This is a genomic window from Pseudomonas macauensis (assembly GCF_047902425.1).
In the GTDB taxonomy this organism is placed as follows: domain Bacteria; phylum Pseudomonadota; class Gammaproteobacteria; order Pseudomonadales; family Pseudomonadaceae; genus Pseudomonas.
Map to the genome: position 1 here is coordinate 2,358,933 of NZ_CP138377.1, position 55,253 is coordinate 2,414,185.

Consider the following 55,253-nt stretch of genomic DNA (forward strand, 5'->3'; position numbering starts at 1 on the left):
GTTCTGCCTTCGGATAGGCAGCGCCGCGGCGGCGTTCCCGCTAGAATCCGCCCATTCCGAAGGTCTGGAGCCCTACATGTCCCGGCGAGCACGCTTCACGTTGTTCATCGCATCCCTGATGCTTTCAGCGTTTTCCCAGGCCGCGGGCCTGTCCTACACCAAGGACATCCAGCCGATCTTCACCGAGAAGTGCGTGGCCTGCCACGCCTGCTATGACTCGCCGTGCCAGCTCAACCTGAGCGCTGCCGAAGGCGCCCAGCGCGGCGCCAACAAGCTGCCGGTGTACGATGGCGCGCGGACGAAGGCGCAGGACACCACCCGCTTGTTCCTCGATGCCCACGGCGCGGATGCCTGGCGGCGCAAGGACTTCTGGTCCGTGCTCGATGGCCGTGGCGACCAGGCCGCATTGATGGCGCGGATGATCGACCTGGGCCATGCGCACCCGCTGGTGCCCAACGCGAAGATTCCCGACGGGCTGGACCTCTCGATCAACCGCACCAACCAGTGCCCGACCCCCGACAGCATCGACGACTTCGTGCGCAAGAACCCGCGCAGCGGCATGCCGTTCGCTGTCACCGGCCTGACCGACAAGCAGCTCTCGACCATCAAGACCTGGCTGGCCCAGGGCGCGCCGGTGGACGAACAGGCCTGGCAGCCGAGCCCCGCTGAGACGGGGCAGATCGCCGACTGGGAGCGCTTCCTGAACCAGCCGGGCGCGCGCCAGAGTCTGGTCTCGCGCTGGCTCTACGAGCACCTGTTCCTGGCCCACCTGTACTTCACCGAGAACGGCCAGGACGGACATTTCTTCCAGCTGGTGCGCTCGCGCACGCCCAGTGGCCAACCGATCGATCCGATCGCCACCCGTCGGCCGAACGACGATCCGGGTAACAACTTCTACTACCGGCTCTGGCCGATCCAGGGTGTGATCGTGCACAAGACGCACATCACCTACCCACTCAATCCAGCCAAGCTGGCGCGCACCCAGGAGCTGTTCTATGGCAGCGACTGGGACACCGACAGGGTGCCCGGCTATGGCCTGCAGCACCGCGCCAATCCGTTCGAGACCTTCGCCGCGATCCCGCCGCAGGCGCGCTACCAGTTCATGCTGGACAACGCCGAGTACTTCGTCCGGACCTTCATCCGTGGACCGGTGTGTCGTGGGCAGATCGCTACCGACGTGATCCGCGACAACTTCTGGGCACTGTTCCAGGATCCGCAGCACGATCTCTACGTCACCGATCCGGATTTCCGCGCCCAGGCCTCGCCGCTGCTGGCGCTGCCGGGACAGATCGATGAGATGGGCGCGATGCTGTCGCAATGGCGTGCCTATCGCGACAAGCGCAACGCCTACGAGGAGCTGCGCCAGGACGTCTATGACGATTCGCCGGCGCCGACCTGGGCCGATGTCTGGGCCGGCAACGACAACGCCGTGCTCAGCATTTTCCGCCAGTACGACAGCGCCTCGGTGCGCAAGGGCCTGATCGGCGGCATTCCGCAGACCATCTGGTGGCTGGACTACCCGTTGTTCGAACGCACCTACTACGGGCTGGTGGTCAACTTCGACGTCTACGGCAACGTCGCGCACCAGGCGCAGACACGGCTGTACTTCGACCTGATCCGCAACGGTGCCGAGCAGAACTTCCTGCGCCTGATGCCGACGGTCGCGCGCAAGCCGCTGCTGGACGACTGGTACCAGAACAGCGGCAAGTTCAAGATGTGGGCCGACTACTACAGCAACGACAGCGACGCGCCGACCGGGCTGTTCCTGCCGGATAAGGGCGCCAAGAACGCCTTTGCCCAGCAACTGCTCAAGCGTTACGTGGCACTCAACGCGCGTCCCGACCCCATCAATATGTGCGAGGACGGTGCCTGCTACCGCAACAATGTCGCCGCGCCGCTGCAGGACGCCGAGCAGGCCTTCAGCCGCCTGGTCAGCCGCCCGGCGGCGGGACTTGCGGCGATCAATGAGTTTCCTGAAGCGACCATACTGCGGGTGGAGTTGCCCGACGGCCAGCGCGAGATCTATACCGTGTTGCGCAACCGTGCCCACAGCAACGTTGCCTTCATTGCGGGCGAATCGTTGCGCTATCAGCCGGGCCTGGACACCCTGACCATCTATCCCGGCGTGCTCTCCAGCTACCCGAACTTCATGTTCAACCTGAAGGCCAGTGAGGCGGGCGACTTCGTCGGCGCGCTGGAGCAGGTGAAATCCGCTGCGGACTTCGAAAAGGTGGCCGACCGCTGGGGCATCCGCCGCAGCCATCCGCAGTTCTGGTTCTACTTCCACGACCTCGACGCCTACCTGCGCGAAACCGAGCCGGTGGAGGCGGGCATCCTGGACATGAACCGCTACGAGAACCTGTGACGCCATCCCTTGTAGGAGCGAGCTTGCTCGCGAACGGCCTCGCAGCGGAGTCTGGTTCGCGAGCAAGCTCGCTCCTACAGAAAAGCGCGATCTTCCAGTTGTGAATTATTCCTACTAAATCAGTAGGGCTTTCTACCTCACCCCCGAATGGCGTAAACTGGCGCCACGTTTGCGAGGAGTTGCCATGAGCGCTATTACCATCACCGAAGCCGCACAGGATTACCTGGCCGAACTGCTGTCCAAGCAGGACACCCCCGGCATCGGCATTCGCATCTTCATCACCCAGCCGGGAACCACCTACGCCGAAACCTGCATCGCCTACTGCAAGCCGGGCGAGCAGAAGCCGGAAGACACTCCGGTCGGCCTGAAGGACTTCACCGCCTACATCGACGCCATCAGCGAGCCCTTCCTGGAAGACGCCATCGTCGATTACGCCACCGATCGCATGGGCGGCCAGCTGACCATCAAGGCGCCCAACGCCAAGGTGCCGATGGTCAACGAGGACAGCCCGCTCACCGAACGCATCAACTACTACCTGCAGACCGAGATCAACCCGGGGCTGGCCAGCCACGGCGGTCAGGTGAGCCTGGTGGACGTGGTCGAGGACAACATCGCCGTGCTGCGTTTCGGCGGTGGTTGCCAGGGCTGCGGCGCGGTCGAGATGACGCTGAAGGACGGTGTCGAGAAGACCCTGATCGAGCGCATCCCGGAACTGAAGGGCGTGCGGGACGTCACCGACCACAGCAACCGCGAGAACGCCTACTACTGAGTTGGCGATCGAGCAGCGAAAAGGCGACCTTCGGGTCGCCTTTTTCGTTTGTGGATTGTCAGAGGGCAGAATCGTAGGGCGTATAACGCTCCGCGTTATACGCCGATCAGCCTTGGTCCCAGCGCCCTACGCGCCTGCACCGCGCTTCCCTGCGTCACCGTAGGAGCGGATCTTATCCGCGAAATCCACCCGGCCGTACCGTACTCACAGGTTGACCGCCAACTCCTTGCGCCCCGACCAGAGCATTACCAGCGCCACCAGCAGCACCGGCCACACCAGCAGGTTCACCGCGTTCCAGCCGATGCTGGTGATCAGCGCGCCGGAACTGAAGGACATCAGCGCCGCCAGGCTGCCGTTGCCCAGCTCCATCAGGCCCTGCGCGTGGCCGCGTTCCTGGGGGGAATGGCCGAAGGCGAGCAGGGTGGTGCCGGCGATCAGCATCAGGTTCCACCCCATGCCCAACAGCAGCGAGCTGACCAGGAACTGCGCCACCGACTGCCCGCTCAGGGCCACCGCCGCGCTCACCGCCAGCAGCGCCATACCCAGCCAGGCCACGCGGCGCCCGCCAAGCCGATCCACCAACGGGCCGGCGACGAAGGCGGGGAGGAACATGCCCAGCACGTGCCACTGGATCACGCTGACCGAGCGTTCCAGCGGCAATCCGCAGAAGCTCATGGCCAGTGGCGTGGCGTTCATGATCAGGATCATCAGCCCGTGGCCGGCGGCGGTACAGGCCATTGCCGCGCGGATCGCCGGTCGCGATAGCAGCTCGCGCATCACCTTCCAGCCTCCGGTGGACGGTGCGGGCGCCGCGCCTTCCGGCAAGCGGCTGAGCACGGCGATGGCCAGCAACGCCAGCCCGGCAATCGCCAGGTAGGAGCCCACGAAGGGCGCCGGCAGCGCATTGCGTGACCACAGCGCCAGACTCGGCGCGAGCAGCGCGGCCAGCACGCCGCCGCCGATCACATAGGCCGTGGCGCGGCCCTTGTGCGTCTCGTCCACCGCTTCCAGCGCGGCGAAGCGGTAATACATGGCCGACGCCTGATAAGCACCAATCGGCAGCGCGCCGAGGCAGAACAGCAGGAAGTCCGCCAGCCAGACGCCCAGCGCACAAAGCAGCCCACCGAGCACGCCGCAGGCAGCTCCCAGCAGGAGGCCGCGACGACGGCCATGGCGTTGCATGAACAGCGACAGCGGTTGCACCGCCAGCAAGTTGCCCAGCACCAGGATCGCCAGGGGCAGGGTGGCCAGGCTGTTGAGCGGCGTGAGCTGGGCGCCGACCAGCGAGGTGAGGGTGATGCCGATCAGCGAGCAGGACCAGTACAGCGCCTGGCTGGCGAACAGCAGGCGGATCGCCGGGATGCGCAGTAGCATGGCGCGCCCTCAGCCCTGGCAGCCAGCGGGCTTGAGCACCCGATGGGTGGACGCCGGATTGGCCGCTAGTTTCTCCACCGGGCGGCGAGGGCGCGGCACCAGTTCGCCGCCGCAGTTCGGGCAGCGGCCGTGTAGCACCTGCTCGGCGCAGTCGGTGCAGAAGGTGCATTCGAAGCTGCAGATGCGTGCATCGGCGCTGTCGCCGGGCAGATCGCGGTCACAGCATTCGCAGCTGGGTCGAAGTTCGAGCATGGCAAAGTCCTTTGCAGGGGTTGGAGTCAGTGCAGTTGGCCGAAGCGCTCGGCGTATTCCTGGGGGCTGATCGCCAGGTGCTTGTGGAAGGTGCGGCGGAGGTTCTCCGGATGGCCGAAACCACAGAGTCGCGACACCGTACTGATCGACGCCTGGGCGTCCTGCAGCAGCGCGCGCGCCGCTTCCAGGCGTACCCGTTCGACGTAACGGCCGGGGCCGATGCCCAGTTCGTTGATGAACACCCGCGACAGCGTGCGCGGGCTCATGCAGGCCTGTTCGGCCAGGGCTTCCAGTGACAGGTCGGCTCCGAGGTTGGCCGGAATCCACTCCAGCAGCGCCGCCAGGCGTGGCGTGCGGCTCGGCTCCGGGGTCAGCCAGTGGCTGAACTGCGCCTGCCCGCCGGGACGCTTGAGGAACATCACCAGCCGCCGCGCCACCGCCAGCGCCAGGGCACGGCCAAGGTCGGCTTCCACCAGCGCCAGGGCGAGGTCGATGCCGGCGGTAACACCGGCGGAGGTGAAGACGTGATCGTCACCGTCGCGCCGCTGCGGATCGTAGGTGTGCAGGCGGTTGCCCTGGACCAGGACTTCGGGGAAGCCTGCACACAGCGTATCGACGTCGGCCCAGTGGGTGGTGGCTGGACGCCCGTCGAGCACACCGGCGGCGGCGAGGATCAGCGCGCCCGAGCACACCGAACCGAGCCGGCGCACCCGAGGTTCGGCAGCAGCCAGCCAATGCAGCAGGTCGGTGTTCCGGCACTGGGCCTCCACGCCAAGTCCACCGGGCACCAGCAGGGTATCCAGCGTTGCCGGATCGACATCACGCCACGCGGCATCGGCGCAGATGCGCAAGCCCGCCGAGGTCGCCACCGGCCCGGGCTGTTCGCCGAGCACCTGCACCGCATAGGCCGGCGCGAGACCCTGGCGTTGGCGTTCGACATTGGCGGAGGCGAACACTTGCAGCGGCCCGGTGACGTCCAGGCTCATGACCTCGGGGTAGATCAGGCAGGCGATCTGGCGCGTCGATTCCATGCTGGGCCTCGTTCAGGTAATGGAACGAGTGTGGCGGTGGCTGACCTTGGCTGCAATGCCAGTCATCGCACAAATCTTGCCATTTTGCCTGTGTTGCCGCAGGCCTGAGGGAAGCCCTGCCGTCAGGCGTGCCTCGCCGCCGTGCGCCGCAGCGAGGCCGCCGCGGTGGCCACGAACAGCCCGGCCGCCAGCGCCAGAGCCACCGGGACGCCCTGCGGACCGAGGTCCATCAGGCTGCCGCTGAGCAGCGGGCCGAGCAGGCTGCCGACGCCCCAGAGCATGCCGGCGGAGGCGTTGGCGGTGACCAGGTCGCGGCCACGGAAACGCTGGCCGATCAGCACCAGGGCCAGGGTGTAGACACCGCCGGCCACTGCGCCCAGCAGCATCAGCGCCGGCCACAGCAACGAAGGCTGGGTTATCAGCCAGGGCAGGGCGAGGCCGATCAGCGTGGCGGCCACTCCGCAGGCCAGGTGCAGGGTGGGACGATCCAGGCGGTCGGAGAGCCAGCCCAGCGGCAACTGGCAGATCATGTCGCCGAGCAGGATCACCGTGGCCATGAAGGCGGCGATGCCCACCGCGTAGCCGTGGCTGGAGGCGTAGACCGGGAAGAGCGACAGCACCACGCTGTCGAAGAAGGAGAAGAACAGCACGCCCATGCACAGCGCCGGTGCCACCCGCAGGAAGCCGGCGAGGGAAAAGCTGCGCGGTTCCTCGACGTGCTCGTGGATGCCTTCCTCGGGCATCGCCAACGCCACGGTGGCGAGCGCGACCAGGTGCCCGGCGCTGACCAGCAGCACCACCCAGGGCGTCTGCGCGCCGAGCACCGCCACCAGGGTCGGGCCGAGCAGCTGGAAGGCGGTGAAGCTGGTGGCGTACAGCGCGACTATGGTGCCGCGATTGTTCTCGCCGCACAGCTCGTTGACCCAGGCTTCGCCAAGGATGATCGCGATGCCCATGCCGACGCCCAGGGCCAGGCGTGCGGCGCCCAGCAGCCACAGCGAGTGGCCGCTGAACTCGATGGCCGCAGTGCTCGCGGTGCAGAGCACGAAGCACAGCAGGTACAGGCGGCGCCGGCTCATCAGTTGGCAGAGGCGGTCGACCAGGGTGGCGGCGAGGATCATGCCGGCCGCCGGCACGGCCGAAAGGATGCCGATCTGCAGCGCGCTGGCGCCCTCGTCCAGCAGGCGCAGCGCCACCAGCGGCAGGGTGGCGCCCAGGCTCAGGCCGACGATGGAGACGGCGAACAGCAGCACCGCCAGCAGCGGCTTGTTCAGGGATGGATTGTTCAGGGATGGATTGTTCATGGAAACCTTCTCCGGCCCCGGCGTTCCAGCGGCGGGGCCAACACATGCGAACGAGCCCGCCGGCCGGTGCCGGTGAGCGGAATCGGAATGCGGAAAAGCCTGCGCGAAAGCGCGCGGCGTCCGGCTCAGAAGCCGGCGGGAGGGGAGAAGGTGAAGGCGAACAGCACACTGCGGCGACGGCGCAGCACCGTATCAACTTTGCGTACGCGCGGGGGCTCTCGCAGCAGGGCGAAGAATGGGTCGGCGCAACGGTGAATCGGGGACATGGTACGGGTACAGCGGAGATCGTAGGAAAGCGCGCACTCTAGTGAGTGCGCGCCGGGGCGTCAATCTCGGCGGATTGGGTGGTCATGTAACCGTAGGGCGTGCAACCGTTCGCGGTTGTACGCCGATGCACCATGATCGTCAGTGGGCGCATTGGTCGAGTTCGAAGCGCTCGGTGAAAGGCTTCCAGCGTGAAGTCCGTGTGGCCGGAAACCAAGGTTAAACGGCGTATGACGTCGAACGTCATACGCCCTACGTTCCCGGTCAGGCTCTGTGTAGGAGCAACTGTCTTGTCCCGGCTGAATCTGTGCCAGGGCTTCCCCCTCACCCCAGCCCTCTCCCTCAGGGAGAGGGAGCCAGATCGTGCCGGCTGACAGAGTAGTTTCATCCTGCACCGGACGGTCCCCTCTCACCCTGGGAGAGGGTTAGGGTGAGGGCCAACCCGAGCGCAGATGCATCTCATAGGAGCGGACCTTGTCCGCGCAATCCCTCCGCGGGCAGCGAATCCGCATTCGAAAGCGCCTCACGCTTTCGGCCGGGATTAGCCGATAAGTCAGGCGGGTTCGCGAGCAAGCCCGCTCCTACAGGCATACTCCGGCGCGCTCTTCGTAGGAGCGAGCTTGCTCGCGAACCACCGGGAAAACCGACACGATCAGCCGCCGTAGGCCGGTGCTCCTGACGAAACCTCCTGCGGCCGGCTTAGTACATCCCGCCCCGGCAGGAAGCGCCCGAAACCACGCTCCTTGCCCAGCGCTTCGGGGAATCCTCTCTCGCGCCGATAGGCCACACGCCCATTGATCAGCGTAGCGTCCACCGCAGCGTCATTGCGCTTCACCAGCCGCGTCAGGCCAAGGCCTTCCATGGGCGCCTCGCTGACCTCGTCCAGCTCATCGGTCAGGCCGGCGGGATTGACCACCACCAGGTCGGCGCGGTCGCCCACGCGGATGTAACCCGCATCGATCCCGGCGAAATCCGCCAGTTCCCCGGTCAGCCGGTGCACCGCGCGGCCGGTCTCCATGAAGCCTTCGCCGGCCAGCTCGGCGTCGCGCACGTACTTGAGGAAGCGCAGCGGGAAGTTGTACTGCGCGTGGGAGGCCAGGTGCGCGCCGGAATCGGCGAAGCCCGGCTGGGTCCAGGGGCTGGCCAGCAGCTTGCGCATGATCTGCGGGCGGTGGTTGCCGTAGCAGGTGGTCCATTTCAGCGCGTTGCGGTACTGGCCGGCCAGCTCGAAGAAGGCGTCCACCGCATCCATGCCGTGCTCGCGACCGATGTCCTCGAAGTTGCGCCCGACCAGCGACGCGTCCGGGCATTCGCGCACCCAGCAGTCGGACAGGTTGCGGTGCCAAAGGCCGAGGCTGAGGGTGGCCTTGATGTCCTTCTTGAAGCGCTCGCGGAAGGCCGGGTCCTGGATGCGCGTGTAGAGCTCGTCCGGATCCTTGATGTCGCGCAGCACTTCACCCGCGCCGAACTCCTCGAAGCCGTTCATGTTCAGCCCCTCGATGCGCACCACGAAGGGCGCGGGCAGGGTCTGCCAGCGATACCGGCCGCGCAGCACGCGGTTGGCGACCCAGCCGGAGGCGCGGGTGATGCGGTGCATGAAAGGCTGGGATTTCAGGTCCAGCGCCGTGAGCATCGAGCACTTGAGCGGGCGGCGGAACCAGCCGTGGGCCTGGTAGAGGAAGGCGAACACGTTGATCTTGGTGACCGCATTGGGCGCGCCCTGCATCAGCGCGTTGCGCCGGCGCAGCACGGCGAACAGCCGGGAGAATTCCTTCCAGCTGGCGAAGGTGGAGGGTAGCGGGCTGGACCAGGCGCGGTCGCCGTCCATCTTGTCCAGCCGTGTCGTCATCACCGACAGGCCGAAGCAGCCGGCATCCAGCGCCTGTTCCAGCAATTCCTCCATACGCTGCAGTTCGGCTTCGGTCGGCTTGGCGCCGCTGATGGCACGCTCCAGGCCCATTACCGCCACGCGCAGTTCGGAGTGGCCGAGGAACGAACACAGGTTTGGCCCCAACGGCTGCTGCTCGTAGAAGGCGCGGTAGCCCTTGGCGTCCTTCCAGGTGCGCTTGTCGCGCAGGATCGGCAGCACCTGCTCGCGTGGCACCGCTTCGACACGGGTGAACAGGTCGGAGCAGTCTTCCGCCTCGCCCAGCACCATGCTGATGGAGCAGGAGCCCACCGACACGGTGGTCACGCCATGCCGTACCGACTCCTTCAGCGCCGGCGCGGCGATCACCTCGGCGTCATAGTGCGAGTGGATTTCCAGGAAGCCGGGGGTGACCCACTTGCCGGCGGCGTCGATCACTTCCGGGCAGCCGCTTTCGTCCAGCGGGCTGAGGCTCAGGGTGTCGATGCGGCCGTCCTTGATGCCGACGTGGCGCAGGCTGCCGGGGGCATCGCTGCCGTCGAAGTACAGGCCGTTCTTGATGATGATGTCGTAGCTCACAGGAAACTCCAGGGCGACAGCAGCAGGACGCCGCTGACCAGCAGCAGGCAGTGGATGGCGAGACGGAAGTGGCGTTCCTCGAAGCGGTGGTGCAGGCGCTCACCCAGCCATACGCCGAGCAGCAGCAAGGGCGCGTAGGCGAGCACCTGGGGCAGCGCCGGGCGCAGGCGGCCGTCGAGGAGGAAGGCGATGGTCAGCAGCCCGTTCAGGGTGAACCAGACGCAGACCAGGGTGGCGCGCAGGCGGGTCTTGTCCAGCGGGCGGGTGGCCAGGGCGTAGACCAGCAGCGGCCCGCCCGAGGCGAACAGGCCATGGCAGACGCCCGCCGCGCCGGTGGCCAGGCGCACCACCCAGTTCGGCGTACGGCCGCGCTCCGGTGCGCTGGCACGCAGACGCCACAGTTCACGGCCGGCGAACCAGAGGATCAGCACGCCCAGGCCGCGCTTGAGCGGCTGCGGGTCCAGGTGCGGCAGCAGCAGGTAGCCGACCAGCATGCCCACCAGCATGCCCGGCAGCACGGTGCGTAGCAGCAGGCCCATGTCGATCAGCCGCCGATGTCGCCAGCACAGGTAGCCGGTCATGCCGATGTTCAGCGGCACCAGGATCGGCAGCAGCGTCTCGATGGGCATCAGCAGCGCGCCGAGGGAGAGGGCGATTACCACGCTGCCGAAGCCGGTGATGGCTTCCAGGGTGTAGGCCAGCAGGATGAAACCGCCCAGGGCGATGGCGGGCGCGTTCACCGGTTGCCCTCGCTGGCGGCGATGAGGGCCGCATCCCGCGGCTCGCGGCGTGCCCACCACTGCGCCAGCACGAGGCCGGAAAACAACTGCCAGCAGCCCCAGAACGCCGCAATCAGCAGCATGCCGCCGGCCTGCGGGAAGAAGGTGAGAATCAGCGCCATGCCCAGCGCCGAGTTGTGGATACCGCTTTCCAGGGTTACGGCGCGCACGTCGGCGTCCGGCAGCTTCCACAGGCGTGCGCAGGTGTAGCCGAGCAGCAGGGCCATGCCGTTGAGCAGCAGCACCAGCCAGAAGAACAGGTGGAAGTAGCCGATGAACTGCGGGAAGTTCTTGGCGAAGGCCATGCCGACGAAGCCGAGCATCACCAGCAACGACAGCTGCCGCAGGGGTTTCTCCAGCCTGCGCGCCAGTTGTGGCTTCTGCCGGCCCAGGACCATGCCGGCGAGCATCGGCAGGATCAGCACCAGCAGCACCATGCCGACCAGCTCCACCGGGTCGAGGTGGATTTGCGTGAGGCGCTCGCGGGTGGCCGGGTTGAGGCCGGCATAGAGGGCAAAGTTCAGCGGCGTGAAGATCCCGGCGCTGAGGCCGGATACCGCGGTGACGCTGGCCGACACCGCGACGTTGCCGCGGGCCATCCAGGTCATGATGTTGGAGAAGGTGCCGCTGGGGCAGGTGGCGACGAGGATCATGCCCAGTGCCAGTTCCGGATCGATAGGCAGAACGATGGTCAGCAGGCAGGTGGCGGCGGGCAGCAGCAGGAACTGCACCAGCATGCCGATCACCGGAGCCTTGGGTTGGCGCAGGATGCGAGTGAAGTCGTCGCGGCGCAGTTCCAGCGATACGCCGAACATCATCAGGGCGATGATGGCGTTCAGCGCGATCATCGAACCGCCGGAGAACTCGAGGTGGACGTCAGGCATCGCCGGCCTCCTGTCGAGCAGGGGCGGACGAAGCAGTGGCCGGCGCTCGGGGCGCGGCTTCTTTGTTGGCGTGCATGCAAGGCGACTCTTGTTTGTATTTATCGTTGTAATTGGCAAGCATAGGGAACCATTGCCCTTGGGTAATGGCTCTTTCGAGACTTCGCGCGGTTAATTCGGGACCATGCCCCACAACCCTTCGATCACTGTCCATTATGCCCAGGGCATCCTCCAGGCCGCACAGCGCCTGGGCCTGCCGGTGCCCACCGAACTGCCCGTGGAGGCGCGTATCCCGCTGGCCGTGCAGGACCGGATCTGGGAGGGCCTGTGCGCGGCCTCCGACGACCCCTTGGTGGGGCTGCGCCTGGGCAGTGCCCTGCAGGTCGGCCACCTGGACATGGTCGGCGCGCTGCTGATGAGTTGCGAGCATTTCGGCGAAGCGCTGGAGGCCTTGCTGGAGTACTACCCGATCATCGCCGAGGGCAGCGAATTCCAGCTTGAGCGCGATGGCGCTGGGGTGCTTCTGCTCTATCGGCCCAGCTACGAGGTGCGGCGGGAGGAGCGGGTGGAAGCAGCACTGGCCAGCCTGGTGCACCTGACCCGCTGGATCACTGGCGAGCGGGTGACCCCGGCGCGCCTGACGCTGGGGCACCGGGCGCGGGCGGAGCGTTCCCGTTACGATCAGGCGCTGGGTTGCCCCGTTGAATTTGCCGCAGCGGAGAACGCCCTGGGCTTTACCCTGGCGGACCTCGACGTGCCGCTGATCCAGGCCAACGCCCTGATGCGTGAGCACCTGCGCGCGCTGGCCGACGCACAACTCCAGCGCCTGGGCGCGCAGAGCCTGGCGGCCCAGGTGCAGCACCTGCTGCGCCAGCAGCCGCGCTGGGGCAAGGAACGGGTCGCCGAACAACTGGCGCTCAGTGGCCGTCATCTCAACCGCAAACTGGCCGACGAAGGCACCAGCTTCAAGCTGCTGCGCGAGCAGGTGTTGCACGGCATGGCCGAGCAGTTGCTGCGTGAGTCGCCGCGCCTGGCCGAAGTCGCAGAAAAGCTCGGCTTCTCCGATGAGAGCGCATTCGCCAAGGCCTTCCGCCGCTGGAGCGGGATGACGCCGGGGCAGTTCCGCCAGGGCCAGACTGGCCTATAGAAAGCAGACTCCGGTGATCAGGACGCCCCCGGCAGCTCCGCGCCCTTTGGCCAGAGCAGCCACAGCTGGCCTTCCTGCTTCATGTGCCCGGCCAGGTCGCCGGCGGCATCGCCGGTGCCCCAGAACAGGTCCGCGCGTACCTCGCCGACGATCGCGCCGCCGGTATCCTGCGCCGCCACCGGGCGCACTACCGGCGCGCCGTCGGGGCGGGTGGTGGAGAGCCACATCAGGCTGCCCAGGGGGATTACCTTGCGGTCGATGGCCACGCTGTAACCGGGGGTCAGCGGTACGTTCAGCGAGCCGCGCGGACCTTCGTTGCTGTCCGGGCGCTGGCTGAAGAACACGTAGCTGGGATTGCTCGCCAGCAGTTCGTCGACTCGCTGCGGGTGGGCGCGGGCCCAGTCGCGGATGCGCGGCATGCTCACTTCGTCCTTGCTCAGCTCACCCTGTTCCACCAGCCAGCGGCCCACCGGCTTGTAGGGGCGGCCGTTCTGCTCGGCGTAGCCCAGGCGCAACTGGCGCCCGGAGTCCAGCTGTACGCGGCCCGAGCCCTGGATCTGCAGGAACTGCAGGTCCATCGGGTCGCCCAGCCAGGCCAGCACCGGCGCGTCGACGCCTTCGCGACGGATGCCAGCGGCATCCGCGTAGGGCTTCAAGGTATTGCCGTCGAGCTTGCCGCGCAGGCGCTTGCCCTTGAGTTCGGGGTAGACGCTGTCCAGCGCCACCACCACCAGGTCGGACGGCACGCCGTATACCGGTACGCCGTGCTGCGCACTGCGTTCCAGGCTGCCGCGGTAGACCGGTTCGTAGTAGCCGGTGATCAGGCCGGTCTCGCTGCCACTGCCTGCACGCAGCTGGTAGGGCTGCAGGTGGTCCTGCATGAACTGGCGGATCGCGGCTGGCGAGGCGGGCACACCCAGCGCCTGGGTGCAGGTGGCAGCCCAGATTTCATCCTTCTTCAGGCGCACCGCGCAGGCCGAGCGCCAGGCGTTGAAGCCCTCCACGACGTCGTTGTCAGCGGTTTTCGGCAGGTCCGACCAGTCGGCCTTGGAATAGGTCGGCGCCTTGGCTTCTTCGGGCTTTTTGCCGAACAGGCCGCAGCCCGAAAGCAGGGTGGCGATGCAGAGGGAGGCGAGGAGAGGGCGGGTCCAGTGGCGGGGCGAAACGGTCACAGGCGAATCCTGGCAGGCAAACGAAAGCCCGCTAGCTTGGGCAGACGCGGGGCGTGCGTCAAACGCATCGGTCGGATTTACACGCCTTGCAACGAATCCGCGGGCGGACCGGTAGAATGAGGCGTGATTCGACAGACGGATGGTTAGAGCGTGGAGGCAAGGCAGGGTTTCGTCCTGACCCGACATTGGCGGGATACGCCCGAAGGCACCGAGGTGGGCTTCTGGCTGGCCACCGATGAAGGCCCCCGGCACGTGCTGCTGTCGCCACAGACGTCGGTGGCCTTCGTGCCGGCCGAGCAGCGCGCCCGCGCCGAGAAGCTGCTGGCCGGCGAGCGCGGTGCCGAGCTGCGTCCGCTGGGTCTGTGCGACTTCCAGCAGCGCCCGGTGCTGGGCCTTTATTGCCAGCAGCATCGCCAGCTGATGAACCTGGAGAAGCGCCTGCGCGAGGCCGGCGTCGAGGTGTTCGAGGCGGACATCCGCCCGCCCGAGCGCTACCTGATGGAGCGCTTCATCACCGCGCCCGTGACCTTCAGCGGCAAGGCGGGCGACACCGGCAGCGTCACCGAAGCGCAACTGCGCCCGGCGCCGGACTATCGGCCGAAACTGAAACTGGTCTCGCTGGACATCGAAACCAATATCCGTGGCGACCTCTATTCCATCGCCCTGGAAGGCTGCGGCCAGCGTCAGGTCTACATGCTCGGCCCGGCCAATGGCGTCGATGGCGAACGTGACTTCGAGCTGGAGTACTGCGACAGCCGGGCGGAAATTCTGGAGCGCCTGAACCAGTGGCTGGCCGAGCACGACCCGGACGCCATCATCGGCTGGAACCTGGTGCAGTTCGACCTGCGTGTGCTGCAGGAACACGCCAAGCGCCTGGACGTCCCGCTGCGACTGGGGCGGGGCGGCGACGAGATGGGCTGGCGGCAGCACGCCTCCGGCAATCACTACTTCGCCGCGGCGGCCGGGCGGCTGATCATCGACGGCATCGAGGCGCTGCGTTCGGCGTTCTGGAGCTTTCCCTCGTTCAGCCTGGAAAGCGTCGCGCAGAATCTGCTGGGCGAAGGCAAGTCGATCGACAACCCCTACGACCGCATGGCCGAGATCGACCGCCGCTTCGCCGAGGACAAGCCGGCGCTGGCGAAATACAACCTCAAGGACTGCGAACTGGTCACGCGCATCTTCGAGAAGACCCGCATCCTCGACTTCCTGCTCGAACGCGCCAGCGTCACCGGCCTGCCGGCGGACCGCAGCGGCGGCTCGGTGGCGGCCTTCACCCACCTGTACCTGCCGCCGATGCACCGCCTGGGCTACGTGGCACCGAACCTCGGCGGCAAGGCGCCGGAGGCCAGCCCCGGCGGCTTCGTCATGGACTCGCGGCCGGGGCTCTACGAGTCGGTGCTGGTGCTGGACTACAAGAGCCTGTATCCGTCGATCATCCGCACCTTCCTGATCGACCCGGTGGGGCTGGTGGAGGGCTTGAGCGATCCCTCCGATGAAGCCTCGATTCCCGGCTTCCGTGGCGGGCGCTTCTCTCGCACCCAACACTGCCTGCCGGCCATCGTCGAGCGCGTCTGGCAGGGCCGCGATGCCGCCAAGCGCGACGGCAACGCGCCGCTGTCCCAAGCGCTGAAGATCATCATGAACGCCTTCTACGGCGTACTGGGTTCCAGCGGCTGCCGCTTCTTCGACCCGCGCCTGGCGTCGTCGATCACCCTGCGCGGCCACGAGATCATGCGCCGCACCCGCGAGCTGATCGAGGCGCAGGGGCATCGGGTGATCTACGGCGACACCGACTCCACCTTCGTCTGGCTCGGCCGCGCCCATGGCGAGGACGAGGCGGCGGAGATCGGCCGCGCGCTGGTGCGCCACGTCAACCAGTGGTGGGGTGAACATCTGCGCGAGGCGTACGGACTGGAAAGTGCGCTGGAGATTCAGTTCGAGCGACACTTCCGGCGTTTCCTCATGCCCACGATCCGGGGCGCGGAGGAGGGCAGCAAGAAGCGCTATGCCGGCCTGGTGCGGCGCGCCGACGGCAGCGATGAGATGGTCTTCAAGGGCCTGGAAACCGTGCGCACCGACTGGTCGCCGCTGGCCCAGCAGTTCCAGCAGGAGCTGTACCTGCGCATCTTCCAGCGCCAGCCGTACCGCGAGTTCGTCCGCGATTACGTGAATCGCACCCTGGCCGGAGAGCAGGATGAGCTGCTGATCTTCCGCAAGCGCCTGCGTCGGCAGTTGGGCGACTACGAGCGCAACGTCCCGCCCCATGTGCGCGCCGCGCGGATCGCCGACGAGTACAACCAGCGCCAGGGGCGGCCGCGCCAATACCAGAACGGTGGCTGGATCAGCTACGTGATCACGGTCAACGGCCCGGAGCCGCTGGAGACCCGCAGCTCGCCCATCGACTACGACCATTACGTCAGCCGGCAGTTACAGCCGATTGCCGATGCCATCCTGCCATTTGTGGAGGATGATTTCAGTTCGCTGATCGATCGGCAGATGGGTTTGTTCTAAGCGGGCGCTCAAGGTTGAAAGGAGCGTAGGGCGTATAACGTTCGACGTTATACGCCGTTTGACCATGATGGATGTTCGCTCCGGGGGGCAGCACGTAGCCAAGCTGAAGGGCGCTTCGAGCTTGACCGTGAAGCTGATGGACAAGGCGAAACGGCGTACAACCGCGAACGGTTGTACGCCCTACGCATATGGGGCTCACCCCATCGGCGGCAACCGCCGCTTCACCGGGGTCTTCTTGACGATCGCCGTGTTGGTCTCTGCAAAGCCGTTCAGGTGATCCAGCAACTCATCCAGCTGCTCCATCGAGCGCACGCACAGCCGGGCATAGAAGCAGTCCTCGCCGGTCACCTTGTCGCACTCGGTGAACTCGGGAATCGCCATGATCTGCTTCTCCACCTCCTGCAGCCGCCCCGGCAGCGGCCGCACGCGGACGATGGCCTGCAACTGGTAGCCGAAGGCGCGCGGGTCGACGTTCACCGTGTAGCCGGTGATCACCTGGCGTTCCTCCAGCTTGCGCAGCCGTTCGGCCACGCTGGGAGCGCTCAGGCCGCTGACCTGGGCTAGGGCCTTGAGCGAGAGGCGGGAGTCTTCCATCAGCGCGGCGATCAGCAATTGGTCGATTTCGTCGGTCATGGCGGTCTCGAAAGGTAAATGGCGAGAGTTGCCTTGATAGTAAAGGTGAACCTTGGGTTTTGCCTCTGCCAGGCGATGGAGTGTGCCGAATCACCCGTTCATACTGAGCGCCAACGAAAGGAGGTGAACCATGAACGAGCAGATTCGACGCGGCACCCTGGAAATGGTCAGCGCCATGCTGATCTGCGGCACCATCGGCTGGCTGGTGGTGATCTCGGGGCAACCGGTGCTGGATGTGGTGTTCTGGCGGTGCGTGTTCGGCGCCGCGACCCTGCTGCTGGTCTGCGGCCTGATGGGCTTCCTGCGGCCGGGCATCCTCACTCGAGCCACCTTCGGCCTGGCGCTGCTCAGCGGCGTGGCCATCGTCGGTAACTGGGTGCTGTTGTTCGGTTCCTATTCGCGGGCGTCCATCGCCATCGGCACGGCGGTGTACAACGTGCAGCCGTTCCTGTTGGTGCTGCTGGGCGCGCTGTTCCTCGGCGAGCGGTTGAGTGCACAGAAGATGGCCTGGTTGGGCGTTTCCTTCCTCGGCATGCTGGCCATCGTCAGTGCGCACGGCGAGGCGGGGCAGGCGGGCAGCGATTACCTCGGCGGCATTGCCCTGGCGCTTGGCGCGGCGGCGCTGTATGCGCTGGCGGCCTTGATCATCAAGCGTCTGAGCGGGGTGCCGCCGCACCTGATCGCGCTGATCCAGGCGGTGACCGGCGTGCTACTGCTGGCGCCCTGGGCGAACCTCTCGCCGCTGCCGCAGGCCAGCACCGCCTGGGCGAGCCTTGCGACCCTGGGCATCGTCCATACCGGCATCATGTACGTGCTGCTCTACGGTGCCATTCAGAGGCTGCCGACGGCGCTGACCGGCGCGCTGTCGTTCATCTATCCAATCGCGGCGATCTTCGTCGACTGGTTCGCCTTCGGCCACCGCCTGACGGCGCTGCAATGGCTTGGCGTGGTCGCTATCCTGCTGGCCGCCGCCGGCATGCAGCGGGGCTGGAGCTTCGACCTGCGGCGGCTGGCCTGGCGCTGAAATCCCTGCTTGGCTGACAATGCTCGGGAACCTGCGCCGCCCGGCGAAGGTCCTGTAGGCGGTCTCCAAGCAAGGAACGGACTATGAATGCGGCTGCCCCGACGGCAGATACCCCCGGCCTGGACTGGCCTCTCCCTCGAATCAAGTCTCTACACCTGGTGGGCCTGGCCGCATTGCTGGCGCTGGCCGGTTGCGGCACCCGGCCGAGCGCGCCGGAGGCGACCCCGGAAGAAGTGCGCGCGACCGTGGCGAAGCTGATGCCGGCGAGCGTCGCCGACCGCCCCGGCTGGGCGCGGGACATCCAGGTTGCGTTCAGCGCCCAACGCATCGCGCCAACCACCCAGAACCTCTGCTCGGTGCTGGCGGTGACCGAGCAGGAGTCCAACTACACGGCCGACCCCGCCGTGCCCGGGCTGGGCAAGATCGCCCGTGGCGAGATCGACCGGCGCGCCGGCAAATTGCATGTGCCGGGCATCCTGATCGACGCCGCGCTGAGCCTGAAGTCGCCCAACGGGCGCAGCTACAGCCAGCGCCTGGCGGCGGTGCGTACGGAGAAGGAGCTGAGCGCGATCTTTGATGACTTCATCGGCGGCGTACCGCTCGGCCAGCAGCTCTTCGGCCGCTTCAACCCGGTACATACCGGCGGGCCGATGCAGGTCAGCATCGCCTTCGCCCAGGCTCACGCCGAGAATTACCCGTATCCGGTGGACGGCAGCATCCGTCGCGAGGTGTTCAGCCGGCGCGGCGGTATGTACTTCGGTATCGCCCACCTGCTCGGTTACCCGGTGGACTATTCGCAGCCGCTGTACCGTTTCGCCGACTTCAACGCCGGCTGGTACGCCAGTCGCAACGCCGCCTTCCAGCGCGCGGTGAGCGAGGCCAGTGGTATCACCCTGGCGCTGGATGGCGACCTGATCCTTCCGGGCAGCTACGACGCCGGCAGTACGGAAAAGGCGGTACGCACCCTGGCGCCGCGCCTGGGGATGAGCGAGCGGGACATCCGTCGCGATCTGGAGAAGGGCGATACGCCGGAGTTCGCCAAGTCGACGCTGTACACCAAGGTCTTCGCGCTGGGCGAGCGTGCTGCCGGCAAGCCATTGCCACGGGCGATACTGCCGGGCATCACCCTGCACAGCCCGAAGATCACCCGCCAGCTGACCACCGCCTGGTTCGCCCAGCGCGTGGATGAGCGCTACAAGCGCTGCCTGGGGCGGGCGCCGAAAAAGCCCTGAGCCGGATTCAGTCGCCTTCGGCGGGCTCGCAGACCCCGTTGGCGCCTTTGGGCCCGGTGTAGGACACGGTGGCGGTGCCGTCGTCGTTGAGGCTGATGGAGACGGTCACGCCTTCGCCCTTGGCCTCGATGTACTTGTCGTTGCTCTGCTTGATCTTGGCTTCCTTGCCGTTGATGTAGACCGGCCCGCCCTCGTCGGTGTGGACCTGGATGTCGTTCGGGCAGTCGTAATTGAGCATGGGGATGGCGGCGGCAGCAGGCTGCACCACGCCGAGCGAGGTGAAAATCAGCAGCGAGGCGGCGGTCGTTAGCGATTTCATGGCGTCTCCCAGGCGGATGTGGGCACGGAGCGTGGCCGTGCAGACATCCCAAGCTTAGTGCAGCCTCCGCCGCGTGTTACAGCGGCAAGGGGCGCAGCCGGGTCGCCGGCTCGGGCTCGGTGCCGCGCAGGACCAGGCGGATGATGGTCGCCGCCGCCGCTTCGAAGTCGCCGGCTTCCGGCTGTGGCTTGCCGGTGATCATCGCGATCTGCCAGTCGAAATCCACGTAGGTGCGGGTGGCCGCGGAAATGCTCAGCAGCAGGTGTTGCGGGTCCACGGGGGCGAGCAGGCCGCGGTCGATCCAGGCGGCGATGCATTCCAGGCTGCGGGCGGATTCCGCGCGCAGGCGCTGCAGCCATTCCCGTGGCAGGTGCGCAGCGCCGTGGAGCATTTCGCTGGCGAAGACCTTGTACGCCTGCGGCCACTGGCGGGCGATGTGCAGGCGTGCGCGGATATGCGCGGGCAGCGCCCAGGCCGGATCGTCGCATTCGCGCAGCAGGGCGGAGGCTTCCAGCACCGCGTCCACCACGTTTTCCAGCAGGCGCAGGTAGAGGTTTTCCTTGGTCTGGAAGTAGTAGTAGACGTTGGACTTGGGCACCTCGGCGCGGAGGGCGATGTCCTGGGTCTTGGCGGCGCTGAAGCCCTTGTCGGCGAACTCCTCGCCTGCGGCGAGGAGAATGCGCTGGCGATTGCGGTCACGAATGCTGAGGCTGGGACGCGCATTGCGGGAGCGCGGGGTGGTAGTGCTTGTGTTCATGGATCGGGCGGGACGGATACGGGGAATCAAAATATACAAGTCTATATAGCGATTAGGGTGTTTTTTTCTTAGGATGCGTTCCGTTATCGGGAAATGGCCGTTGCAGAGCGGCCGCAGTCGAAAGGAGTGGGTGCGATGTTGTTGGTGGTAATGCTGGGCGGACGTCATCCGCGCGCGAAGATCGAAGTGCACGACGTGGTGTTCGCCGTGGCGGACAGCCTGGAGGCCAGCTACCCGCAATTGCGCGACGCCTGGTTCGGCAGCCCGCAGGGCCTGCACATCGACTCCTGGCTGGAGGTCGATGGCATCGACGGCTATCGCGTGGCCTTCAGCGACCAGCAGCCGGCGCCGGGCGAGCCACGGCTGTTCTTCATCAACCTGGGCGGCTACGAGCCCGGCCAGTTCGGCGAGGCGCACCATTACCTGCTGGTGGTCGCCCGCGATGCGGCGCAGGCCAAGGCGCTGGGCAAGCATCGCCTGCCGCGCGGCTGGGACAAGCCGCATACCGATGCCCTGCTGGACGTCGACGATTGCCTGCCCATCGACCGGGCAGGTGGCCGGTACGTCCACCTGCTGGCCGGCGAGCATCGCGGGGTGGTGCAACGCAGCGACTACATCGTGCTGGGTTGATTCCGGACGCCTTCATCGATTCGACACGGCGTTGTCACAAAACCTGGCGTATAAGGGGGCCGAACCCGCGTCCCGTGCCGAGGTAGTGATGACCGAGAAACGCCGAGTCCTGTTCGTCTGCGTCGCCAACGATGCTCGTTCGCCGATGGCCGAAGCGCTGCTGCGGCATTCCGATGCCGAGCACTTCGAAGCCTTCAGCGCCGGTATCCGCCCCAGCGCCATCGATCCGCGCGCCCGCGAAGTGCTGGAGCACGCCGGCATTTCCACCGAGGGGCTGCGCAGCAAATCCATCGATGAGTTCAGCGGCCAGCACTTCGATTACCTGATCGACCTGTGCGACAAGTCCAGCAGCGAAGGCGAGGAGCTGCCCAGCTCCAGCGAGGTGATCGTGTGGAATTTCGCCGACCCGACCACCAGCGAGCAGCACGACCCGTTCCGCCATACCCTGCAGGAACTGAGCGATCGCCTGAAGCTGTTCGAGATGGTGAAGAACCGTTGAGGCCCGTGCCATAAAGCAAAAAGCCCGCTGATCGCGGGCTTTCTGTTGGATGGGCGCTGGTCCTTCAGCTGGGAGGCATTCTGTGGGCTGCGCATGACAACGGGGTGACGGTTGCGTGAAGCGATGATGGCATCCCGCTATTTCCTTTATCACTGGCCTTCATGAGCACTATCGATCCCGACGAGTGGTCAGCGGGGGAGGTGGTCGATAGAGTCACGCTCAAAGTCATGTCCGCGACGCCCATCTACGGCGTCTGCGTGACCCGAAGCGGAGTGCCTATGAAGTCCCTGTCCGATATCGCTTTCTCCATGCTCGACCTGGTGCCCGTGCGCGACCAGGGCAGCGCTGCCGAGGCGTTACACAACGCCGTCGAGGTCGCCCGCCACGTCGAGCGCCTGGGCTTTACCCGCTACTGGCTGGCGGAGCACCACAACATGGACGGCATCGCCAGCTCGGCCACCGCCGTGCTGATCGGCCACATCGCCGGCAAGACCGAGCGTATCCGCGTCGGCTCCGGCGGGGTGATGCTGCCGAACCATCCGCCGCTGGTGGTGGCGGAGAACTTCGGCACCCTGGAAACCCTGTATCCGGGCCGCATCGACCTCGGCCTGGGCCGCGCGCCGGGCGCCGACCAGGCCACCATGCGTGCACTGCGCCGCGACCGCCTGGGCGACGGAGCCGACTTCCCCGAGCAGGTCGCCGAGCTGGAAATGCTCCTCGGCCCGCGTCGCTCGCAGCAGTCGCTGCTGGCGATTCCGGGGGAGGGCACCAACGTGCCGATCTGGCTGCTGGGCTCCAGCCTGTTCAGCGCCCACCTGGCCGCACAGAAGGGCTTGCCCTATGCCTTCGCCTCGCACTTCGCGCCGCGTTACCTGCATGATGCGCTGCGCATCTACCGCGAGAACTTCCAGCCCTCGGCGGTGCTCGACAAGCCTTACGCCATGATCGGCGTGCCGCTGATCGCCGCGCCCACCGACGAGGAAGCCGAGTACCTGGCGACCACCGCCTTCCAGCGCGTGCTGGCGTTGATCCGTGGCGACAGCCTGAAGCAGAAACCACCGGTGAAGAGCATGGCCGGGCTGTGGTTGCCTCACGAGCAGGATGCGGTGGGCAACTTCTTCGGCCTGGCGGTGATCGGCGGTCCGGAGAAGGTGCGCAGCCGCCTGGAAATCCTGCTGGAGCAGACCGGGGTGGACGAGATCATCTTCACCAGCGACATCTACGACCACGAGCTGCGGCTGCGTTCGCTGGAGATCGTTGCCGGCGTGCGCTGAGGGCTTGGGTAGGGCGTACAACCGTTCGCGGTTGTGCGCCGATACACGTCGGCTGACCGGCAGCTTCGTGGTTGAGTTCGAAGCGCCTGATCGGCCTTTTGTAGGAGCGAGCTTGCTCGCGAATGACTCCGCAGCGGGGCTCGTTCGCGAGCAAGCTCGCTCCTACAGGCAAACCGACCTTCGGCGTAATGAATGGGCACCCGTAGGCGCGGACTCCGTCCGCGATTGACGTGGTCGGTCTTGCTGCCGGATCGCGGATAAATCCGCTCCTACGAGGGACTGGGCGGCCGTCAGGCCTGCCCGTCTTCCTTCTTCTTCAGCAGGTCCGCCAGCCCGGCCAGCCCCTTGTGGGTGACCTTCGGGCCCTTGGCGCCGGCGTCGTTGCTGTTCTGGTAATGCAGGTCCACCTGCCGCTGGTGCTCGTTATCGTGGCAATAGAGGCACAGCAGCTCCCAGTTGGAGCCGTCCTCGGGGTTGTTGTCGTGGTTGTGGTCGCGGTGGTGGACGGTCAGTTCGCTCAGGCGCTTGCCGCTGAACTCGCGGCCGCAGCGGCCGCAGATCCAGGGATACATCTTCAGGGCCTTTTCGCGGTAGCTGCTTTCGCGGCGGCGTTGCGCTTCGGCGAGGACGGCGTCGACTTTGCTGGTGGGTTGGCTCATGGCTCTGGCTGGCAGTGTGGGTCGGACTTCCAGCATAGGCCCGCGCCCGCGCGCTGACTACGGCTTGGGCATGTCCGGACGCGACCAGATCCACAGATTGCCAATAGCCATGCCGAGGATCACCGCGTACAGCCACAGGCCGTGGGGCAGGGTGACCAGCATGATCGCCAGGGCCGCGAGCATCGCGACGCTGGCGCTGATCTTGGCGCGGCGGGCGACGGCGCGGCCATTGCGCCAGTTGTGCAGGATCGGGCCGAACAGCCGGTGATTCTCCAGCCAGGCGGCGAGGCGCGGCGAGCTTTTCGCGGCGGCCCAGGCGGCCAGCAGGACGAACTCGGTGGTCGGCAACCCCGGCACCACCAGACCGACCATGCCCACGCCCAGGCTGGTGTAGGCGAGCAGCGCGAACGCGATGCGCGCCAGACGCGAGCGGGCAGGGCCGGGCGTGGTGGCGTGCGCCGCTTCGGCGGGCACGCGCGGGGCCGCGTCAGACGGTGGCGGGAGCACGGTCGTAGCTGTGCTGCAGCAGGTGGGCGAAACGCTCGAAAGCGGCGATGGCGCCGGCCTCGGCTTCACGTTCTTCGGCCTCGCTGAGCTCCAGGGCGTCGAGGGTGCGAGTGAAGCGCTTCCAGCCCTCGGCGCGGCCGCCTTCTGGCTCGCCCAGGTGACGGGCGCCGGTGTTCTCGTCCAGGCCCAGGGCGGCCACGCGCTTGATCAGGAAGGCGGCGCCGAGCTTGGAGCCTTCGGAAACGAACAGCCAGCCCAGGGCGTGGGCCCGGCTGGGTTTTGCCAGCGCGCCGGCTACGGGGGCGGGTACCTCGGTGTCCAGGTCGGCCAGGTCCAGGCGGGCCTGTTCGGCGCGGCAGCGCTGCGGCAGGTCGGGGAAGATCGTGCCGAGCTCGGCGTCCTGGTAGAGCGCCTGGAGCTCGGACTGGAACAGGTACTGGGCGACCACGAAGCGGGCGAAACGCTCGCGGCTGGAGAAGGGCTCGCGGGCCTTCACGGCATGGTCGAGGCGCTCGTGCGGGGCATGGGTCAGCGCGTTCAGGCGCTGCGAGCGCAGGGCGGGGAGTTCCATGGTGGTCATGTCCAATTCCTTGAAATTTCTGGGCTTTATTGACGAGACGAATCAGCTTGGGGATCGCGTAAAGGTTGTCATTACCGGATGCTTCTGGAGTCGGGCGGGTTCGCGAGCAAGCTCGCTCCTACGAAGAGCGTGACGCCAACCTGTAGGAGCGAGCTTGCTCGCGAACATCGCAGACAGCGGGGTGAACCCCGCGTCCGTGAATCAGCCCTCAGATATCCCACACCAGGTTGACCGCGAAGTTGCGGCCCGGCTGGGTCAGGCGGTCGAGGTTGGCCGGGGCCAGCACAGAGGCTTCGCCGACGCTGTCGTATCCGCGCACGTCGTCCCACAGCCAGTACTTCTTGTCGGTGAGGTTGTAGAGACCGGCGTTGACGGTCAGGTCGTCGGTCAGCTTGTAGTAGCCGGTCAGGTCGAGGACGCCGAAGCCCGGGGTCTTGAACTGGCTGCTGGTGCCGTCGGGGGCCTTGAAGTTGCTGTCGTCGACGCGGTCCTTGCGCTTGACCAGGGTCCAGTCGAGCAGGGCGCCGTAGCGGCCGGCCTGTTCGTCGTAGCCCAGGCCGAACACGCCGGTGAGCGGGTTGACGCTGTTGATCGGCTCGCCGGTGTCCTTGTTGCGGCCGTAGGCGTAGGCCACCGCCCCCTTGGTGTAGAGGCCTTGCGGTGCGCCGAAGGCGCCCAGTTCCAGGCGGCCCTTGAGCTCCACGCCCTTGATGATGGCGTTCTTGATGTTGTTGCTCTGGAAGGTCGGCTCGCTGTAGCCGGGGGTGATGGCGTCCTCGTTAATGAAGTCGCGGTACTTGTTGTAGAACACCGCGACGTCGAAGGAGCCTTCCTCGAAGTTGCCGCGCAGGCCGGTCTCGTAGCTCTGGCTGCGTTCCGGATCGAGGTCGGGGTTGGGCTCGACGCGGTAGCCGGTGCCGGGGTTGTCGAAGCGGCCGTACAGCGCCTTCGCGGTCGGGGTGCGGAAGCCCTGGGCGTACTGGCCATACCACAGATAGTTGTCGTTGAAGGCGTAGGTCACGCCGAGCTTGGGCGAGAGCTGGTGCCAGGTCTTGTCCTCGCTGCTGACTTCGCCTTCGCCGCTCTGGTCCACGGTGTTGAGGAATTCCTCGGTGATGTGCGGCTTCAGGCGTGTGTAGTCGTAGCGCAGGCCGGGCAGGAAGGTCCAGGCGTTCCAGCGGATCTCGTCCTGGGCGAACAGGCCGTAGGTATCGATGGTGGGGTCGGGGAAGTCGCTGCTGCGCGTCAGGCTGTCGCTGGCGATGGAGCTGGGCGCGCCAACGGCGGTGCAGCCGCGGCCGATCGCCAGGCACGTGGCGTCACCCTCGCGGTAGCCGGTGATCTTCTGCCGCTTCAGGGTGGTGCCGTAGGTCAGCAGGTGATCGGTCTCGCCGACGAGGAAGGCCTTGTCCAGCTGCAGGTCGAACACCCACTGGCGATCCTTGTACAGCGTGTCGCGGGTGCGCAGTACCTGGCGGGTGATGGGGTAGTAGAACTCTTCGGTGCTCTGGTCGGTCTTGGCGGTCTGGTAGTTGAAGGTCCAGCGGGCGTGGTCGGCCACTGCGCTGCCCGGCAGCAGCTGGTGTTCCAGGCCGAAGCGCTCGCGGGTGATGGTGTCGTTGCCGGTGCGCCACTGGTACATGCCGCCGGGCAGCATGCTGTCCGGGATGGTCGGCTTGCCGCCGTAGTAGGGGCCGCCATAGGCGCTCTTCTGGTCGGTGTCGCGGTCGTCCTTGTACTTCTCGTAGACCAGGCCGAAGCGCTCGCCCTCGGCGTACTTCCAGCCCAGCTTGGCCAGCACGTTGGTGGTGCGCACGTCCTGCGGGTTGGCCTCGGTGCGCGACAGGCCGGTGCCGCCGGTGCTGCCGAAGGATTCGGTCTCGTGGCCATTGCGCTGGCTCAGGTGCAGCAGGCCGTCGAAGCTGTCGGAGCGAGCGGCCACGGTGCCGGAGGTCAGCCAGCTGTCGTCGGCGGAGCTGTAGCCGGTCTTCAGGCGCGCCCCCGCATCCTGGCCGTCATTGATGATGTCGTCCGCATCCAGGGTGAAGTAGCTGACCGCGCCGCCGATGGCGTTGCTGCCGTAGAGCGCCGAGGCCGGGCCGCGCAGCACTTCGACGCGCTTGACGATTTCCGGGTCGACGTAGTTGCGCTCGGTCTGCGCGTAGGGGCCGTTGAAGAAGCCGCCGGGAATCTCGACGCCGTCGATCTGTGTCAGCACGCGGTCGCCATCGATGCCGCGGATGTTGTAGCCGGTGGTGCCGGCGCGGTTGCCGGTGCCGCCGACGGAGACGCCAGGCATGTCGCGCACCAGCTCCTTTATGGTGTTGACGTTCTTGCGGTCCAGTTCGCTGCGGTCGACCACGTTCACCGTGCTCGGCACCAGGGTCACGCTCTGCGCCTGACGGGTGGCGGTGATGGTCAGCGGCTGCATTTCCGCCACGCTCGACAGGTTGCGCTCCAGCACCACGTTGCGCGGGCCCAGGGTGCGGGCGCCCAGGCCGGTACCGGCGAGCAGGCCCTTCAATGCCTGGGCGGCCGGCAGGCGGCCGTTGATGCCGGGTGACTCGATGCCATCGGCCAGCTCGCCGGCGACGCCCACCTGCCAGCCGGTCACCGCGCTGAAGGCGTTCAGCGCCTGGGCCAGTGGTTGGCGGGGGATGTCGAAACGGTAGCCGGCCTGGGCCTGGCTGCCTGCCGTGTCCGCCGCGAGGGCGGAGGTCGCCGGCAGGCTGGCCAGACCGATGGATAGGGCAAGCAGGGAGATGCGGGCGGGATGGCGCAGAGGGGCACGCGAAGAAGCGATGGGCATCGAAGGGCTCTCTTAGTCAGTCTTCGTTCGCATTCGTAAATGCGAATCTATTGCATTGGCTTCTGACTAAACGAACGAGCCGGCGCGACCGCGTAAAAAAACTTTCAGTTCAGGAGAGGACGATCAGTCGAGGACCAGCAGTTTCGGGTATTCGTGCAGTTGCGCGGAGGCGATCTGCGCCAGCGAGCGCGCCACGCCCAGCGGGTCGTCCAGGCGCCAGTTGCCGGTGACGCTGACGTTCGCCAGGCGCTCGTTGGTATTCACGATCCAGCCGGGGTAGTAGCGCCGCAGTTCGGCCAGCACCTGGCTGAGCGGGCAGTTCTCGAACACCATGCGGCCCTTGACCCAGGCCAGCTGTGCCTGCCCCTCGGCGCTGTGCTGGCGCTCGCCGAAGCCCTGCGGACCGACGCGGATGCTGTCGCCGGCGCCGAGGCTGATGTGGGCGTCGTCCAGCGGCGTGCGCAGGTCCACTTCGCCGCGCTGCACGCTGACTTCCGCCTCGTTGCCCAGGTAGCGCACGGCGAAGGCGGTGCCGCGCACCGTCACCTGCACCGGCCCGGCTTCCACCTCGAAGGGGCGGTTGCGGTCATGGGCGACGTCGAAGTACGCCTCGCCGCGGTACAGGTGAGCGACGCGCTGTTGCTCGTCGATGCGGCTGGAGAGGGCGGTGTCGGTGTTGAGCAGGACCCGGGAGCCGTCCGCCAGATTGAGGTTCTGCCGTTCGCCCACGGCGGTCAGGTGATCGGCGCGCAAGCGCAGCAGCAGGTCGCTCTGCAGGGCGGCGCCGACCGCCAGGACCAGCACCGCGGCGGTCGCTATCGGCTTCCACAGCGGCCGCCGGCGCGGCGGCGCCGCGAGTCGTTGCTCCAGGCGCGCCGCCGCGGTGGTCAGCAGCGGTGACTGCCAGGCATCGCGTACCCGCTGGTAGGCCCGCGCGTTGCCTTCGCTGGCGGCATGCCAGGCCTCGAAGCGCTGGCGCGTCGCGGCGTCCATGTCGTCCTCGAGCATCAACCAGTCGAGGGCTTCGGCCATCTGCGGGTCATCGGGCGGCGTGGCGTGGGACACGGGGCGTTCCTCGGCATGATCCTGGGATTGAGGGCCGCGTATTCTTGTCGAATCGGCAGGCGAACGATAGTCCGTCATACCGTCTCCTCGAGGCGGCTGACCAGGCCGACGCAGATCGCCATGATCAGCTTCAGCTCCTTCTGCACCGTGCTGGGCGAAACGCCGAGCTGCTCGGCGATTTCCGCATAGCCGCAGCCATGCAGGCGGCTGAGGATGAAGATGCGCTGCTGGCGCTCGCTGAGCTGGCCGAGGGTGGCGCCCAGGCGCTCCAGCAGTTTCTCCGCGTGGAGCTGGTCTTCGGCGCTGGAGCTGGGCGCCGGCACGGCTTGAAGCACCTCGGTGGGAACGTCGTCGAGCAGGGTCCGCGATTGCATGCGCAGGTGACGCAGGTGGTCCAGCGCGAGGTTGCGGCCGGTCTGGAAGAGGAAGGGTTCGAGGTGGTCGATGCGGCGTTCGAGCAGGGTGCGGGCGACGCGCAGGTAGGTTTCCTGCACCAGGTCTTCGGCAATGCTCGGGTTGTTCACCATCCGCACCAGCGTGCGCAGCAGTGGCAGGCGCTGGGCCAGGAAGACCGCGTCGAGGTTGGAAGTGCTCACAGGGGCGTCCAGCAGGAATAATTTACAAATGATAATTATTATTATTCGTACGGAGCGAAGGGCACAAGACCGCCGTGCGCCCTGTGCGCTGCGGGCGGCTCTGAAAAAAGGGCGAGGCACGCAGCGTGCCCCGCCCATTCCCTCAGCCGGCAGGTGAGGGCAACGCGTCAGGCCTTGTCGGCCTTGCCAGCCGCCGCGGCGAAGCGTGCCAGCCTTACGTCCAGGCGGCGCGGCCGGTGGCCGCGATCCTCCGCATGCTCCTTGCGGCGGATCGCGTTGCGCACCATCAGCGAGCCAACGTAGCGAATCGGTTCCGGCGGGAAATGCCCCAGCGGGCCCTGGGTCAGTGGCGAGCGCGTCCAGTCGTTGTCCTGCCCCAGCACCAGCGAGCTGAGTATCTGCCCGCCCATGTGGCAGGGCCCGACACCGCTGCCCGAGTAGCCGAATCCGTAGAACACGTTGCCTGGTTCGCCCAACCGGCCGAAGAACGGCAGACCGGTCACCGAGCGGTCGGACGGCCCGTTCCAGCTGGCGGCGATGGGAACGTCGGCGAAGGCCGGGAAGAATTCATTGAGGCTTTCCCTGAGCAGCCCCAGATAGGGCGACGGCCGATCGAACACCGGCAGCATGCGTCCGCCGTAGGCGAAGGTATTGCCGCCCTTGCCAAGCATGATCCGGCCGTCCGGGGTGTTGTGGTAGTAGTGCACGAAAATGCGCGAATCCAGCACGGTGACGCCGGAGGTCAGGCCGATCTCTGCCAGCAGGTCCGGCCTCGGCTCGGTAATCACCATGTCGCTGGAGACGATCGCCACACTGCGTTCGAATTGCGGGAAGGCGCGCGCCATCCAGGCATTGATCGCCAGCACCACGCGGTCGGCGCTCACCGCTCCCCGGGTGGTCCGCACGGTGGCAGGCCGGCCGTGGTCCAGGCCGATCATCGGGCTGCCCTCGTACAGCCGCACGCCCAGTTGCAGCGCTACGCGCCGCAGGCCGCGCACCAGCTTGCCCGGCTGCACGCTGGCGGCGGCAGGGGAGAACCAGCCCTCCAGATGCTTGCGCGAACCGGCCATACGCTGCACATCTTCCAGCGGACGCTTGCTGAAGGAGTTGATGCCATGCTTTTCCAGCGCCGCGATCACGCCGTCGGTGGCGCCGACCTGGGCGGCGTTGGTGGCGGTATACAGCGTGCCGTCGAGGCGGTAGTCGGCATCCACGCCGTAGCGCTGGCAGAACTCACCGATGGCGTGGATGCTGCGTTCGGACGCTTGCACCAGGCGAATCGCTTCCGCCAGGCCGAACAATCGTTCGAGGGTGAAGAACTTGGCCGACCAGGACAGCGCGCAGCCACCGTTGCGACCGCTGGCGCCGGCGCCGCAGATGTCGGCCTCGACGATCACCACGTCGAGCTCCGGGTTTTGCTCCTTGAGCATGATCGCAGTCCACAGACCGGTGTAGCCGCCGCCGACGATGCAGACATCGGCGCGGGTGTTCTCCTGGAGCGGCGCGGCGCGCTCCTGATCGTGCTGCAGGGCCTGTTCAAGCCAGAAGGGACGCATGGGATTCTCCGTGTTCAGCGATTGGGCAGGGCGGCGGTGGCGATCATCTCGACGCGCCATGCCGGATCGATCAGTTCTGCCAGGGTGCAGGCGCGGGCCGGGGCGTGGCCGAAGGGGAAGAAGGCGTCCCACACGCGATTGAGCCCGGCGTAGTCCTCGCGGCGGGCCAGCAGGATGCGCACCGTCAGCAGATGCGTGCGGTCGCCGCCGACACTTTCCAGCAGTCGTTCAATCCCGAGCAGTACCTCGAGGGTCTGGCCTTCGATATCGGCGCTGGTGTCGCTGGCGACCTGCCCACCGATGTAGAGGGTGTGGGCGTGCAGGACCATTTCGGCGCGGCGCTGTACCACACCAAAGCGTTCTATGTTCATGGGGTGACCTTGTAGGGCTGGGGCACTTCCCTGTGCCGGGGAATCAGGAGCGCGCCATGCGCACCTTGACGGAGCGGTTGGGTACGCGTGCCGTGGTTGCCGTACCTTCGGGCAGGCTGTTCCAGTGCGGCAGCAGGATGCCGGCGGAAACCAGGGCGGCAACGGTGAAGCCGATGAACACCGAGTAGGTATCGAAGTAGCCCGGCAGCAGCCCGCCGAGGATCGCGCCGACCGAGCCGCAACCGTTGACGAAGCCAGCGGCGGTGGCAGCGGCCTTGCCGGTGCCGAAGTCGATGGCGGCGGCGCCGCTGATCATCGAATCCGGTCCGTAGAGGGTCAGGCCCATCATGAACAGCAGGCCGAACACCAGCAGGCTGCTGCCGGTCTGCATGGCCGGGACGAACAGTGCGAGGCAGGCGGTCAGGCCGATCAGGCTGATCACGCAGGCCGGCATGCGCCGCGCGCCGAAGAGCTTGTCCGAGGCCAGGCCGATCAGGATCGGACCGAGCAGGCCGGCGATCTCGAAGGAGGTCGGCAGGATGGCCGCGCCAACCTTGCCCAGGCCGGGCATGCGTTCGTACACGATCACCGGTCCCCAGAGGAGGATGGCGTAGCGCGCCGGCTTGAGCAGGAAGTAGGCCAGCCCGAGGGTCAGTACGGTACGGTTGCCCAGCACAAGGCGCAGGGTTTCGCCGACGCCGGGGTTCTGCCCCTCGGGTTTGAAACCGGCGTAGCGAACCGCTTCGGGTTCGTCTTCCACGGGCGGCAGACCGACATCCTGCGGGCGATTGCGTTGCAGCAGGAGGAACAGCAACGCCACGCCGCCCACCACGGCGGCACTGGAGTAGAACGCCGCGTGCCAGGTGCCGAAGATGGAGTAGGCCCACCAGCCGGCGAACGGCGAGGCCACCAGCCCGCCGAAGGCATAGCAGGTGCTCCACAGGCCGAGAATGCGACCGCGTTCATGGGTGGCGAAGAAGCTCCCGATGTTCTTGCACAACCCTGACCAGCCGGTGGACTGCGCCAGGCCCTGGACGACCATGCAGGTGGCGAACACCGGCAGCGTTGCCCAGGTGCCCATGACGATTGCCGCGCCCGCCGAGATCAGCAGCCCGCCGAGCACGACCACCCGCGGGCCGAAACGATCGGCCAGCACGCCCCAGGTGAACTGGCCGACGGCATAGGCGGCGAGGTAGGTCGCGTCGAGGTTGGCCATCATGGCCTTGTCGAGATGGAAACTGGGGTCTTCGGCAATGCCGAGCTTGGCTACCGAAAAGGCTTTGCGGGTGAAGTAGAAGGCCGCGTAGGCCAGCCAGGTGATGGCGAAGATCTGCCAGCGCCAGCGCTGGATCGACGCCAGAGGTGAGCGGGGTGTTGCGTTGCCTTGTGGGGTAAGCATGTTCCGACCTCGTTTTTGTAGTTGTGCTGTGCCGGCAGTCAGTGAGGTAACGCCTTTCTTGTTCTTGTCGTTCTTGTTTCAAGAGAAGGAGCACGTCGCACCGTCCTTGCGGTGCGGGTCAGAAGCGCAGGAGTTGTCGTGGTGCCGTTGCCATGGGGTGACGGTGGAGGGATAGAAACAATTCCGAACAAATAACTGAAATCGATTTATCAAATTTCGAAAATAAGTTTTCCTTGTAGTAAGTCTGCGTGAGAGGGTGGCGAACCTCCCCTGTGACCGGGAAGTCGCTTTCTGTCGGAGTGGAGCGCAACAGTCAGAATCGCCTGCGAGGATCACCGCGATGTCCGTGTCCCATGCCCAGCTCAAGGCGTTCCATGCGGTCGCCGTGCACGGCAGTTTCACCCGTGCCGCCGAGCGTCTGTTCCTGACCCAGCCGGCGGTGTCCGACCAGGTCCGCAAGCTGGAAGAGCGCTACGGGGTGCTGCTGTTCCATCGCAACAAGCGCTCGGTGCGCCTGACGGAACTGGGCGAGCGCCTGCTGGCGGTGACCCAGCGGCTGTTCGTCATCGAGGCCGAGGCGCAGGAGCTGCTGCAGGAGTCCCGCGCCCTGCAGACAGGCAGTCTGGTGCTGGCGGTGGATGCAGCGGTGCACCTGTTGCCCCAGGTGGCGTCGTTCTGCCAGCGGCATCCCGGCATCCGCGTGCGCATAGAAACCGGCAACACCGACGAGTCCCTGCAGGCACTGTTCGCCTACCGCGCTGACCTGGCATTGCTGGGGCGGGCCGTGGAAGACGAGCGCCTGGTGTCCTTCACCCTGCGCCGCGATCCCATCGTCGCTTTCGTCGCCAACAGTCATCCCTGGGCGGGGCGCGAGTCGATTCGCCTGGCTGATCTGGACGATGCGCCGCTGGTGTTGCGCGAGCATGGTTCCGTCACGCGCCAGACCCTGGAAGAGGAAATGCGCAGCGCCGGCCTGCGGATTCGTGCCGCTATCGAGGTGGAGGGACGCGAGGCGGCGCGCGAGGCGGTGGTCGCGGGAATCGGCGTCGGAGTGGTGTCGGTCGCCGAGTTCGGCTCGGACAACCGCGTGCACGCCCTGCCCATCATCGATTGCGAGCGACACATGAGCGAGACCCTGGTGTGCCTGCGCGAGCAGAGCTCCCGGCGGATCGTGGCGACCTTTCTCGACCTGGTGCGTGAGGATTTGCCAGCCTAGGGCGTACAACCGTTCGCGGTTGTACGCCGGCTCACCGTGCGTCGTTGGCGGCTACGGGGTTGAACTCGGAGCGCGCGGGGACCAAGGTCAAGCGGCGTATAACGCGGAGCGTCATACGCCGTACGGTCAGCCGTGCCTCAACCTTCCGCCAGCTCCAGAAACGCACTCACCACCCGCAACCCACGGCGCCGTTCCAGGCAGCCGATGGCGTGGCGGTTCTGTAGTCCGTCACCGACCAGGGGGATGGCTTTCACCCGTGGGTCCGGGCTCACCTCCATCGACGATACGATTCCGATCCCCAGCTCTGCTGCCACCGCTTCGGTAACCGCTTCGCGACTGTCCAGTTCGAGCAGGACGCGCGGTTGCACCGAGCGTGCCGCACAGGCCGTATCGAAGGTCCGGCGGGTGATGGAATCGGGTTCGCGCAGCACCATGATCTGCTGGTCCAGCTCGCTCAGGGCCAGCTCTTCCATGCCGGTGCTCCAGGGATGGCTTGCCGGCACCAGTGCGCAGATATGCGACTCCACCAGCTCCCGCAGATACAGGCCAGTGCGCGCCTCGACCTCGGTGAGGACGGCAATGTCGACGTGCTCGTCGAGCAGCGCAGCCAGAGTCTCCTGGGCGTTGCCCAGGCGCAGGTTGACGGTGATGCCGGGGTAGCGTGCGCGCAGCCGAGCGAGCATCGGCATCACCAGGTGTGGGCCGTCGGCGGCCACTTCGATGCGTCCGGTCACCAGTTCGCGGCTGGCGTCGAGCATGGCCTCGGCTTCTTCCTCCAGGGCGAACAGGGTGCGGCTGATGGCCGACAGGCGTACGCCGTCCTCGGTCAGCTCCACGCCTCGCGCGGTGCGGCGGAACAGGTTGACCTGGTAGTGCTCCTCCAGGGCTTTGACGTGCCCGGTCACCGCGGGCTGGCTGATGAACAGGCGTTCGGCGGCGCGGGTGAAACTGCGTTCGCGGGCGACCGCGTCGAAGGCGCGGAGCTGGAAGAGGTTCATGAGGTATATGTCCGACTTATGTGGTGCATCGTGATAAACAATTTGAACGATATCAGGGGTGTCGGCAAGTTATGCCCAGGCCGCAGCGATGACGCTCGGCCCAACCGAATTACGCCCTGACGACGTTCCCAAGAAAGAGGAATCGAGCATGAGCACTGCCGAGCGAGCCCCCATCCTGCTGACTCCCGGTCCGCTGACCACGTCCCCCCGCACCCGTCGCGCCATGATGGTCGACTGGGGCTCCTGGGACAGCGACTTCAACGCCCTGACCGCCGATGTCTGCAAGCGCCTGCTGGCGATCATCCACGGTGAGGCGACTCACACCTGCGTGCCCCTGCAGGGCAGCGGCACCTTCTCCGTGGAGGCCGCCGTTGGCACCCTGGTGCCGCGCGACGGCAAGGTGCTGGTGCTGATCAACGGCGCCTACGGCAAGCGCCTGGCGAAGATCTGCCAGGTGATCGGCCGCGAGTTCAGCACCTTCGAAACCGAAGAAGATGTGCCGACCACCGCCGCCGACGTCGATCGTCTGCTCAGCGCGGACCCCAGCGTCACCCACGTCGCACTGATCCATTGCGAGACCAGCACCGGCATCCTCAACCCGTTGCAGGACATCGCCAAGGTCATCGAGTCCCACGGCAAGCGGCTGATTATCGACGCCATGAGCTCCTTCGGGGCGCTGGATATTGACGCCCGCAACGTCCCGTTCGACGCGCTGATCGCCGCCTCCGGCAAGTGCCTGGAAGGTGTGCCGGGCATGGGCTTCGTCTTCGCCCGCACCACCGCGCTGAACGCCAGCGCCGGCAACTGCCATTCGCTGTCCATGGACCTGCAGGACCAGCAGGCCTACATGGCCAAGACCGGCCAGTGGCGCTTCACCCCGCCGACCCACGTGGTGGCCGCGCTGCACGAAGCGCTGAGCCAGTACGAGGAGGAGGGTGGTCTGGCGGCCCGTCATCAGCGCTACGCAAACAACTGCCAGACTCTGCTGGCGGAGATGGGCAAGCTGGGCTTCCGCAGCTTCCTGCCGGCGCAGATCCAGGCGCCGATCATTGTCACCTTCCATGCCCCGCGTGATCCCCGCTACAGCTTCACCGAGTTCTACAACCGGGTGCGCGAGAAGGGCTTCATCCTCTATCCGGGCAAGCTGACCCAGGTGGAAACCTTCCGTGTCGGCTGCATCGGCCAGGTCGATGGCAGCGGCATGCGTGCAGCGGTCGCGGCCATCGCCGAGACCCTGAAAGAGATGGAAGTCTTCGAAATCTGACCCGGCCGATTGCCACAGGATTGAATCTCATGAACTACGAACAACCCAAGCAACTGCAAGCAGTCATCCTCGATTGGGCCGGCACCGTGGTCGACTTCGGCTCCTTCGCCCCGACCCAGATCTTCGTCGAAGCCTTCGCCGAGTTCGGCGTCCAGGTCAGCCTGGAAGAAGCGCGCGGCCCGATGGGCATGGGCAAGTGGGACCACATCCGCACCCTGTGCGACATCCCCGCCATCGCCGAGCGCTACAAGGCCAAGTTCGGCCGCGCGCCGACCGACGACGACGTCACCGCCATCTACGAGCGCTTCATGCCGCTGCAGATCGAGAAGATCGCCGAGCATTCCGCGCTGATCCCCGGCGCGCTGGACGCCATCGCCGCGCTGCGCAAGCAGGGCCTGAAGGTCGGCTCCTGCTCCGGCTACCCGGCGGTGGTGATGGAGAAGGTGGTGGCCCTGGCCAAGACCAACGGCTACATCGCCGACCATGTCGTCGCCACCGATGAAGTGCCCAATGGTCGTCCGCACCCGGCACAGGCGCTGGCCAACGTGATCGCCCTGGGCGTCAACGATGTCGCGGCTTGCGTGAAGGTCGACGACACCTGGCCGGGCATCCTCGAAGGCCGCAGCGCCGGCATGTGGACCGTGGCGCTGACCTGCTCGGGCAACGCCCTGGGTCTGACCTATGAGCAGTACAAGGCGCTGCCGGCGCACCAGCTGGAACAGGAACGTAAGCGCATCGGGCAGATGTTCGAAGGCTCGCGCCCGCACTACCTGATCGACACCATCGCCGATCTGCCGGCGGTGATCACTGACATCAACGCCCGCCTGGCGCGGGGCGAAATGCCGCAGAGCAGCTGATCTTCGGTCAGTCACGAAAAGGCCCGCATCCGTGCGGGCCTTTTTCATGGTGTGCAGATTTCATTTTCCCCTCGGACAAACCGCTGTCTTCCGCCTTGAGTCGCTTCTGGAAGAATTGGCACAAAATATAAATTTTGTGCCAAACTCTGTGTCGCAAATCTTTATGCTTGTGCCATAGCGATCGCCATAAACTGCCGGCGATTCTTTTCCCACTGAGAACCTTCGCAAGGAATTGTCATGAGTACTGCTTGGCTCGGTCCCATGGACCAGATCGGCTATCTCGTTGATGACCTGGAACAGAGCATCGGGCGTTGGCAACGGCACTTCGGTGTGGGGCCATGGACGGTCTTTCGGAACGTGACCCTGGAGGGGAAATACCGCGGTGAACCCGTGACCGTCACCATGGATGTCGGCCTCGGTTATCAAGGCGGGATGCAGATCGAATTGATCCAGGCGACCAATGCGTCGAAATCGCCCTATCGGGACGATCAGGGCCGTGCGCTCCGGGGCATGCACCATATCGCCTGGGTGGTCGATGACATTGACCAGGCGATTGCGCGGCTGACGTCCACGGGACTACGGGTAGTGTTCGAAGCGAGCAACCCTTCGACCCGCGTTGCCTATTTCGAGAACGAGGCGGAGCCCGGAGTGCTCTACGAGGTCATCCACGGTATTGGCATGCGCGAGATGATCGCGCAGGGCATCGAAGCCGCCAGGGCCTGGGACGGCGCCACTCCCATTCACGTCATTGACGTTTCTGCGTGAGAGTTCGGCATGTCGAATCGATTGCAAGATAAGGCGGCACTGGTGCTCGGCGTCGCGCCGGGGAATATCGGCGAAGCCATTGCCCGGCGTTATGTCGAGCAGGGCGCGCGGGTGCTGGTGGCCGGGCGCCGTCCCGATGCGCTGGCGGCCGTTGCCGACAACCTGGGCGTAGCCTGGCTGGCTTGCGATATCAGGTCGCAGAGCGAGGTGGCGGAGCTGGTTGCCCAGAGTGTGAAGCGCCTGGGCGGGCTCGATATCGGGGTCAATGCGACGGGCTGGGGGCTGCTGAAGCCTTTCCTGGAGCACAGCCAGGAGGACCTGGATACGATGAATGCGGTCCAGTTCACCGGGCCTTTCCAGTATTTCCAGGCGTTGTTGCGGCACATGCCGAAGGGTGGCTCGATCATCCAGGTTTCGTCGGTGACCGCCAGCATCATGTTCGACAACCATGCCGCCTACATGGGCACCAAGGCGGGTATCGACCATGTCATCCGCTGCATTGCCCATGAGTTCGGTCACCAGGGCATCCGCGCCAATTCCATTGCGCCGGGGGGCGTGGCGGATGCGCCGATGTCGGGAGGCGGGCTGATGCATCCTGGCATCGCCGCGCTTTACCACCGCGAGATTCCGTTGGGGCGCAGCGGTGTTGCGGCAGAGGTCGCCGATGCCGCCCTCTGGCTGGCGAGCGATGAGTCCAGCTTCGTTACCGGCCAGGTCATCCATGTCAGCGGTGGCCAGACGCTGCGGCGCAACCCGTCGCTCGCCGAGGTCTATGCCGCTGCAACGGGGGCTGCCGGGACGCACTGAAGCGACAACCTGAAACCAGTGGCCGGCATTGCCGGCCGCTGGCGTTTCCAGGGGAGCCTTTCCTTGTCGACGAGGGTCGGTGGGCGGGGAGTGTGTCGATTCAGCGAGGGGCGCGCGGGCTGCGTATCAGCCAGCAGCAAACCTCCAGGCGCGTGAAGAGCTCCTGGAGACGGATCAGCCGGCGGTATATCCACCATCGACAGGGAGCACGGCACCGTTGACGTAGCTCGATTTCGGCGAGGCCAGCCACAGCACGGCTTCGGCGATCTCCGAAGGTTCGGCCAGGCGACCCAGCGCGCAGGTCGCGGCAATGTGCTCGCGCGGCATGGGGTTGTCCGTCATGACCTTTTCCAGCAGTTGGGTCCGGGTGCCGCCCGGACAGACGATGTTGGTGCGGACGTTGTCCTTGCCGAACTCCAGCGCCGCGCTGCGCGTGAGCCCGACGACGCCGTGCTTGCTCGCCGCGTAGGCTGCCCGGGTGGGCGTCCCGACGATCGCGGCCACCGAGCCGATATTGACGATGGGGCCGCCGCCCTGGCGCCGCATGAGGGAGAGCTCCTGTCTCATGCAGTGGTAAACGCCCTTCAGGTTCACGTCGAGGGTCAGGTCAAGTGGCTCGGCGCGCCATTCCGCGGCGGGTTCCGTCTCGATGTCGATGCCGGCGTTGTTGACGGCGAAATCCAGGCGGCCGAAGGCCGAATCGATGCGAGCGAACGCGGCCGCGATGGCGTCCGCGTCGGTCACATCGACCGCCAGGGTCAGCGCTGCGCCCGGCACCGCTTCCCCGGTTCCACGATCGAGCACCACGACGGTGGCGCCCGCTGCGACAAGGGCGTCGACGCAGGCCCGGCCTATCCCCTGGCGGCCACCCGTTACAACGCCGACTTTTCCGGCAAGGTCTGAACTGCTCATCGATATCCTCGTTGGGGGTGCACTGGCGCTTGGCCAGGATCGGGTGTGTGGACGCGTCATGCCGGGTGGCCGGCAGCACTCTGGATCGAATCGCTTGGCTGCGCCGGTTCGGCTTCCGCCAGGTGGTTGGCGGCTATGTAGGCGAAGGTCATGGCCGGGCCGATGGTCGAGCCGGGGCCGGGGTAGGTCTTGCCCATGAGCGCGGCCGAGGTATTGCCCACCGCGTAGCAGCCGGCCACTACCGATCCGTCGGCGCGCAGGACCCGGGCGAAGGCGTCGGTCCGCAAGCCGCCCTTGGTGCCAAGCTCGCCCGGATCGATGCGCAAGGCATAGAAGGGCGCTCGTTCGATGGGGCCGAGGCAGGGGTTCGGCTTGCAGTTGGAGTCGCCGTAGTAGCGGTCGAACAGGTTGCCGCCCTTGCCGAACTGGAGGTCGATGCCGTCGGCGGCGAACCGGTTCATCTGCTCGACGGTGGCGGTCAGTCCGGCGGCATCCACGCCGATCTTCTGCGCCAGCGCGGGGAGTGTCTCGGCGCGGTAGATCACCTTGTCCAGCCAGCCATCGGGGATCTTCGCGTCCGGCTGCACGCTGCCCGGCAGCAGCACGCCGCACGGGTAGCGCTTGCGGTACTCGGCGTCGAACACCAGCCAGGCCGGTGCGTTGGCCTGGGTGCGTTGGTGGTCCGCGTACATGGCGTAGATGATGTCGGTGTAGGGCGCGGCTTCATTGACGAAGCGCTGTCCCAGCCGGTTGACCATGACGCAGCGTGGGAAGGCGCGTTCGACGAAGAGCGCACGTTGGCTCGCCTCGCCCGGCACGCTCACCGTCGGCGCTCCCCAGGTGTGTTCCATCAACGCCACCGATCCTCCGGCCGCCATGCCGGCGCGAATGCCGTCGCCGGTATTGATCGGCGGCGCGGCGGTCCACTCCGCGCGGGTAGGTTTGGGCAGGTAGAGCTCGCGCATGGACTGGTTCGACTCGAACCCGCCGCAGGCGAGCACGACGCCGCGGCGTGCGCGCAGGGCGTGGGGACGACCTTGCCGAAGCACCTCCACGCCTACCACCCGGTCGCCTTCCTGGCGCAGCGACTGCATGGGCGTTTCCAGCCACAGGGGGATGCCGCGCTGGGCAAGGGCTGCACGCAGGCTGGCGATCAATGCATTGCCGAGGGTCAGGCGGCGGTCGCGACGGCTGTGTCGACGCCAGCGGAAGTCGCCCAGGTAGCGCAGCGCCAGGCGGGCGGTGAGCAGCAGCCAGCCAGACTCCTTGGCGAGGATGGTGTGCGCTTCCACCTGGGTCATGGCGATACGCCCGCCGATAAGCGTGGCCGGGGATGATGGGCGCAGTTGCGCGAAGGACTCGCCCAGGCGCGCCGCATCGAAGGGCGCGGGCTCCATGGTGCGGTAGCCCGGCTTGCCGCCCTTGCGGTCAGGGTAGTAGTCGGGGTAGCGCGGAACCGCCTGGAAATGCGTCTGCGCCTGCCGGGCCAGGTACTCGATCATCTCGGGGCCATTGGCCAGATAGGCGTCGATGCGGGGCTGATCGAACTCCTCGCCGACCACGTCGCGAAGGTAGGTGATCGCCTCTTCATAAGAGTCGCTGCCGCCGAGGGCGGCGATCTGGCTGTTGCAGGGAATCCAGACGCCGCCACCGGAGACGGCGGTCGTACCGCCGTAGACGTCGCTCTTCTCGATCACCAGAACCGAGAGGCCGTTGTCGTGGGCGCGCAATGCCGCCGTCAGCGCGCCTGCGCCTGATCCGACGACCACCACGTCGTACTCATGGTCCCACTTCGCATCATGCTGATGGCTGGTCATGGCGGCATCTCTCCCTGGAACAGGTTTCCGGTGGCTTGCACTGTGTGGAGGCGCCCGGGTGCGTCGCCTCGGGGTAAATGACTGGGCTATGCGCAGCAATGTCACACAAGCTACAAGTTGTGACATCTGCGGCGCAAATTATTTTTTTGTGCCATTGCATGCGAGAATGGGGCTCGGAAGTACCCGGGCCGGACCAAGACGGCGGCCCCTGAGCGGACGAAGGTGCACATGAGTCGACAGCTACGCTGGGGTGACGCCAGCCGGATGGGAAATGCCAGTGATGGCCGCTCGCTGATCCTGCGGGCGGCACTGGAGGTCATGATCGAGGAGGGCGCCGAGAGCTTTTCGATCGATGATGTGGCCCAGCGGGCGAACATCTCGCGACGCACCCTGTACCGCTATTTCAGCAACAAGAAGGAGCTGATCCAGGCGGTCATCAGCGCGGAGAACGGCGCGTTCTTCGAGGAAATGCAGCGCAGCGTGCAGCCGTTCGAGGATGACTTCGAGCGTTATCTGGAGGAGTGCGTGTGCTTCTCCGTGCGCTACCTGGATCGGCACAACGGGGGCTTTCACCACAGCTATCTGGCGAAGAGTTCGACCTCGGACGTCTTCAGCTACATCCTCGAGAACATCGCGCCGATGTGGCGTGGTGTGCTGGAAGAGCCCTATCTGCGCCATGTCGAGCGCCACGGCCCGGCTGTCGTGGCTCTGGACGACCTGATTGCGCTGATCAGCCGTATCGGGCTCGCGTACTGCCTGGTGCCCACCGATGAGGCGGCGATCCGCGCGCAGATGGCCATTCTCCAGCCGGTTGGCCGACGCTGACGGAGCGGGCGTCCGCTCAGTCCGGAGCCAGCAGCGGCGGGATGGCCTCCAGCAGCGCATCGATGGTCACCCGCAGCTTGTAGGGCAGGAAGCGGGTGTACGGCCATAGGACGTGGAGCGGTGTGTTCACCACGGAAGCGGTTTCCAGGACCTGCACCAGGGCCCCAGTACGCAAGGATTCACGGACCAGCCAGCGCGGCACATGGATCAGCCCCGCGCCACGCATGGCGGCCAGGGCGAGCGTTTCGACGTCGTCGAAACCGAGGCGGGTCGTGAGCCTGGGCTGGACGATCTGCCCGTCCGCCGTGCCCAGCGACCACGGAACGGCACGGCCTCCCCGCAGATAGATGACGCAGTGGTGATGGTCGAGCTCGTCCAGGGATTGCGGCGTCCCGTGTGTCTCGCGGTAGGCGGGAGAGGCGCATAGCACCATGCTCTGCATGCCCAGCGGGCGAGCGACCAGCATGTCGCTGTCCGGTAGCGGACCGCTGCGGATGGCCAGGTCGATGCCGTCGTCGATGAAATCCACCAGGCGATCGGTGAAGCAGCCTTCCACGCGTAGCCGCGGATGACGATCCGCCAGATCCAGCAACAGCGGCGCGACATGGTGGCGCCCGAAGACGACCGGAGCGCTTAGGCGAATCCGCCCGACCGCTTCGCCGCGCCCGGCTTCCAGCATGTTCTGGGCGGCTTCGATGTCCTCCAGGGCCTGGGCGCAACGCTCGTAGAACAATTGGCCATCTTCGGTCAGGGCCAGGCTGCGGGTCGTGCGCAGGAACAGCCGGATGCCCAGCCGGGCTTCAAGGCGGGCGATCGCCTTGCCGATGGCCGAGCGCGTCAGGCCTTTTCGCCCGGCTCCGCAGCGCCCCGATACCTCCGTAACGAAGGGTCACTGCTGTTTCCTGCAGCGTTCCGTGGCACAGTGGGCGGGCGAGCGGTCAGCAGCCGTGACATCGGCAGCCACTGCGCAGGTCAATGCTGCCATACCGCACAGGCTCACTACATGGACGAGGAGGGCGCGCCTTGTTCTTCAGGGCTCTGATATTCGCCGCGGCATGGATTGGCTTCTGGTATGCCAGCAGCTGGGTCGTTACTCACTACATCACCTCGGCATCTGGTGCCTATTGGACGCTGGGGCTGGTCGTGTTTCCCATCATCTTTCCGCTCTACCTCACGACAGACTTCTGGATTCAGGACTCCTACGCGGCCTCCTGGCCCCGACTCTCGCTGGCCTTGATCTGCCTTGCCGGCATGCTGCTCTATTATCCGGCACTGCTGGCGCTGCTCTGGTTGATTCGAATGCTGAGGTGGGTTGCTCTCTAAGGCATGGAGCGCTTGCAGTTGCCGGGATGGGGCGCAGGGCGATCAGACGTGAATGGAAGGTTCAGGTCCTGAGCTGGGATGCATCTTTCTTCCTCTGTCTTTCTGCGTGGAAAGCCCGTCCTAGACGTTCCGATGCCGGTCTGTCAGCATTTGCGGGCTCGCTGGGGCGGTTCTCTGGCGTTTGCATTTTGACGAGCCTGCACCAAGCTAGGTCGAGACGGTGCTTTCTGTTAAGGTTCGTGAATTCCACGAAGCTCTCGCTGGGTCTTCACAATTCCATTTATGTGCAAAGGGGTGCTGCGTGATCAAGGTGCTGGTGGTCGATGACCACGATCTGGTGCGCACCGGAATTACCCGCATGCTGGCCGATATCGACGGCCTGCAGGTCGTCGGTCAGGCGGACTCTGGCGAGCGGGGGTTGCAGCTGGCCAGGGAACTCAAGCCCGATGTCGTGCTGATGGATGTGAAGATGCCCGGCATCGGCGGGCTGGAGGCAACCCGCAAGCTGCTGCGCAGCCAGCCCGATGTACGTGTGGTGGTGGTGACCGTGTGCGAGGAAGACCCCTTCCCGACGCGGTTGATGCAGGCCGGCGCTGCCGGCTACCTCACCAAGGGCGCGGCGCTGGAGGAGATGGTCCAGGCGATCCGCCAGGTATTCGCCGGCCAGCGCTATATCAGTCCGCAGATCGCCCAGAGCCTGGCGCTGAAGTCCTTCGAGCCCGAGAAGAACGCGTCTCCCTTCGACACCCTGTCCGAGCGGGAGATCCAGATCGCCCTGATGATCGCCAACTGCCACAAGGTGCAGAGCATCTCGGACAAGCTCTGCCTGTCACCCAAGACCGTCAACACCTACCGTTACCGCATCTTCGAGAAGCTCTCGATCACCAGCGACGTGGAACTGGCGTTGCTGGCCGTTCGGCACGGCATGGTCGACACCAGCAACTGACGATGGCCGCAGTATTCGATTCGGCGGCATTCCTGGCCACCTGCAGCGGGCGGCCGGGCGTCTACCGCATGTTCGATGCGGACGCCAAGCTGCTCTATGTCGGCAAGGCGAAGGACCTCAAGAAGCGGCTTTCCAGCTATTTCCGCAAGTCCGGCCTTGCGCCGAAGACTGCTGCGCTTGTGGCGCGGATCGCTCAGGTCGAAACCACCATCACCGCCAACGAAACCGAGGCGCTGCTGCTGGAGCAGACGCTGATCAAAGAGTGGCGGCCGCCCTACAACATCCTGCTGCGGGACGATAAGTCCTATCCCTATGTGTTCCTTTCCAGCGAGGACAAGTATCCCCGGCTGACCATCCATCGCGGCGCGAAGAAGCAGAAGGGGCGCTACTTCGGCCCGTACCCCAGCGCGGGCGCTATCCGCGAAAGCCTGGCGCTGCTGCAGAAGGCCTTCTTCGTGCGGCAGTGCGAGGACAGCTACTTCCGCAATCGCACGCGGCCCTGCCTGCAATACCAGATCAAGCGCTGCAAGGCGCCCTGCGTCGGGCTGGTCAGCGAAGAGGAATACGCCGAAGACGTACGCCACTCGATCATGTTCCTCGAAGGACGCAGCAATGTGCTGGCGGATGAGCTCACCACCAGCATGGAACAGGCTGCCATGCGCCTGGACTTCGAGATGGCCGCCGAGCTGCGCGACCAGGTGGCCATCCTGCGTCGCGTGCAGGACCAGCAGAGCATGGAGGGTGGCAGCGGCAATGTCGACGTGGTTGCCGCTATCGTCACGCCGGGCGGCGCCTGCGTGCACCTGATCAGCGTGCGCGGTGGTCGGGTGCTGGGCAGCAAGAATTTCTTCCCGCAGGTGGCGATCGAGGAGGAGGTGGGCGACGTGATGCTGGCTTTCCTCGGGCAGTACTACCTCAGCCATCACGAGCGCGACCTTCCCACGGAACTGATCGTCAACGCCGTGCATGAGGATTTTCCGGTGCTGGTGTCGGCCATCGAAGAGTCCCGAGGCAAATCGCTGGAAATCACTCATCGCGTGCGCGGCACCCGTGCACGCTGGCAACAACTGGCCGTGACCAACGCCGAACAGGCCCTGGCGGCGCGCCTGGCCAATCGACAGCACATGGCCGCCCGATTCGATGCACTGGGTGAGGCGCTGGATCTCGCCGAGCCGCCGCAACGCCTCGAGTGCTTCGACATCAGCCATTCCAGTGGCGAGGCGACCGTTGCCTCCTGTGTGGTGTTCGGGCCGGAGGGGGCGCTGAAGTCGGACTACCGCCGCTTCAATATCGAGGGCATCACCGCGGGCGATGACTATGCGGCGATGCATCAGGCGTTGACCCGGCGCTTCAGTCGCCTGAAGGAAGGCGAGGGCAAGATGCCGGACATCCTTCTGGTCGACGGTGGCAAGGGGCAACTGGCGATGGCGCAGGAGGTGCTCCAGGAGCTGGCGGTGGTTGGCCTGACGCTGCTCGGTGTGGCCAAGGGCGTGACGCGCAAGCCGGGGCTGGAAACCCTTTACCTGAACGACGCCGAACATGAATTCACGCTGCCGGCGGATTCCCCGGCGCTGCACCTGATCCAGCAGATCCGTGACGAAGCGCACCGTTTCGCAATCACTGGCCACCGTGCTCGCCGAGGAAAAGCGCGGCGTACCTCCACGCTCGAGGATGTGCCAGGCGTAGGGCCCAAGCGCCGTCGAGACCTGCTCAAGCATTTCGGTGGGTTGCAGGAACTGTCGCGGGCCAGTATCGAAGAGATTGCCAAGTCCCCCGGTATCAGTAAAAAGCTGGCTGAGCAGATTTATGCGGTTCTTCACAGCGAGTAGAATGCCGGCTCAACTCGCAGACTTCCTGACCCGATGAATATCCCGAACCTGCTCACCCTGCTTCGCGTTGTTCTCATCCCGATCTTCATCCTGCTGTTCTATTCCTCGTTCCCTGCCAGCCATCTGGTAGCCAGCGCGGTGTTCGCCCTGGCCGCCGCCACCGACTGGCTGGACGGCTACCTGGCGCGTCGTTTGGGGCAGAGCACGCCGTTCGGGGCATTCCTTGATCCGGTGGCGGACAAGCTGATGGTGGCCACCGCACTGGTGCTGCTGGTGGAGGCGCATGCGAACCTGTGGCTGACCCTGCCGGCGGTGATCATCATCGGCCGTGAAATCGTGGTATCGGCGTTGCGCGAATGGATGGCCGAGCTGGGGGCGAGGGCGCATGTGGCCGTTTCCAACCTCGGCAAATGGAAAACGGCGGCCCAGATGCTGGCGCTGATCATCCTGCTGGCCAATTCGCCGATGATAAGTTTCTGGGTAGTGGTGGGTTACGTGCTGCTGATCGTTGCCGCCGTGTTGACCCTTTGGTCGATGCTGCACTATCTGCTCGCCGCCTGGCCCCATCTCAATACCACCCCGAAAGAGAAATAAGTTTTTTTGAATCAAGGAGTTGACAGGGCTTTTCGAAACGATAGAATGGCGCCCGTCAACACGACGCGGGAATAGCTCAGTTGGTAGAGCACGACCTTGCCAAGGTCGGGGTCGCGAGTTCGAGTCTCGTTTCCCGCTCCAAATTTTGACGGTTTGCGATGCAGGCCGTTTGTTTCATGGCTGAGTAGCAGAGTGGTTATGCACCGGATTGCAAATCCGTGAACGCCGGTTCGATTCCGACCTCAGCCTCCAATAGAAAAGCCCTGTAAATCCAAGATTTACAGGGCTTTTTCTTTAGCAGACAATTGCGCCTGCAATTAGATTCCGCAGGTTGCAATTATCGAAGGGGCTAACGCACAGTCCAGCCCGCTTCCGGCTCGCCAGAGCCTCTCACCGCTGAATAGCGCTACCGCCCGGATGGCGAAATCGGTAGACGCAAGGGACTTAAAATCCCTCGTCCGCAAGGGCGTGCCGGTTCGACCCCGGCTCCGGGCACCATCTTCCCTCTCTTCTTTGAGCTATTCGTTCGCTACCGTCGATCACAGGTCGATGAGAGCGGTCGGCCTGCGGCTGCAGAAACTCGGAAGAGGGGGCCGCAGACTGGCTCACGCACTCAGATGCGCCAAGGCTCGCAGTTTTTGCCCAGCGTTCACGATGCGACGTTTGCGTAGCGGTTCGGAGGACTCATGGAAGTTCTGCAGTTGAACCGGCTCCTTGAAATGATCCACGTCTTCCGGCTGCAGTGGGCCTTCTTCGGTTGCCAGATCCCTGCGGATGCGGCTTACCAGGCTGTCGAGCAGATGCGCATCCTGCTGTTCGTCCAACTGGACCACCCGGCAGGCCACCATTGCGCCCTCCCTATCACTGAGTGTCATGACCAGGTTGCCATCGGGCCGTGAGGCGAACTCCACCTCGAACTCCGGAAACTGGCGGCAGAGATATTGTGTGGCAGGAAGTCGTTCGATCTTCATGTCGCTGTCCTCGGCAAAGAATGGAGAAATCCTTCCGTACTCTTTGCAAGGACCATTGCAGGGGGCGTACCAGCGTTCAGGCTGGAAAAGAGCCTTTCAGATCATGGATTTACAAGGCTTCATTGGAAAATGCGTCGTGCAGCTTGCAGGAGGCAGCCGCAATCACAAGGCAATTTGCACGATCCCCGGCATCAATGAGGAAGCGGGTTCCGCCCTCTTGTAGTGGCGGGTTTTGCCTTGGGCTTCTGCAGCCGGGCCCGCCGCATGGGGACTCGCAGGATCGCCCACAGGGTCACCACAGCCAGCAGCAGCCAACCCAGAATCATGAGAGTCACGAACGTGCCCGGATTCATATCGATAGTCCTCGCCCCTCGTTAAGGGTAGACCACCTCGGATCACGTCGCGCCTTCTCAATGGAGTGGCCGTGGCGTTCGAGGTTCCGATAAAGGCTTGAAAGCTGGGTGTCTACCTGGTATCTGTATATGCATACAGTATATGAGGTGAGCCATGCATCAGTCATCGGAATCCGTCCACAATGCCGCACTCGCGCACCCGCAGTGGATGCCGTCTCACACATACATAGTGCGCGCACATGGCGATGGCATGACGGAGGCGGGGATTCACCACGACGACCTGCTGTTGGTCGACCGCTCCGAGTTGGCGGTGGAGGGTGAGATCGTCGTTGCGGAGCTCAACGGAGAAGCCTTGATTCGGCGACTGGCGATCATCGAAGGTGCTTTCGCTCTGTTGCCGGCGAGCGATCGCTTTCCGTCCATCAGGGTTGGCGACGGCGATGAGCTGACGATCTGGGGTGTGGTGCGGCGGCGTCTGTCGGGGCAGGGTGTGGCAGTCTGAAGGAGTGGTAGCGATGCTGACTTTTTGCCATTAGTGGAGAACTCGACGCCTGGGTTATGGTCAGATGCGCTGCCACCGGTTTCAGAAACGGATCGCAACTGCTCATGAGAGCACGGTTCGCCGCATGCCGGGGCATTGTAAGGTGGCTGCAGCCTGATTAGACTGCGCGCAACTCGCACCCCTGTCCCCCTCGAAGGACTCCCATGATCAAGAAATGTCTGTTCCCGGCCGCTGGCTACGGTACCCGCTTCCTCCCGGCCACCAAGGCCATGCCCAAGGAAATGCTGCCGGTGGTGAACAAGCCGCTGATCCAGTACGCGGTGGAAGAGGCCCTGGAAGCCGGCCTCGGCGAAATCGGCATCGTGACCGGCCGTGGCAAGCGCTCCCTCGAAGACCACTTCGACATCAGCTATGAGCTGGAGCACCAGATTCGCAACACCGACAAGGAAAAGTACCTGGTCGGCATCCGTCGCCTGATCGACGAGTGCACCTTCTCCTACACCCGTCAGATCGAAATGAAGGGCCTGGGCCACGCCATCCTGACCGGCCGCCCGCTGATCGGCGATGAGCCGTTCGCCGTCGTCCTGGCGGACGACCTGTGCCTGAACCTGGAAGGCGACAGCGTCCTCAAGCAGATGGTCAAGCTGTACAACCAGTTCCGCTGCTCCATCGTGGCGATCCAGGAAGTGCCGCCGGAAGAGACCAACAAGTACGGCGTGATTGCTGGCGAGATGATCCGTGACGACATCTACCGCGTGAACACCATGGTCGAGAAGCCGAAGCCGGAAGAGGCGCCGTCGAACCTGGCGATCATTGGCCGCTACATCCTGACTCCGGACATCTTTGACCTGATCGAACAGACCGAGCCGGGCAAGGGCGGTGAAATCCAGATCACCGACGCCCTGATGAAGCAGGCCCAGGACGGTTGCGTGCTGGCGTACAAGTTCAAGGGCAAGCGTTTCGACTGCGGTAGCGCCGAGGGTTACATCGAGGCGACCAACTTCTGTTACGAGAACCTCTACAAGACCGGCAAGGCCTGGTAAGTCCAGCGTCCTTCCCGGTTCGTCGAAAAAGCCACCTTCGGGTGGCTTTTTCGTTCCCTGGCTTTGGGGCTGGAGCCGTCACATCGAGGGCGGGATTGGCATGGCCTCCGAGCCGGGCCCCAGCGGCTGCCCGTAACTGAATTCGACATAGTTGCCGGCCGGGTCGCGCAGGCCGCAGTAATAGCCCACCGGGTAGGGTTCCTCCCGTGGCGCCCAGATCAGGCAGCCCGCGTCCTGTGCTTCCTGGGCGATCCGGTCCACTTCCGCGTGGCTGTCGACGGCAAAACCGAAGTGGCTGTAGTCGTCGCTGGCCAGGTGGCGTGCCTCGCCGCCGGGCATGATGACGAAGATGAAGCTGTGTTCCTTGCCCGGTTCGGCCATCCAGACGATCCGCGAGCCCTTGCCCTCGCGCTGATGGATGATGCGCATGCCGCAGAAGCGCTCGTAGAAGGCGATGCAGGCGTCCAGGTCGGGAACGTGCAGGGCGAGGTGGGTCAGGCTCGGTCGCATGGGAATACCTCCTTCGGTTCCTCGCAGGATAGGTCAGGGCGTATAAGGTATGCTGCCTGGCATATCCACGCGGAGAAGCATGATGTCTTTCGATTTTGACCTGTTCGTCATCGGCGCCGGTTCCGGCGGTGTGCGCGCCGCGCGTTTCGCGGCGGGCTTCGGTGCGCGGGTCGGCGTCGCGGAGAGCCGCTATCTGGGCGGCACCTGCGTCAACGTCGGCTGCGTGCCCAAGAAGCTGCTGGTCTATGGCGCTCACTACCATGAAGACTTCGAGCAGGCCGCCGGTTTCGGCTGGACAACCGAGGGCGCGAAATTCGACTGGCCGACCCTGATCGCCAACAAGAACCGCGAAATCCACCGCCTCAATGGCATTTACCGCAATCTCCTGGTCAACAGTGGTGTAACGCTGCTCGAAGGCCATGCGCAACTGCGCGACGCACATACCGTCGAGGTCGACGGCCAGCGCTTCACGGCCAAGCACATCCTGCTTGCAACCGGCGGCTGGCCGCAGCTACCGGATATTCCCGGCAAGGAGCACGCCATCACTTCCAACGAGGCGTTCTTCCTCGAGCAGCTGCCGCGTCGCGTGCTGGTAGTGGGGGGCGGTTATATCTCGGTGGAGTTCGCTTCGATCTTCCATGGCCTGGGTGCCCAGACCACCTTGCTGTACCGCCGTGAGCTGTTCCTGCGCGGCTTCGACCGCAGCGTGCGCGAACACCTGCGCGACGAGCTGACCAAGAAGGGCGTCGACCTGCAGTTCAATGCCGATATCGCCCGCATCGACAAGCAGCCCGACGGCACGCTGCTGGCCACCCTCAAGGATGGCCGTGTGCTGGAGGCGGATTGCGTGTTCTACGCCACCGGCCGCCGTCCGATGCTGGACAACCTGGGGCTGGAGAACGTTGCGGTCGAGCTGGATGAGCGTGGCTTCATCAAGGTGGACGAGGCGTATCGCACCAGCGAGCCGTCCATCCACGCCATCGGCGATGTGATCGGCAAGGTGCAGCTGACTCCGGTCGCGCTGGCCGAAGGCATGGCGGTGGCGCGGCACCTGTTCCGCCCGGAGGAGTACCGCCCGGTGGACTACAAGCTGATCCCGACGGCCGTGTTCAGCCTGCCCACCATCGGCGCCGTCGGGCTGACCGAGGATGAAGCGCGCGCTGCCGGCCACAAGGTCAAGCTCTTCGAGAGCCGCTTCCGTCCGATGAAGCTGACCCTGACCGAGTGCCAGGAACGGACCCTGATGAAGCTGATCGTCGATGCCGAGAGCGACAAGGTGCTGGGCTGCCATATGGTCGGCCCGGATGCCGGGGAAATCCTCCAGGGGATCGCCATTGCGCTGAAGGCCGGGGCGACCAAGCGGATATTCGACGAAACCATCGGCATCCACCCGACTGCCGCGGAAGAGTTCGTTACCCTGCGGACGCCGGTCGGCGCCTGACCCAGATCGTCACGGCGGAAACGAAAAAGCCGGTGCATTGCACCGGCTTTTTTGTGGGTCTGAGACGCCCCTCAGTTGGCGCGCTCCAGCGGCGCATGGGTGGCCTCCTGGCGCTGGGAGTAGCGCTGGGCGAGCACCGCGCAGACCATCAGCTGGATCTGGTGGAACAGCATCAGCGGCAGCAGGATCACGCCCACGCTGCTGCTGGCGAACAGCACCGAGGCCATGGGCACGCCGGTCGCCAGGCTCTTCTTCGAGCCGCAGAAGACGATGGTGATTCGGTCTTCCACGGAGAAACCGAGGTAGCGACCGAGCAGGTTGGTGGCGATGAGCACCAGGGCCAGCAGCACGCAGCAGGCGACCGTCAGGCCGGCCAGTGCGGGCAGCGGGATCTGGTGCCAGAGCCCCTGGATCACCGCGGCGCTGAAGGCGGTGTAGACCACCAGCAGGATCGATCCCTGGTCGACGTAGCGCAGCACCGGCTTGTGGCGGTCGACCCAGGCGCCGATCCAGGGGCGCAGCAGCTGGCCGGCCATGAAGGGCACCAGCAGTTGCAGGGTGATCTTGCCGATGGCGTCGAGGGTCGACATGCCGGTCTCGCCCTGGGTGCCGAGCAGCAACTGCACCAGCAGCGGAGTGACGAAAACGCCCAGCAGACTGGAGGCGGAAGCGCTGCAGATCGCCGCCGGAATGTTGCCGCGCGCCAGCGAGGTGAAGGCGATCGCCGATTGCACGGTGGCGGGTAGGGCGCACAGGTAGAGCATGCCCAGGTACAGCTCCGGAGTGACCAGCGGCGACAGCACCGGCTTGAGTGCAACACCGAGGATCGGGAAGAGAATGAAGGTGCAGGCGAATATCAGCAGGTGCAGGCGCCAGTGGGTGGCACCGGCGATGATCGCCTGGCGCGACAGCTTGGCGCCGTGGAGGAAGAACAGCAGCGCGATGCCCAGGTTGGTGATCCAGCCGAAGATCACCGCCGCCGTGCCTTCGCAGGGCAGCAGGCTGGCGACTGTCACGGTGGCGATCAGCGCCAGGGTGAAGTTGTCGGGAAGCAGGCGTGGGCGAGCCATGGGCACATCTCTCGTGTTGTTGTGTAAGTGACCGCGCCCGGCGGAAGCGGGCGGTAGCTTGCACTCTAGTCACGACGGAATTTGCCGGCTAACGCCAGAGAGCCAGATTATGTCGCTGAACGGACAGTCCTTGGCTCATCGACATGCAGATCGACCGAGCAGACGCTGACCATCCCGCGCATGCGCTGGGCGATCACTTCGGCGCGGTACCGGGGCAAGGTGTTCACCCGCAAGGCGATGTCCAGCCAGTCCTCCCGCCGCGAGGCCTCGACCTCCATCGGTACATGGCCCTGCAAGGCGAACTGGTTCAGCAGCCGGCAGAGGATATCGGCGTCGATCTCGGCGCGAATCAGGTAGCGAACGTCGGCAGCGGTTTCGGCCGGAACCGGGCGATCCTGTTGATCCAGGGAGAAGTCGGGGAGGGTGAGCGCGAGAAGGGTCATGGCAGCCGGCCGTTCGGGAGGGGAGTTAAGGAGATTGTGCGGGCTGCCGGGAGGATTTATTTGCCTGTTTCCTGCATGGCTGGATGAATTTGTGCATTAATGATTCTCTATGGACTAACTTCGAGAATGATTAATGCCGGTTTCTCTGGATGCCCAAGACAAGAAGATCCTCGCCCTGTTGCAGGAGGAGGCGACGCTCTCCACCGCCGAGATCGCCGAACGCATCGGTCTGTCGCAGTCGCCGTGCTGGCGTCGGATTCAGCGCTTGAAGGACGAGGGCGTGATCCGCAAGCAGGTGACCCTGCTGGATCGCAAGAAGATCGGCCTGAACACCCAGATATTCGCCCAGGTGAAGCTCAATGCCCATGGGCGCAACCACCTGACGGATTTCGCCCAGGCCATCGGTGAGTTCCCCGAGGTGCTCGAGTGCCATGTGCTGATGGGGGCGGTGGACTTCATGCTGCGCATCGTCACGGAGGACGTGGATGCGTATGAGCGCTTCTTCTTCGAGCGGCTGTCCCAGGTACCGGGCGTGCAGGAGATCAACTCCATCGTCGCCCTGTCCGAGATCAAATCCACCACCAGCCTGCCGTTGCCGCGCGGCTGAAGGGCGCCGGTGTGGCCGGCGCCCGGGCGGTCACACGCCGCCGAGGTAATCCATCTTGCCGACTTCCACGCCGTTGTGGCGCAGGATGTCGTAGGCGGTGGTGATGTGGAAATAGAAGTTCGGGTTGACGAAGCCGAGCAGGAAGTCGGCGCCCGTGAAGCTGACTTCGCGGGTGCGCAGCTTCAGCTCGATGGTGCGGTTCTCCGCGCCTTCGAACTGCTCGGGCTTCAGGGTCTTGAGGAAATCGACTGTCTTGCTGATCCGCGCCTGCAGCTCGGCAAAGGTGGTTTCATCGTCGGCGAAGCTCGGCACCTCGACGCCGGCCAGGCGCGCGCCGGCGCCCTTGGCGGAGTCGCTGGCGATCTGCACCTGGCGCGCCAGCGGGAACATGTCCGGGGCGAGGCGGGCGTTGATCAGGACGGATGGGTCGATGGACTTGGCTTCGGCATGGGCTTGGGCCTTGGCGAGGATCGCCGAGAGGTTGCCGAGCATGCGGATGAAGACGGGAACGGAGGCCTGGTAGATCGAGAAGGACATGCTGCGTACTCCAGACAGGGAAAAGGGCGCTCGTCGCGGGGACGGCTGTCGGAGTCTACTGCCGGGCCGGCGTGCTGTCGCCTGGCTTCAACGCCCGGCGACACGGGGTGATGGACAGCGGCTGGAATCTACCTCGCCGACATAGGGATTGCCCCAGCCCATCACGCAGCCGACCATCTGGTTGCGCTGACGCTCCCAGGTTTCCACCGGGTACTGCTTGCTCCAGGCGGTGAACAGCTGGCGGTCCTGCTTGGACAACTTCAGGCCATAGCGGTCGCTCATGTAGAAGTAAGTGCGGGCGATCATCCCGCGGATCTGCGGGCGGGGCATGGCCTTCTTTGCCTTGAAGTCGATGACCATCGGGCAGGCGCCGTACTGCGGGGGCTGCTTCGGCAGCCAGCTATAGCTGAAGTTGCTTCGGTCGCCGTTGACCTCGCCGATGCTCGGTACCAGGTTGAACAGGTCGGCCTCCGCCTTCTGGTAGACGCGGTCGTGCCGCGAACAGTTGCTGCGTCCGCCGCTCTGCCAGCACTGGCGCTGGTGGCCGATCACCCAGGCCGGGACGATGTGCTCCCACTCGATGCGCGAGGCGCGCTTGGCGTTCTTGCGCGGGGTGTAGCCGCAACTCTTGAGGTCCACCGTGTTGCCGCTGTAGCGGCAGCCGCAATAGAACTCCACCGACTGCCGGGCATAGAGCTTGCGGCCGACCTTCTTGGCTTCCTCGAAGGTGCGCGGTGCGGCGGCGGAGGCAACGGCGGGAATGGCGAGAATCAGCAGCAGGGACAGGCAGCGTCGGAACATGAGGTATTCCTTACGAAAGTCGCTGCATCTTACTGATTGAGAAAGAATTGCCAATCGTGGCAATCGAATGGCAAGGCTGCCTGGAGCCTGCTGGAGCAGGTTGGAATAGGGTTTTGCCGTAGCGGGGGTGGCGATCAGTGGATTTTCTTTATATTTAGGATTATGTTTTTTCTATAACTATATGAAATTTAATGATTTATAGGGTTTGTCGCTATTCGGGATCTGGCCTGCACAACCCTGGGATGGATTGGTATCCTGAAGCCTTTCCAGATATCCCGGAGCATCCCATGAAGAGTCTCGGAAGCCTGGCGCTCATTGCCTGCTGCGCTCTGGCGACGCCGGTGCTGGCGCAGCAGAGGTTCTCCGGTCACGTAGAGCCCCAGCCCCAATACCAGCGGCAATCCTCGTCCCCGTCGCAGTGGCAGCAATCGCCGCCGGTGATCCAGCGCATTTATGTCAGTCCGGGGGCCAGCGGCAGTGTGGACAGCTCGTCGAGGTGGCAACGCAATGACGGATACGGCGGCGTGCAGGTGCCGCGCGGCTATGGTGAGTCGCGTTCGAGCACGGTGATCATCAATCAGTCCGGAGGGGGTATCCGGCAAAGCATCGAATACCCC

55 protein-coding genes, 3 tRNA genes and 1 pseudogene (1 of these 59 only partly in view) are annotated in these 55,253 nt (G+C 65.5%); 28 read left to right on the forward strand and 31 right to left on the reverse strand.

The annotated features are described in order from the left end of the window. Positions 1–76 precede the first annotated feature (76 nt). Both SD196_RS11170 and nfuA read left to right on the forward strand, forming a co-directional pair. Positions 77–2,365: a fatty acid cis/trans isomerase gene (locus SD196_RS11170; RefSeq protein WP_416311452.1), complete on the forward strand. Its 2,289-nt coding sequence runs from the start codon at positions 77–79 to the stop codon at positions 2,363–2,365. Between the two features lie 184 nt (positions 2,366–2,549). After that, the gene (gene nfuA / locus SD196_RS11175) at positions 2,550–3,134 is read left to right on the forward strand and encodes a Fe-S biogenesis protein NfuA (RefSeq protein WP_207885623.1); all 585 of its coding nucleotides are present in this window, start codon (positions 2,550–2,552) and stop codon (positions 3,132–3,134) included. A 204-nt stretch (positions 3,135–3,338) separates the two neighbouring features. Here the strand turns inward: nfuA and SD196_RS11180 are convergent, their stop codons facing one another. The 7 genes from SD196_RS11180 to SD196_RS11210 all read right to left on the reverse strand — a co-directional run bounded on the left by SD196_RS11180 (position 3,339) and on the right by SD196_RS11210 (position 11,468). Continuing rightward, complete coding sequence (locus SD196_RS11180; protein WP_416311453.1) at positions 3,339–4,508, reverse strand: MFS transporter; 1,170 nt, start codon at positions 4,506–4,508, stop codon at positions 3,339–3,341. Positions 4,509–4,517: 9 nt separating this feature from the next. Beyond that, entirely contained in the window at positions 4,518–4,760 is a 243-nt protein-coding gene (locus SD196_RS11185) for a DUF1272 domain-containing protein (RefSeq protein WP_416311454.1), read from the reverse strand. Positions 4,761–4,786: 26 nt separating this feature from the next. Continuing rightward, positions 4,787–5,791 (reverse strand): GlxA family transcriptional regulator, encoded by a 1,005-nt coding sequence (locus SD196_RS11190; protein ID WP_416311455.1) that lies wholly within the window; start codon positions 5,789–5,791, stop codon positions 4,787–4,789. 122 nt (positions 5,792–5,913) lie between these two features. Then, positions 5,914–7,065, reverse strand: a complete 1,152-nt coding sequence (locus SD196_RS11195; RefSeq protein ID WP_416311733.1) for an MFS transporter — start codon at positions 7,063–7,065, stop codon at positions 5,914–5,916. A 946-nt stretch (positions 7,066–8,011) separates the two neighbouring features. Then, positions 8,012–9,805 (reverse strand): N-acyl-D-amino-acid deacylase family protein, encoded by a 1,794-nt coding sequence (locus SD196_RS11200; RefSeq protein ID WP_416311456.1) that lies wholly within the window; start codon positions 9,803–9,805, stop codon positions 8,012–8,014. Continuing rightward, entirely contained in the window at positions 9,802–10,545 is a 744-nt protein-coding gene (locus SD196_RS11205; RefSeq protein ID WP_275607566.1) for a sulfite exporter TauE/SafE family protein, read from the reverse strand. Before SD196_RS11205 ends, SD196_RS11200 begins: the two co-directional genes overlap by 4 nt. Then, positions 10,542–11,468 (reverse strand): bile acid:sodium symporter family protein, encoded by a 927-nt coding sequence (locus SD196_RS11210; protein WP_416311457.1) that lies wholly within the window; start codon positions 11,466–11,468, stop codon positions 10,542–10,544. The genes SD196_RS11205 and SD196_RS11210 overlap by 4 nt, the downstream gene beginning before the upstream one ends. 181 nt (positions 11,469–11,649) lie before the next feature. On the opposite strand from SD196_RS11210, the gene SD196_RS11215 reads away from it, so the two are divergent. After that, on the forward strand, positions 11,650–12,612 hold the full coding sequence (locus SD196_RS11215) for an AraC family transcriptional regulator (RefSeq protein WP_275607564.1): 963 nt from the start codon (positions 11,650–11,652) through the stop codon (positions 12,610–12,612). A 17-nt stretch (positions 12,613–12,629) separates the two neighbouring features. Here the strand turns inward: SD196_RS11215 and SD196_RS11220 are convergent, their stop codons facing one another. Then, the gene (locus SD196_RS11220; protein ID WP_370601342.1) at positions 12,630–13,784 is read right to left on the reverse strand and encodes a murein transglycosylase A; all 1,155 of its coding nucleotides are present in this window, start codon (positions 13,782–13,784) and stop codon (positions 12,630–12,632) included. 150 nt (positions 13,785–13,934) lie between these two features. Between SD196_RS11220 and SD196_RS11225 the strand changes: the two genes are divergently transcribed. Then, positions 13,935–16,295 carry a DNA polymerase II gene (locus SD196_RS11225; protein ID WP_416311458.1) on the forward strand — a complete coding sequence of 787 codons (2,361 nt, stop codon included), beginning with the start codon at positions 13,935–13,937 and terminating at the stop codon, positions 16,293–16,295. 195 nt (positions 16,296–16,490) lie between these two features. On the opposite strand, the gene SD196_RS11230 is transcribed toward SD196_RS11225, so the two are convergent. Further along, positions 16,491–16,928, reverse strand: a complete 438-nt coding sequence (locus SD196_RS11230) for an Lrp/AsnC family transcriptional regulator (RefSeq protein ID WP_370601344.1) — start codon at positions 16,926–16,928, stop codon at positions 16,491–16,493. Positions 16,929–17,058: 130 nt separating this feature from the next. On the opposite strand from SD196_RS11230, the gene SD196_RS11235 reads away from it, so the two are divergent. Continuing rightward, positions 17,059–17,952 carry a DMT family transporter gene (locus SD196_RS11235; protein ID WP_275607560.1) on the forward strand — a complete coding sequence of 298 codons (894 nt, stop codon included), beginning with the start codon at positions 17,059–17,061 and terminating at the stop codon, positions 17,950–17,952. A gap of 83 nt (positions 17,953–18,035) precedes the next feature. Beyond that, positions 18,036–19,184, forward strand: a complete 1,149-nt coding sequence (locus SD196_RS11240; RefSeq protein WP_370601345.1) for a DUF1615 domain-containing protein — start codon at positions 18,036–18,038, stop codon at positions 19,182–19,184. Positions 19,185–19,191: 7 nt separating this feature from the next. Here the strand turns inward: SD196_RS11240 and SD196_RS11245 are convergent, their stop codons facing one another. Together SD196_RS11245 and SD196_RS11250 are read right to left on the reverse strand one after the other, a co-directional pair. After that, complete coding sequence (locus SD196_RS11245; protein WP_370601346.1) at positions 19,192–19,503, reverse strand: hypothetical protein; 312 nt, start codon at positions 19,501–19,503, stop codon at positions 19,192–19,194. Between the two features lie 76 nt (positions 19,504–19,579). Then, a complete protein-coding gene (locus tag SD196_RS11250; protein WP_416311459.1) occupies positions 19,580–20,260 on the reverse strand; it encodes a TetR/AcrR family transcriptional regulator in 681 nt (226 codons plus the stop codon). A 135-nt stretch (positions 20,261–20,395) separates the two neighbouring features. Between SD196_RS11250 and SD196_RS11255 the strand changes: the two genes are divergently transcribed. The 3 genes from SD196_RS11255 to SD196_RS11265 all read left to right on the forward strand — a co-directional run bounded on the left by SD196_RS11255 (position 20,396) and on the right by SD196_RS11265 (position 22,663). Then, positions 20,396–20,890 (forward strand): DUF1543 domain-containing protein, encoded by a 495-nt coding sequence (locus tag SD196_RS11255; RefSeq protein ID WP_275607558.1) that lies wholly within the window; start codon positions 20,396–20,398, stop codon positions 20,888–20,890. A gap of 88 nt (positions 20,891–20,978) precedes the next feature. Beyond that, complete coding sequence (locus SD196_RS11260) at positions 20,979–21,389, forward strand: arsenate reductase ArsC (protein WP_275607557.1); 411 nt, start codon at positions 20,979–20,981, stop codon at positions 21,387–21,389. A 278-nt stretch (positions 21,390–21,667) separates the two neighbouring features. Further along, complete coding sequence (locus SD196_RS11265; RefSeq protein ID WP_331314237.1) at positions 21,668–22,663, forward strand: LLM class flavin-dependent oxidoreductase; 996 nt, start codon at positions 21,668–21,670, stop codon at positions 22,661–22,663. A 290-nt stretch (positions 22,664–22,953) separates the two neighbouring features. Here the strand turns inward: SD196_RS11265 and SD196_RS11270 are convergent, their stop codons facing one another. The 9 genes from SD196_RS11270 to SD196_RS11310 form a co-directional block, all read right to left on the reverse strand. After that, on the reverse strand, positions 22,954–23,322 hold the full coding sequence (locus SD196_RS11270; RefSeq protein ID WP_275607555.1) for a YajD family HNH nuclease: 369 nt from the start codon (positions 23,320–23,322) through the stop codon (positions 22,954–22,956). Between the two features lie 57 nt (positions 23,323–23,379). Further along, positions 23,380–23,724 (reverse strand): YbaN family protein, encoded by a 345-nt coding sequence (locus tag SD196_RS11275; protein ID WP_345774679.1) that lies wholly within the window; start codon positions 23,722–23,724, stop codon positions 23,380–23,382. 85 nt (positions 23,725–23,809) lie between these two features. Further along, positions 23,810–24,409, reverse strand: coding sequence for a biliverdin-producing heme oxygenase (locus SD196_RS11280; RefSeq protein WP_416311460.1), 600 nt, complete (start codon positions 24,407–24,409; stop codon positions 23,810–23,812). 208 nt (positions 24,410–24,617) lie between these two features. Next, a complete protein-coding gene (locus SD196_RS11285) occupies positions 24,618–27,218 on the reverse strand; it encodes a TonB-dependent receptor (protein WP_416311461.1) in 2,601 nt (866 codons plus the stop codon). Positions 27,219–27,341: 123 nt separating this feature from the next. Next, positions 27,342–28,361 carry a FecR family protein gene (locus SD196_RS11290; RefSeq protein ID WP_416311462.1) on the reverse strand — a complete coding sequence of 340 codons (1,020 nt, stop codon included), beginning with the start codon at positions 28,359–28,361 and terminating at the stop codon, positions 27,342–27,344. Further along, entirely contained in the window at positions 28,358–28,879 is a 522-nt protein-coding gene (locus SD196_RS11295; RefSeq protein WP_275607551.1) for an RNA polymerase sigma factor, read from the reverse strand. The genes SD196_RS11290 and SD196_RS11295 overlap by 4 nt, the downstream gene beginning before the upstream one ends. A 167-nt stretch (positions 28,880–29,046) precedes the next feature. Then, positions 29,047–30,435, reverse strand: a complete 1,389-nt coding sequence (locus SD196_RS11300; protein ID WP_331314244.1) for an FAD-dependent oxidoreductase — start codon at positions 30,433–30,435, stop codon at positions 29,047–29,049. Between the two features lie 14 nt (positions 30,436–30,449). Beyond that, entirely contained in the window at positions 30,450–30,806 is a 357-nt protein-coding gene (locus tag SD196_RS11305; RefSeq protein WP_275607549.1) for a RidA family protein, read from the reverse strand. Positions 30,807–30,849: 43 nt separating this feature from the next. Further along, positions 30,850–32,205 carry an MFS transporter gene (locus SD196_RS11310; RefSeq protein WP_370601351.1) on the reverse strand — a complete coding sequence of 452 codons (1,356 nt, stop codon included), beginning with the start codon at positions 32,203–32,205 and terminating at the stop codon, positions 30,850–30,852. Between the two features lie 340 nt (positions 32,206–32,545). Here SD196_RS11310 and SD196_RS11315 point away from each other — a divergent pair, with 340 nt between their 5' ends. Continuing rightward, positions 32,546–33,421, forward strand: a complete 876-nt coding sequence (locus tag SD196_RS11315; protein WP_331314248.1) for a LysR substrate-binding domain-containing protein — start codon at positions 32,546–32,548, stop codon at positions 33,419–33,421. A 137-nt stretch (positions 33,422–33,558) separates the two neighbouring features. On the opposite strand, the gene SD196_RS11320 is transcribed toward SD196_RS11315, so the two are convergent. Further along, on the reverse strand, positions 33,559–34,419 hold the full coding sequence (locus SD196_RS11320; RefSeq protein WP_275607546.1) for a LysR substrate-binding domain-containing protein: 861 nt from the start codon (positions 34,417–34,419) through the stop codon (positions 33,559–33,561). A gap of 148 nt (positions 34,420–34,567) precedes the next feature. Between SD196_RS11320 and SD196_RS11325 the strand changes: the two genes are divergently transcribed. The 4 genes from SD196_RS11325 to SD196_RS11340 all read left to right on the forward strand — a co-directional run bounded on the left by SD196_RS11325 (position 34,568) and on the right by SD196_RS11340 (position 38,112). Next, positions 34,568–35,683: a 2-aminoethylphosphonate--pyruvate transaminase gene (locus SD196_RS11325; protein ID WP_275607545.1), complete on the forward strand. Its 1,116-nt coding sequence runs from the start codon at positions 34,568–34,570 to the stop codon at positions 35,681–35,683. Positions 35,684–35,712: 29 nt separating this feature from the next. After that, positions 35,713–36,540: a phosphonoacetaldehyde hydrolase gene (gene phnX, locus SD196_RS11330; protein ID WP_416311463.1), complete on the forward strand. Its 828-nt coding sequence runs from the start codon at positions 35,713–35,715 to the stop codon at positions 36,538–36,540. A 237-nt stretch (positions 36,541–36,777) separates the two neighbouring features. Next, positions 36,778–37,305 (forward strand): VOC family protein, encoded by a 528-nt coding sequence (locus SD196_RS11335; protein WP_275607543.1) that lies wholly within the window; start codon positions 36,778–36,780, stop codon positions 37,303–37,305. A gap of 9 nt (positions 37,306–37,314) precedes the next feature. Beyond that, positions 37,315–38,112 carry an SDR family NAD(P)-dependent oxidoreductase gene (locus tag SD196_RS11340; RefSeq protein ID WP_275607542.1) on the forward strand — a complete coding sequence of 266 codons (798 nt, stop codon included), beginning with the start codon at positions 37,315–37,317 and terminating at the stop codon, positions 38,110–38,112. 174 nt (positions 38,113–38,286) lie between these two features. Here the strand turns inward: SD196_RS11340 and SD196_RS11345 are convergent, their stop codons facing one another. Together SD196_RS11345 and SD196_RS11350 are read right to left on the reverse strand one after the other, a co-directional pair. Further along, positions 38,287–39,024, reverse strand: coding sequence for an SDR family NAD(P)-dependent oxidoreductase (locus SD196_RS11345; protein ID WP_416311464.1), 738 nt, complete (start codon positions 39,022–39,024; stop codon positions 38,287–38,289). A gap of 56 nt (positions 39,025–39,080) precedes the next feature. Continuing rightward, on the reverse strand, positions 39,081–40,841 hold the full coding sequence (locus SD196_RS11350) for an FAD-dependent oxidoreductase (protein WP_416311465.1): 1,761 nt from the start codon (positions 40,839–40,841) through the stop codon (positions 39,081–39,083). A 228-nt stretch (positions 40,842–41,069) separates the two neighbouring features. On the opposite strand from SD196_RS11350, the gene SD196_RS11355 reads away from it, so the two are divergent. Continuing rightward, the gene (locus SD196_RS11355; RefSeq protein WP_416311466.1) at positions 41,070–41,666 is read left to right on the forward strand and encodes a TetR/AcrR family transcriptional regulator; all 597 of its coding nucleotides are present in this window, start codon (positions 41,070–41,072) and stop codon (positions 41,664–41,666) included. A gap of 16 nt (positions 41,667–41,682) precedes the next feature. Here the strand turns inward: SD196_RS11355 and SD196_RS11360 are convergent, their stop codons facing one another. Together SD196_RS11360 and SD196_RS11365 are read right to left on the reverse strand one after the other, a co-directional pair. After that, positions 41,683–42,399 (reverse strand): LysR substrate-binding domain-containing protein, encoded by a 717-nt coding sequence (locus tag SD196_RS11360; RefSeq protein WP_416311467.1) that lies wholly within the window; start codon positions 42,397–42,399, stop codon positions 41,683–41,685. A gap of 57 nt (positions 42,400–42,456) precedes the next feature. Further along, positions 42,457–42,507 (reverse strand): annotated as a pseudogene (locus SD196_RS11365) (hypothetical protein); the annotation flags it as partial. 182 nt (positions 42,508–42,689) lie between these two features. Between SD196_RS11365 and SD196_RS11370 the strand changes: the two are divergent. The 7 genes from SD196_RS11370 (at position 42,690) to SD196_RS11400 (ending at position 46,856) form a co-directional block, all read left to right on the forward strand. Beyond that, positions 42,690–42,989 carry a hypothetical protein gene (locus SD196_RS11370; protein ID WP_370601358.1) on the forward strand — a complete coding sequence of 100 codons (300 nt, stop codon included), beginning with the start codon at positions 42,690–42,692 and terminating at the stop codon, positions 42,987–42,989. A 301-nt stretch (positions 42,990–43,290) separates the two neighbouring features. Then, positions 43,291–43,935, forward strand: coding sequence for a UvrY/SirA/GacA family response regulator transcription factor (gene uvrY, locus SD196_RS11375; protein WP_152222817.1), 645 nt, complete (start codon positions 43,291–43,293; stop codon positions 43,933–43,935). Between the two features lie 2 nt (positions 43,936–43,937). Next, positions 43,938–45,764, forward strand: a complete 1,827-nt coding sequence (uvrC, locus tag SD196_RS11380; protein ID WP_416311468.1) for an excinuclease ABC subunit UvrC — start codon at positions 43,938–43,940, stop codon at positions 45,762–45,764. A gap of 33 nt (positions 45,765–45,797) precedes the next feature. Beyond that, on the forward strand, positions 45,798–46,358 hold the full coding sequence (gene pgsA, locus SD196_RS11385; RefSeq protein WP_331314268.1) for a CDP-diacylglycerol--glycerol-3-phosphate 3-phosphatidyltransferase: 561 nt from the start codon (positions 45,798–45,800) through the stop codon (positions 46,356–46,358). Positions 46,359–46,423: 65 nt separating this feature from the next. Further along, positions 46,424–46,499 (forward strand) — tRNA-Gly (locus tag SD196_RS11390). 37 nt (positions 46,500–46,536) lie between these two features. Then, positions 46,537–46,610, forward strand: a tRNA-Cys gene (locus SD196_RS11395). A gap of 159 nt (positions 46,611–46,769) precedes the next feature. Further along, positions 46,770–46,856: transfer RNA gene (locus SD196_RS11400), tRNA-Leu, on the forward strand. Between the two features lie 107 nt (positions 46,857–46,963). On the opposite strand, the gene SD196_RS11405 is transcribed toward SD196_RS11400, so the two are convergent. Then, positions 46,964–47,329: a DUF3509 domain-containing protein gene (locus SD196_RS11405; RefSeq protein WP_275607535.1), complete on the reverse strand. Its 366-nt coding sequence runs from the start codon at positions 47,327–47,329 to the stop codon at positions 46,964–46,966. Between SD196_RS11405 and SD196_RS11410 the strand changes: the two genes are divergently transcribed. From SD196_RS11410 to galU, 3 genes are all read left to right on the forward strand, one after another. Then, the gene (locus SD196_RS11410) at positions 47,328–47,552 is read left to right on the forward strand and encodes a hypothetical protein (RefSeq protein WP_275607534.1); all 225 of its coding nucleotides are present in this window, start codon (positions 47,328–47,330) and stop codon (positions 47,550–47,552) included. The two genes, SD196_RS11405 and SD196_RS11410, sit on opposite strands and share 2 nt — an antisense overlap. A gap of 284 nt (positions 47,553–47,836) precedes the next feature. Beyond that, positions 47,837–48,184 (forward strand): LexA family protein, encoded by a 348-nt coding sequence (locus SD196_RS11415; protein WP_275607533.1) that lies wholly within the window; start codon positions 47,837–47,839, stop codon positions 48,182–48,184. 203 nt (positions 48,185–48,387) lie between these two features. Beyond that, entirely contained in the window at positions 48,388–49,227 is an 840-nt protein-coding gene (gene galU / locus SD196_RS11420) for a UTP--glucose-1-phosphate uridylyltransferase GalU (protein WP_275607532.1), read from the forward strand. 78 nt (positions 49,228–49,305) lie between these two features. Here the strand turns inward: galU and SD196_RS11425 are convergent, their stop codons facing one another. Beyond that, the gene (locus tag SD196_RS11425) at positions 49,306–49,737 is read right to left on the reverse strand and encodes a VOC family protein (RefSeq protein ID WP_275607531.1); all 432 of its coding nucleotides are present in this window, start codon (positions 49,735–49,737) and stop codon (positions 49,306–49,308) included. Positions 49,738–49,819: 82 nt separating this feature from the next. Here SD196_RS11425 and gorA point away from each other — a divergent pair, with 82 nt between their 5' ends. Continuing rightward, complete coding sequence (gorA, locus tag SD196_RS11430) at positions 49,820–51,178, forward strand: glutathione-disulfide reductase (protein WP_416311734.1); 1,359 nt, start codon at positions 49,820–49,822, stop codon at positions 51,176–51,178. Between the two features lie 71 nt (positions 51,179–51,249). Here the strand turns inward: gorA and SD196_RS11435 are convergent, their stop codons facing one another. Together SD196_RS11435 and SD196_RS11440 are read right to left on the reverse strand one after the other, a co-directional pair. Then, positions 51,250–52,248: a bile acid:sodium symporter family protein gene (locus tag SD196_RS11435; protein WP_275607529.1), complete on the reverse strand. Its 999-nt coding sequence runs from the start codon at positions 52,246–52,248 to the stop codon at positions 51,250–51,252. A 107-nt stretch (positions 52,249–52,355) separates the two neighbouring features. Next, positions 52,356–52,691 (reverse strand): hypothetical protein, encoded by a 336-nt coding sequence (locus SD196_RS11440; protein WP_275607528.1) that lies wholly within the window; start codon positions 52,689–52,691, stop codon positions 52,356–52,358. A 133-nt stretch (positions 52,692–52,824) separates the two neighbouring features. On the opposite strand from SD196_RS11440, the gene SD196_RS11445 reads away from it, so the two are divergent. Continuing rightward, positions 52,825–53,298: an Lrp/AsnC family transcriptional regulator gene (locus SD196_RS11445; RefSeq protein WP_207883204.1), complete on the forward strand. Its 474-nt coding sequence runs from the start codon at positions 52,825–52,827 to the stop codon at positions 53,296–53,298. Between the two features lie 30 nt (positions 53,299–53,328). On the opposite strand, the gene SD196_RS11450 is transcribed toward SD196_RS11445, so the two are convergent. After that, positions 53,329–53,835, reverse strand: coding sequence for a DUF1993 domain-containing protein (locus tag SD196_RS11450; protein WP_370601361.1), 507 nt, complete (start codon positions 53,833–53,835; stop codon positions 53,329–53,331). Positions 53,836–53,922: 87 nt separating this feature from the next. Next, entirely contained in the window at positions 53,923–54,636 is a 714-nt protein-coding gene (locus SD196_RS11455) for an endonuclease I family protein (protein WP_275607526.1), read from the reverse strand. A 287-nt stretch (positions 54,637–54,923) separates the two neighbouring features. Here SD196_RS11455 and SD196_RS11460 point away from each other — a divergent pair, with 287 nt between their 5' ends. Further along, positions 54,924–55,253 carry the 5' portion of a hypothetical protein gene (locus SD196_RS11460; protein WP_275607525.1) on the forward strand. Its footprint extends 33 nt past the window's final position, so the window shows 330 of its 363 coding nt (coding positions 1–330); its start codon is at positions 54,924–54,926; its stop codon lies beyond the right edge, outside the window.

Excerpts from the sequence above, each read along its gene's own strand:
- SD196_RS11170 (WP_416311452.1), top strand. The coding sequence starts at position 77 with ATGTCCCGGCGAGCACGCTTCACGTTGTTCATCGCATCCCTGATGCTT.
- nfuA (WP_207885623.1), top strand. The coding sequence starts at position 2,550 with ATGAGCGCTATTACCATCACCGAAGCCGCACAGGATTACCTGGCCGAA.
- SD196_RS11180 (WP_416311453.1), bottom strand. The coding sequence starts at position 4,508 with ATGCTACTGCGCATCCCGGCGATCCGCCTGCTGTTCGCCAGCCAGGCG.
- SD196_RS11185 (WP_416311454.1), bottom strand. The coding sequence starts at position 4,760 with ATGCTCGAACTTCGACCCAGCTGCGAATGCTGTGACCGCGATCTGCCC.
- SD196_RS11190 (WP_416311455.1), bottom strand. The coding sequence starts at position 5,791 with ATGGAATCGACGCGCCAGATCGCCTGCCTGATCTACCCCGAGGTCATG.
- SD196_RS11210 (WP_416311457.1), bottom strand. The coding sequence starts at position 11,468 with ATGCCTGACGTCCACCTCGAGTTCTCCGGCGGTTCGATGATCGCGCTG.
- SD196_RS11215 (WP_275607564.1), top strand. The coding sequence starts at position 11,650 with ATGCCCCACAACCCTTCGATCACTGTCCATTATGCCCAGGGCATCCTC.
- SD196_RS11230 (WP_370601344.1), bottom strand. The coding sequence starts at position 16,928 with ATGACCGACGAAATCGACCAATTGCTGATCGCCGCGCTGATGGAAGAC.
- SD196_RS11235 (WP_275607560.1), top strand. The coding sequence starts at position 17,059 with ATGAACGAGCAGATTCGACGCGGCACCCTGGAAATGGTCAGCGCCATG.
- SD196_RS11240 (WP_370601345.1), top strand. The coding sequence starts at position 18,036 with ATGAATGCGGCTGCCCCGACGGCAGATACCCCCGGCCTGGACTGGCCT.
- SD196_RS11245 (WP_370601346.1), bottom strand. The coding sequence starts at position 19,503 with ATGAAATCGCTAACGACCGCCGCCTCGCTGCTGATTTTCACCTCGCTC.
- SD196_RS11250 (WP_416311459.1), bottom strand. The coding sequence starts at position 20,260 with ATGAACACAAGCACTACCACCCCGCGCTCCCGCAATGCGCGTCCCAGC.
- SD196_RS11255 (WP_275607558.1), top strand. The coding sequence starts at position 20,396 with ATGTTGTTGGTGGTAATGCTGGGCGGACGTCATCCGCGCGCGAAGATC.
- SD196_RS11260 (WP_275607557.1), top strand. The coding sequence starts at position 20,979 with ATGACCGAGAAACGCCGAGTCCTGTTCGTCTGCGTCGCCAACGATGCT.
- SD196_RS11265 (WP_331314237.1), top strand. The coding sequence starts at position 21,668 with ATGAAGTCCCTGTCCGATATCGCTTTCTCCATGCTCGACCTGGTGCCC.
- SD196_RS11270 (WP_275607555.1), bottom strand. The coding sequence starts at position 23,322 with ATGAGCCAACCCACCAGCAAAGTCGACGCCGTCCTCGCCGAAGCGCAA.
- SD196_RS11280 (WP_416311460.1), bottom strand. The coding sequence starts at position 24,409 with ATGACCACCATGGAACTCCCCGCCCTGCGCTCGCAGCGCCTGAACGCG.
- SD196_RS11285 (WP_416311461.1), bottom strand. The coding sequence starts at position 27,218 with ATGCCCATCGCTTCTTCGCGTGCCCCTCTGCGCCATCCCGCCCGCATC.
- SD196_RS11290 (WP_416311462.1), bottom strand. The coding sequence starts at position 28,361 with ATGACGGACTATCGTTCGCCTGCCGATTCGACAAGAATACGCGGCCCT.
- SD196_RS11300 (WP_331314244.1), bottom strand. The coding sequence starts at position 30,435 with ATGCGTCCCTTCTGGCTTGAACAGGCCCTGCAGCACGATCAGGAGCGC.
- SD196_RS11305 (WP_275607549.1), bottom strand. The coding sequence starts at position 30,806 with ATGAACATAGAACGCTTTGGTGTGGTACAGCGCCGCGCCGAAATGGTC.
- SD196_RS11310 (WP_370601351.1), bottom strand. The coding sequence starts at position 32,205 with ATGCTTACCCCACAAGGCAACGCAACACCCCGCTCACCTCTGGCGTCG.
- SD196_RS11315 (WP_331314248.1), top strand. The coding sequence starts at position 32,546 with ATGTCCGTGTCCCATGCCCAGCTCAAGGCGTTCCATGCGGTCGCCGTG.
- SD196_RS11320 (WP_275607546.1), bottom strand. The coding sequence starts at position 34,419 with ATGAACCTCTTCCAGCTCCGCGCCTTCGACGCGGTCGCCCGCGAACGC.
- SD196_RS11325 (WP_275607545.1), top strand. The coding sequence starts at position 34,568 with ATGAGCACTGCCGAGCGAGCCCCCATCCTGCTGACTCCCGGTCCGCTG.
- phnX (WP_416311463.1), top strand. The coding sequence starts at position 35,713 with ATGAACTACGAACAACCCAAGCAACTGCAAGCAGTCATCCTCGATTGG.
- SD196_RS11335 (WP_275607543.1), top strand. The coding sequence starts at position 36,778 with ATGAGTACTGCTTGGCTCGGTCCCATGGACCAGATCGGCTATCTCGTT.
- SD196_RS11340 (WP_275607542.1), top strand. The coding sequence starts at position 37,315 with ATGTCGAATCGATTGCAAGATAAGGCGGCACTGGTGCTCGGCGTCGCG.
- SD196_RS11345 (WP_416311464.1), bottom strand. The coding sequence starts at position 39,024 with ATGAGCAGTTCAGACCTTGCCGGAAAAGTCGGCGTTGTAACGGGTGGC.
- SD196_RS11350 (WP_416311465.1), bottom strand. The coding sequence starts at position 40,841 with ATGACCAGCCATCAGCATGATGCGAAGTGGGACCATGAGTACGACGTG.
- SD196_RS11355 (WP_416311466.1), top strand. The coding sequence starts at position 41,070 with ATGAGTCGACAGCTACGCTGGGGTGACGCCAGCCGGATGGGAAATGCC.
- uvrC (WP_416311468.1), top strand. The coding sequence starts at position 43,938 with ATGGCCGCAGTATTCGATTCGGCGGCATTCCTGGCCACCTGCAGCGGG.
- pgsA (WP_331314268.1), top strand. The coding sequence starts at position 45,798 with ATGAATATCCCGAACCTGCTCACCCTGCTTCGCGTTGTTCTCATCCCG.
- SD196_RS11410 (WP_275607534.1), top strand. The coding sequence starts at position 47,328 with ATGTCGCTGTCCTCGGCAAAGAATGGAGAAATCCTTCCGTACTCTTTG.
- SD196_RS11405 (WP_275607535.1), bottom strand. The coding sequence starts at position 47,329 with ATGAAGATCGAACGACTTCCTGCCACACAATATCTCTGCCGCCAGTTT.
- SD196_RS11415 (WP_275607533.1), top strand. The coding sequence starts at position 47,837 with ATGCATCAGTCATCGGAATCCGTCCACAATGCCGCACTCGCGCACCCG.
- galU (WP_275607532.1), top strand. The coding sequence starts at position 48,388 with ATGATCAAGAAATGTCTGTTCCCGGCCGCTGGCTACGGTACCCGCTTC.
- SD196_RS11425 (WP_275607531.1), bottom strand. The coding sequence starts at position 49,737 with ATGCGACCGAGCCTGACCCACCTCGCCCTGCACGTTCCCGACCTGGAC.
- gorA (WP_416311734.1), top strand. The coding sequence starts at position 49,820 with ATGTCTTTCGATTTTGACCTGTTCGTCATCGGCGCCGGTTCCGGCGGT.
- SD196_RS11435 (WP_275607529.1), bottom strand. The coding sequence starts at position 52,248 with ATGGCTCGCCCACGCCTGCTTCCCGACAACTTCACCCTGGCGCTGATC.
- SD196_RS11440 (WP_275607528.1), bottom strand. The coding sequence starts at position 52,691 with ATGACCCTTCTCGCGCTCACCCTCCCCGACTTCTCCCTGGATCAACAG.
- SD196_RS11445 (WP_207883204.1), top strand. The coding sequence starts at position 52,825 with ATGCCGGTTTCTCTGGATGCCCAAGACAAGAAGATCCTCGCCCTGTTG.
- SD196_RS11450 (WP_370601361.1), bottom strand. The coding sequence starts at position 53,835 with ATGTCCTTCTCGATCTACCAGGCCTCCGTTCCCGTCTTCATCCGCATG.
- SD196_RS11455 (WP_275607526.1), bottom strand. The coding sequence starts at position 54,636 with ATGTTCCGACGCTGCCTGTCCCTGCTGCTGATTCTCGCCATTCCCGCC.